This window comes from Desulfurococcaceae archaeon, assembly GCA_038845865.1.
GTDB lineage: Archaea > Thermoproteota > Thermoprotei_A > Sulfolobales > Desulfurococcaceae > UBA285.
In genome coordinates, this window is record JAWBQJ010000006.1 from 56,812 (window position 1) to 103,440 (window position 46,629).

Genomic DNA, 46,629 nt, shown 5'->3' on the forward strand with positions numbered 1-46,629 from the left:
CGACCAGTAAACACTCTTCTCCTTTTTATTAAACGCGTGCATACCGCCCATTTCGAAACTGGAAAGGTGCCTTCCGAAAGTTAGTCCTACGTTATCTATATCTGCGAGCCTGATAGAAGGCTGAATTATTACGAGCGGGTTATGGGGTGGATCGGTTATGCCGTCTGTGGCCTCCGGTTGAAACACCACTATCGAAGCTATTGTAAGGTAGAGGTCATTCCTCCACTTTGCGAGAACAGGATAGGGATGGACCACTCCGTGACCTCGTTTTCTCAAGAACTCTATAAACCTTTTTCTGACCTCCTCAATACTTAAAGGAGTAACGTTCTTGTACTCCTTAAAGAGTAATTCATATTTACTGCAGGGGCGGTCAGGGCACTTATCTCTTGGAACCCTGCTCCAGAAATAACTACCACACACTTTACATTTATATCTCTCATAGCTATACTTTTCCTTCAAGTACTTGTAATTGACGTCCATTTCCACCGCTTATCACGCTATGTGTTTAGATTAACGAATGAGGTATTTATTTCCATGATGCTGGTGACTGGGGTGGAGGCCGGTTACGTGCTATTTCAAGCTTAGTAAAAATGATCCTTCGGGAAGCAGATTATACAGCAACTAGGACCTTACCCAAATAATGCGGCAAACCCTTCACTGAGGGCTTCTTCGCTGAGCTCCTTGGATTCCTCCTTCTCTTCCTCCTCTTCCTTCTTCTCGCTAGTTTCGGGCTGTGGCTGGGCTGCCGGAGCAGCCGTTGCTGGGGCTGCACTTACGGGTGCTACTAGTGCTTGTTCAAGTACCTTGGCTATGTCCACGTTTTTAAGCGCTGCTACTAGCGACTTCACCCTATACTCATCTACGTCAATACCGGCTGCTTTCAACACGTTTGTTAAGTTCTCTTCGCTAATCTCTTTACCAGCCTTGTAAAGCAGTAACGCAGCATATACGTACTCGATAACTACCACCTCTTACTAGCCTCTAGGTTAGGATGTGTTAAAAGGTTTTTAAATACTCCCATTATCCAAATAGTGCGGTAAACCCTTCGGCGAGAGCGTCCTCACCGGGCTCCTTAGTTTCTTCTGCCTTCTCCTTCTTCCCGCCTTGCTTTTCTTCGTGCTTAACCTGCTGTACCTGTTGAGCTTGCTGACCAGGTAGCTTTACACATGGTTTAAGCTCAGGTATGTATTTTGAAAGCTCAGTAGCTAGTGCCAGTGCTTTTAAGTAAGCCGTTTTAAGTACGTGTTCGGCCGTCTCCGGCGTTATGAAGCCAGTCTCAGATAACAGTGCAAGGGCCTGTTTCTCGGCTTTAACAATAGCCAGTTGTAGTACGGTTGGTTCCGGAATTAAAAGCTCCAACGCCAACTTCAGAGCATCTATAGTAGCGGCTCTAATCATTTCCTCGTACTCTGCGATGTTCAGCTTTAACTTATCGCCTGGTATTACTAGGTTTCCGTCGCGAGCACATTTAACCCTTATTCTAATCTCCTTGAGGGCGAGACCTAGTTTTTGCAGAAGAGCAGCTAAATCGGCTGATACTACATTACCCGGCTTGGCGATAACTGTGTCTTTAACTACGTAAACTACATTCCCCTCTACCTTGGTCGGGATCTTTAACCTGCCAAACACGCTCAATATTGGACCGGCAGGTAGCCCCGTATTACCCTCCGGTATGACTACTTCTCTATCTACTACTTCTCCCGGCGCATAGTAGTCTTTGGTAACGAAGTTTTCTACCATGCTTGCTAGTTCAAAGGCGTTAATGTTTGAAAATATGAACATTACCTGGCCCGTCATGTAAGGCTTAAAATACTCGGTCTGGAGAGCGAGGGATTCAAGCGCCTTCAACGCTACTTTTGGCTTTACCACTTTCAAAATAGCCACTTTGTCGAGCTTTTTACGTAACATCTGAACGTGCTTAGCCGGCACTCCAGATAGGTCTGCTACTAGGATCGTTCGGTGCTCGTTAGCTAACTTAGCGATCTCCGATGCAAGGCCTAATTTCCATTCCTGCACTTTCTTAGTGCGCAGACCAGACATGCTCATTTCCCTGTCACCTCAGCGGCCTATGGGAACTTCTATCGGCATGCCCATTGTAGTTTTAACAATGACTTTACCTATGTTTGCAGAACGCGCAGGCAGCTTGCTCTCAATGGATGAAAGTATTGTAACAGCATTTTCTGCCAGGTCTTCAGCCTTCATGTCCTCTGTGCCTATGGCCACCATTATTACGGGCTGGTCCTTGATCCTTGCCAGCACCGTGTTCTTGTACCTCGTCACCAGGGCCTTAATGGCGCTACCAGAGGGTATAGGGACGGGGATTTTACCCCTCGGGCCAAGCGCTGGCCCAAGAACCTTTCCAACAATACCCATTAACTCGGGTTTTACTAGTATCCAGTCGCACACGGATACCACCTTTCTTGCCTGCTTTTTGCTCATATCACGTAGTTCAGTGCTCAGTATTACCTTGTAGGCGCCAGCCTCTTTGGCGCTCTCGGCGATGTCCGCGTCTCCCACCACGCACACTCTGAGGTCCTTCCCCCTACCCCTAGGTAGGGGTACGGCTTCTCTAATCTTAAGTTGTGGGGATTTTATGTCAACGTCTTTTAGCACAACTATTAGTTCAACGCTTTGTTTAAAACCACGTCCCTTGCCAAGCTCTATAGCCCTTTCTATTGCATGAACAAGTACCTCCCTATTCACAGCTGACACCGGATCACCCCAGTTTCCTCCACTCCTCTTCATATTTCGAGATTACCTCATCGTAATAGCCTTGATCCACAAGCTTGATGACTTCTTTGGGATCTTTACTTTCAACCGTTATACCAATAGCGCGAGCTGTACCTAGAATAATTTTTACGGCTGTTTTTAATGTCTTTGCCGTAAGCTGGTCCTTTTTAATGATAGCTACCCTTATGATGTCCTCGATAGACACATCACCTATTTTTTTGTGCGCTGGGTCTCCTGAAGGTTCGCGGGCACCTGCCGCTTTCATTAGTAATGCTGTCGTGGTTGGAATGCCGACTTTTACCTCGAATTTACGTGTATCTGTATCGATTACGACTTCTACGGGCACGGACAACCCTTCGTAATCTTTTGTTGCATTGTTTATTGCATTAACGACCTCCATTATGTTCACCTTGTATGGAGATAGCGTGGGCCCTATTGGTGGGCCCGGCGTTACTTTGCCCCCTTCCACTATGAACCTTAAAGTCTTTTTGACCGTATCAACCACCCTTCTTCTTCACGTAGTTAATTGGTATTGTTATGGGTATTGAAAAAGTCGCCTCTAATAAGTTAACTGTAACTGTGCTTTTGTTCTTATCTATTGAAACGATCCGGGCCCTCATACCACGGAAAGGCCCTCTAGCGATTTCTACCTCGTCTCCAACAGCGATTTCTTCTACGAGAGTTTTCGGTCTAAGCATCGTGAGTATGTCTGCTAATGATACCTTTAGGAGTCTACTGCTTGATGCGTATTTGATGTTTGAAATGAGCTTGTAAAGCTCAGTTGGCTTCGTGGTTTCAACGAACACAAATCCCCTGACACCAGGAGCTACTAAGATGCTGGAAACCCCGGGTTCTTCCCCCTTACTTAGCTTCTCTAGTACCCTCCTCTCCACTATGAAGGCGACATCGAGCTCCCTACCAGCCGTCGTCTTAACGGCGAATATTGATAGCTCTGGTTCCCCGCTCATGATATCACCCCGCATATGGGAATAGAAGCGTGTAGAAGATTACCCTTACGACGAAGGCTATCAGACCCACTAAAACCAGACCTAGCACTGTTATCTTAAGAACAGCTAGGTACTCGTCTCTATCGGGCTTAGTCGCTATTTGAAGTATCTTCCTCCACGAATCAACGAGCTCTCTTAGATTCATCTACGGTCCCCACTCCTCGACTGGAAGCACCTTATCTACGTAATCTAAGGGATTAAAAAGCTTTAAATCCCTGTAGTCCTGACCCGTACCCACGAACACTATGGGCTTCTTCGCAACGTAAACAAGTGAAAGGGGGACCCCGCCCTCTTCGTAGGCATCGAGCTTCGTTACGATAAAGCCGTCCACGCCGACAGCTTTGTTAAAAAACCTTGCCTGCTCCACTGCATCGTTTCCCGTTAGAGCGTCGACCACTAATAGCTTCAAGTCGGGTTTAACAACCCTCACAATCTTCTGCAGTTCATTCACTAGATCAACATCCGTGTGCATTCTACCAGCTGTATCGACTAACAGCACGTCGAACCCCCGCGAAGAGGCATACGCTATTCCATCGTATGCCACGGCGGCTGGATCCGCTCCGTACTTACCCATAAATACTGGTATTTGCGTCCTCTCGGAGTGCTTTTTCAGCTGTTCCTGGGCAGCTGCCCTAAAGGTATCAGCGGCAATCATCAGCGGCCGCAAGCCGCGATCCCTTAAATAGACGGCAACTTTGGCGATCGTGGTTGTCTTACCGACGCCGTTCACGCCCATGAACAAGATTTTAAAGGGTTTTTTAGTCCTAGCAAGCGCCTCTACATCTACCGTTCCCGCCTCCTTGAAGTAGACTAGGAGTATTTCACGAAGACTTGCTATGAGGCGCTTCTTATCCCTGACACTTCCCTCATTTATTAGCGTGCTGAGTCTATTGGCAATATCCTCGGCAACCTCGTAGGCAACATCCCGGCTAACTAGTTCAAGCTTCAGCTCTTCTACAGCCTCCAGTAGCTTCTCCTTAGATGCGAAAATAGCCGATGCCGTGTCAATAAAATTTCTAAATACTTGCCTGAGCTTTGAAAGCAATTTAAGGTCACTTTGATTCCTTCTGCGATTCAATGATCTGACTAATTAACCTCTGCAATCCTAGGTACTCCTCTACGGCTACTCTGCGCTGTGATTGTAGAGTGTTTATTGCCTTTTCGAGTTCTCTGAGCCTCCTTGTAAGTATTTCAACGGCCTTGTCCCTGTTTGTCTTGAGGTAGTACCCCAGGCCTAGATTTACCAGGACATTGCTAGGCCAGCCCTCGAGTACGCTCACCGGTAACATTACACTGGATAGCCTGTCCAGGATCATGTAGCCTTGAACAGGCGCCTCTGGAAGGCCTTTTAAGGTGTCAAACGCTAGCTGGACTTCTCTATATTGGTTTAAGTGTACGTTGATCGTCGTCTCGAGGATGTTAATGTGTTCTTTAAGCTCGGTCGCCCTCGCGACGAGCTCATCTAAGGTTACTACCCTCTTGGTTTCCTTACCGGACTGAGCGGTGTTCATCACTTAACAAGCCTCTCGAGTTTTAATATTTGAAGTATATAGGGTTTCGATGCCTCCTCCGGGCTTATTTCCTTAACTTCTATGATCTTTATGTGACGCCTTTTTAATTTATGCCTACTACCAAGGAGTGAATAGACCTTTTCAAGGGCGTCTTTTTCATTTAGTGCCCTTATTTCTTGTACGAATTTCTGCCACGTTGGAAGCCTGTCGTGGCTAACTAGCATGCGCCCGGTTATTCTATATATTTTTATTTCACCGCCCATTCCTACCCCCTTCAAACCCGGCTTTAATGCGAAGCATTTCCGGACCCGTGGTATTTCCACCTATAACTACTCCTTTATTATTTGCTATTAGCCCGCTTCTAACGAAGGGCACGCCTCCATTAACGGTTGCGTACTCCACCGAAACCTTAGCTATTTCCTTAACTATTCTTAAGTCGTCTTCACTTGCGTCGGGGTGTATTACACCGCCATGATCAGATATGGCGGCCACACTCCCCGGCACATCCATGTTTACGAGCCGTGCTTTGAAAACCTCTACCCCGAGAATGTCGGCTACGCGCTTTATCTCTTGCTCTTCGATCAAGGGACTTACAATACACCCGTGGTTATTGCAGAGAAGGATATTGCCTAAGGCCGTGTACTTGCTCTCTAAGACAGCAACTTCTAGGTCTAGTCCACTTTCAGCTATGGCTTTCCTGATGCCCTCTAGCTCTTCCTCAAATACTATGTGAGGTAGTAGAACCGCGTTGCTGTTTCCAGCTACAAACACTCCATTCAGAATAGTACCGGCAATTCTTGCCTCTACTACTACCACCTCGAGGACGCTCGTCATCTCTTCGATGTCGTCTTTTCCAAGTCCCGGAGGTAGTACGAGTAGCTTGTCATTTGCATACGCATACACTCCGATGTTCGGGTTACCGAAAAAACTCATCCTGGTGATCTCCACCATTGGAACACCACGACGTCACTTGCGTCTCCACTTACTAGGCCTTACTAGTAAAACACGGAGAGTTTTACTCTCTTTATCAAACCTTACTTCAACTACTACTTTTCTAGGAGGCTTTTCTCGTCCACGCGACCACACGTAGTTGTTAAGAGCGGGGTCTACAGCGATCTTCTCCGCTTCCTTATAGTGCCTTGCAAGGTACTTTTTTACGAGTCTAATAGCCCTGTCGGCCCTATTCTTCCTGCGCCCGAAGTATACTCTCCTAAGGGGTATGATGTGTAGGGTCACATCTAAGCTACGGCTTTCACTCACAACACACACCTCTAAATGTTCTTAAGCTTGTTTCTTCTCCAGTGCCTTAGCCTAAACGGCCTTCTAACTCTAAGCCTCGTCTTTACCGTAACCCAAACCGGTACGGGTTTATTACTGTTATGAGCGGCAGCCAGTCTCAACTTACGGGCTACGTGCTTGGCCCTAGCCACTTTTGCCCCCTCATTTCCTTTTGAATGTGATTCTCGTCTCCCGTCTACTCTGCTCATATAGTTCTGATAGTATCCGCTTTAAAAGCTCATCTGTTATAGGGATGGGGACTTTTCCGCTCTGAGCAAGCAGGATTAACTGTTCTTCGAGACTACTCGCCAGTTCGGGCTTTACGAGCCTCAGATTGTTAAGCCTTTCCCTGGCCTCCGGCGTGAGGATCTGCCTTAGAACGGCCTCTATGCGCGCTCTTCTCTCCTTCTCCTCTTCAAGGCGCCGTTTCAACTCGGCTAGCTTGCGCATTCTAATGGCTTCAAGCTCTTCGTCGTATCCCGAGTATTCGTTGCTCATGTAACACCACTCCGACTTAAAAACTTAAGCCTAACAAGCGGTGGGAGGTACTTAACAAGCTCCGGCCGCTCTTTGGTAAGTTCTTCTAGGATTTCAAACGCCATTCTGTCGAGTAGTGCTTTCCCCTGGGGTGAGAGCACTCTACCCTCTCTTGTTTTCCTAACTAGCTGAGCCTGTTCTAGTTGCTGGAGAATCCTCCTAATAGCGTTTCCGGGGGCCTTATAGGCTCTTTCAGGTGCTACTCCACGGCGTTTTCTCCCGCCATACTCTCTTCTGAGCTCACTTAAGCCCACGGGCCTTCCCGCCTTGTATAGCTTTCTGAGAATACTGGCTGCCCTGTAGTACCACCAGTCGGGATTTTGAGGAGGCTTTTCTCTAAAGCACCCAGTTTTAGCGAATTTAGTCCAGGATGGTGGCCTAATCTCTGGTATGTTTTCCTTAATGTACGCGGCCAATTTCGCGATCAGCGCGTCTGCGGGAACTTCTAACGCAGTAACCATGCTTAAGCACCGCTCAACGCATTCTACCTAGTTCCATAAGTTTATTTTTCCTTTATAAGTATGATTGCAAAGCCCCTAATCTCATACACGCGTGAACGGGTCTTCTCGGCCAGGGTAACGGCTACGGCGTTAACGTCATCCGTGTACGTTTTCCTAAAGGACCCGAGCACTCGCACTTTGACGATACCGTGCTTCTCAAGCCTATTTTTAAGCTCCCTTAAGAAACCCTCTGTAATGCCGTTCTTACCCAGCTGTACGTCTACTTTTCCAGTAATCCTCTCCTTAATCTTCTTCTCGAACCTTTTACCACGAACCTTCTTATCCACCCGCAAAGAAGACACCTGTACACTACTCTAGACTCCTTTCCACTGCTCTTAATTCTAACACTAAGCGTTAATCCCGGTATCAGCGGTACGAAGCAGTTTCTGCAATAGCTCCTTTTAAGCGTTCTTGGAAGCCTCAGTCTAGCCTTGCTCGCAACCCGTAGTGCTATTTCCACGTATTTCCTTGCCAGGTCTATATCCCCTTCTCTCACCCTGCGAAATGCCATGTCCAAGAGTAGTGAGACCCTCTCCCTCGCTATAGTCTTCAGCATTCCTTTCTCCTTACCCGCTTTCACACCCATTCCGAGCTCCGAGAAATGTAAAATAAAGGCGGGGTAATATCTTCATCCCTGAACTAGTGGAGAACCCGCTTAACTGGGCTGGTACCAATGAGTAATTCTCGGCAACTCGTAATCGTGCTACTCGAAGCGGCGATCGAGAGGGTGCCCCCCTCCATAGCGAATCACCCCGCAGTGTTAAAAACAGCATCTAGACGGGGTAAAAAGCCCACGGAGATCTTGCTAGACGCGAGCTTACACTACCACGCGATGAAGAGGCTCCCCAAGGCAAACAAGCGCGGGAGACCTGATATAATCCACGTAAGTCTACTAGAGGTCTTGGAAAGCCCGCTTTGTAGACGCGGGTACTTGAAGGTAGCGGTTTACACTATAGAAGGGCACGCGCTTTTCGTAGACCCTTCAACGAGGTTGCCGAAAAACTACAATAGGTTCGTCGGCTTAATGGAGCAGCTTTTTAAACTAGGCCAAGTACCGCCTAATACCCCTAGGCCCTTGATGTACTTAAAGACGATGAGGCTCGAAGACTTGTTAGAAGATCTCTCGGTTAACGGCTTAATACTACTAGACGAGAAATGCGAGTATAGACCGGTATGCGCGGTGATCGAGCACGCGATGAAGGAAAGACTAGCAATAGGTATTGGAGCATTTCCTCGAGGCGACTTCGAAGAAATGACGCGGCAGCGAGCAACACATTGTTACTCGATATACGGAGAGCCCCTCGCGACGCATATTGTAGTATCGCGCGTAATATCTTCAGCCGAAAGGTCCCTCAAACTGCTCGAACTATGATCACGTTGCTCTATGTGAACCGATATCCTTTAAGGTGAGCATTTACAAGTAAATATAACGAGGTGACGGAATTTGGGTGATAGCCGTAAAGATCCCTTGTCCGTTTACGCGAGTTGGAACCGCTTAGACGTAAACGAGAATGCTAATAGGTACCAGGGACCTAGCGGCTTCTTTGCGTGGCTTCTAGACAGGTACATGGAGCATGACGCGTTACAGTTGATACCGGACCACATTTTAAAGGCGCACTTAGAAGGGGTCATATACATTCACAAATTACCTCACAGTGTCTACACTCCCTATTGCACGGGGCACAGCATTGCGAGGCTCTTGAAGAAGGGGCTTAGAACAATTACCATAGTCTCCCGCCCCGCGAGGCACTTCGACACGTTCGTTGACCACGTCGCAAACTACCTGATCACCATGCAACACTACTTCACGGGCGCGCAGGCGCTGTCAAGCGTTGAGTGGTACGCAGGCCCGTTCATAAGAATTGATAAGCCAGCCTACAAGCAGGTAAAACAGCAGATACAGAGGCTACTCTACAACCTGAACTATCCAACCAGAATAGGGCTTCAAACCCCATTCAGTAATTTCACCATTACAATGAATGCACCCAGAAAAATGCTTGAAGGAGATAAAGCAGTATACGGAGGGATGGAAACAGAACCTCTCAGCACCTATGAGGAGGAAGCAAAGACTTTCCTCAAAGCACTAGTAGAGCTGTACTACGAGGGTGATAGCGTTGGCCAGCCGTTCACCTTCCCGATTCCAACTCTGATGGTTACGGCGAAGTGGATTTGGGAAGACCCCGAGATACATGAAGCAGTATTCAAGACGGCTGCCAAGAGGGGGAGCTTCTACTGGTTGAACACTAGGATGGTGGACCCGGATAGTGCATTCGCAATGTGCTGTAGGATCTCAATTGACAGGCACGAGCTGTACCGTGCTTATGGAAACACCAAGTTCACACTAAGCTTGAAGAAAGACATTGAAGCCGTTAGGGAGGAGTACTGGAAAACGATGGAGAGGCAGAGGTTCGGTGGATTGTGGGCTATGCCCGATATAACTGGTAGCGTGAACGTTGTTGACGTAAACCTTCCTAGGTTAGCCCTTGAGGCTGGAAAAGAGGAGTCTAGGTTCTGGGAGCTATACGACGAGACGCTGAAGCTTGTGAGGGAAGCCTGCAACTGGTTCAGGAACAGGTATACATACATAATGAAGAACTACCCGAACTTCTACGCCATGATAGTAGAGTACATGCCCGAGTTCCCGGCCTTCCACTTCAACACGATCGGCTTAATAGGCTTACCGGAAACAGCAGCCATATTAATGGGTGAACCAAGGCTCTGGCTTGACGGCGCTAGGAGAGACTGGATTAGAGCCTCCGAGCTAATGAGGAAAATAGTTGAGTATGCTACCAAGACTGCAAGGAAGTGGATGCTGGAGGAGGGCGTTCCATGGAACGTCGAGGAGGTCCCTGGCGAGTCGGCTTCGCCGAAACTTGCAATGCTGGATTTAAAGAAGTACCCCGAGCTGGCCGAGTACATACCAGATCCGCAGAATCCTGTGTATGCCAGTAGTATAGCTCCTTATTACGCCCCCATGGAGCTCCCGGACCGCGTCGAGGTCGAGCAACGCGTACAAAAGTACTTCACTGGAGGAGTCATGATGCACATATTCCTCGGCGAGGAGGCGGATCCGGAGGCGCTTTCATCTCTCACCAATAAGCTCATGCAAACGGACATCATATACTGGAGTTACACGCCCGCAATAACCCACTGCAATAACTGCGATAAGACGTACACGGGAATGTACGTGACGTGCCCCTCTTGCGGTAGTAGCAATGTGGACGTTTGGAGTAGGATCATAGGATACTACCGCCCACTGAGAAACTGGAACCCTCAGAGAAGGGCAGAGTTCTGGACCCGGAGGCACTACAAGTTTTAGGTACGAGATGGTCTAATGCACTCTTCCCCAACCCCCTTATTCAACCCTTTATGAGCTGCGTGAAGGCAGTGGGCAACACCCTTCTAATTGCAGGTTGGAAAAGCACATCGCTTATAGATGTACATGGTCACGTCTCGTTTACCCTGTGGCTGTGTGGATGTAACCTAAAGTGCCCGTTTTGCCACAACTGGAGAATAGCGAATGGTGATTCATCTCTCTGCAAGCCTATAGAAGTAGAGCGGGTTATAGAAGAAGTTGTTGCCAGCAAAAACCTAGTAGACTACTTACACGTAACGGGCGGAGAGCCCTTACTTCAATACGAGAACTTAGCTGTACTTTTTGAGCGAGTAAAGAGCATGGGTATAGCCTGCAGCCTGAACTCAAACTTAACTCTCACCAAGGAGCTGATGCATCTCGCTAGACAAGGGCTAGTGGATCACGTAGCAACAGATCTCAAGGTACCACCAGAGATTCTATACGGCGTACCTTCGGTTGCGCGGAACCTGTGGAAAAGTTTCATAGAGTCCTTAAAAGTGATACGGGATTTCAATATACCCCTTGAACTCAGGATCCCGGTTCACAGGAAGCTAACTCACAACGTACTAAGGGAATATATAGAACAGGTAATAGGTAACGTGCTAGTAGAAAAAACCGTTGTAGTAGTGAACCCGCTTTTAAGCGAGCCAATAGTAAAGCCCCGTGACCCCAGCTGGTGTAGAGAAAACTGCACTGTAAACGCAGAGAGGCTACAGCAAATTTCTGATTTATTTAAGCATTATGGTTTTTCAAGAGTAGTCGTTAAATCTATTCCTGGGTTTGAGCAGTGAACGCAAAGGGCCTGCCCCGCGTAAGACTAATTTACACGATACCGGAAGCTGAAAAGATCATAGCATCAGCCGCCAAAGCCACCCTCTCTCCTCGCGAATTCGCGGAAATCGTGAATACGACGAGCGAGGAATTCGTCGAGAAGTGGATTCGGGAACTAATAGTGAGAGGTCATGGAAGCCCATTAGAGCACAGCATTTACGTGTTCGAAGTAGTGTGTAGCCGTGTATGTAGCCATCAACTCGTAAGGCACAGGCACGCCAGCTATAGCCAGCTGAGTCAAAGGTATAGCGATAAATACCTCAAGGGGTTGATCTGGAGAACGTGCGAAGTACTTGGAGTAGAGTACAAGGAGTCATACGACTACTACGTTGAGTTGTTGAACAAGCTCGTGGAGTCGCAACCTACCTTCGATGAGCTGATAGACGTTGTTGGTGAGGCATTTATAATACCACCCGTAATCGTCGAGAACAGGAGTTTAGAGTTTCTAAAATCATTAATCAGCTCCACGGCTATGTACTACGAAGCTTTAGCGGGCGGAACACCCTACGAAGATGCGCGCTACCTGTTACCGCAGGCCGTGAAAACGAGGATCGTGGTGTCCATGAACGCGCGAGAACTTGTAGAGGTGTTTCTACCACTTAGAATGTGTGCTCGCGCGCAATGGGAGATTAGAATGATAGCTTGGAGTTTATGGCAGCAACTTGTAAAGGTGAATCCTAACATATTCAAGTATATAGGTCCCCGTTGTGTACTAGCCGAAAACCGCGCACGCGTCGACCCCTGTGAACTAGAAAAGTTTCTCGAGGGAGAATGCACGTTCTCCATACCCAGGTGCTTTGAAATGGTGCCGAAAGACCAGATGCGCAACTGCGTTTTAAAGGCATATAAGTCATTTCATTTATTAAAAGATAACATTCAAGAATCTAACAGCACTCGAGGTGAAGCATAAATGATACTTAGTGATTGGGACATAAGGGTTTACCTAGAGAAGAAGCTACTAGTAATAGATCCCATCTTCGAGGACACAGTGAGGGAGAACGGTGTAGACCTGAGATTCGGCTACAGGTTCTGCAGGTTTAGAGAGGGAAGCACTTTAATAGACACCAAGGTCATGAACGTACCGGAGGTCTTAGAGTGCGTAGACGCCACAGAAGAAGAAGGTTTTATCATAAAGCCCTACGAGCACGTGTTGGCAACAACACTAGAATGGGTGGAACTACCTCACGACCTGGTTGGACTGGTAAACCTCCGTAGTAGCTTCGCGAGGGCTGGCGTATTCATCCCTCCCACCGTTATCGACAGCGGCTTCAAAGGAAATATCACGATAGAGTTGATTGGTGGACCACACCCGGTAAGAGTGTACTCAAAGCAGAGGTTTCTACACGTAGTTTTCCTGAGAACAAGTAGCCCCGTCTACAAACCATACACTGGCAAATACCAAGGACAAGTAAACGTAACACCGCCGAAACCGGACTAGAACCGGTAGAGAAGACGTTTTCGCGGCGAAACGTTTCATGAAGATCAGAGGATTAGTGCCGCCGCCGGGATTTGAACCCGGGTTTCCCGCACCCACGGGCCTGACGGGTGTCACGGGCTCGAGAGGCCCGCATACTTGACCGGGCTATACTACGGCGGCGCCTAATAATTCTCTTGATGTAAACGCTTTTAAGTCTTCAAGCCTACGTGGTTACGTCGCACCCCAGCTCTACTGGTATGTCTACGCCAGCTGAGACCACGCCTTTAATTGCTGGGTCAACGTATAGGTTTATGGCCTTAAACAATACGCCGCTTCGTGCGGCATGCTCGGCGGCCACACAGATCTTCCGATCGGCGTAGCAGTGAAGTTTTACTTTTCGTGCCCCGGGTACGCCTGCTATGAACGTAATAAAGGCCCTCTTACCTGTCTTGGCATATTCTGCAAGCGCTTGAATCTGCCTTCTACCCCTAACGGTCGGGGCATCAGGGTACCCTGCAACGCCTTCTTCCAGCTTCATTACTGCACTTTTCAGCTCTACGAGCACCAGGTCTTCGTGGCAACTGTAAGCGAAGTCTATTATTTCGCGGTCTAACCTGTAGTTTCTCCTGTACAGCACGCAGCTTAACAGCCACGGAATCATACCACGTTCTTGTAGAACTGCGAAAGCTTTTTCCTGGTATGCTGTATCAAGAAGCGCGGCATACCCTTCGTGGTTGCCGTCCTTTACTCCAATGATCCTGTACTTAAGTCCTCCTCGTGGTGTTTCAATGCAGTAGCCCACCTTACCTTTAACCACGTATTCGTGCAACCTACCCGTATTGTTTATGTACGCAGCTACCTCGGAGCCCCGCACCTCCACGATGACGGTAAACCTGTTAACCCTACTGATGACTGTGCACTCGTAAAGGTCATCGAACTTAATTATTTCTTTCAACGCGTTCATGCCGTCTCCACCAGCGGGTTTTCCTCAGCAAGTCGTGGAGTTCTGCACGCCACGCCAGTAACAGTAAAACTAGTATAAGCTGGCCGATGTCAACGTAGAACACGGAGCCGCTGGAGGTACTTTCGGTAACTATGAACGGGTATATCATCACCTTAACGTACTTGGTGAGGCTTGAAAGCACAGCATAGTGCGCTATAGCTACGAATAGCGCAATGAACGAGACGACGATTTTTACAACGCTCTTTATGCTGAAAAAAGAGACAATAATTAGTAGCACTAGCACGCCCACGGCAATTGCCTTCTGAAGCACGAAAATATCTTGGCAGATACCTACCAACTTTAACCCCTTCACACCGTGAACAGACTATTTACTGTCTTTTAACAGTTCATTCAAAACTAGGTAAGCTATATATAGGCTTTTACTCCTCTCCTCGAGATACTTTAAAACCTCTTCACGTTCCCTTTGCAACGTCTTCCTGTACTCCCTAACCTTTCTAAGGGTGTCTCTAATGCTAGCATAGTTAATGCTCGGTAACGAGCCGAAGGCCTCTGAGAGCTCCTCGACGCTTACAAACTCCATACCACACTTACCCGCGAGCATGGATAAGTCTATTACTTGCCCTTTATCGTTCTCAACAAGTGAAACAAGCCTCTTTAAGTTAGCTTGTCTTAATTGAACTAGAGTAGTCCTCCTATCCTCTACAATTAGCTTATAGTCCTCGTAGAAAACCTTGTCTAGAATAGCTTCTTCCACCCTTAGAAGAGGTTGTGGGGGTTTAATGAGCGGTAAGGAAGGGTACACGTCTACATCTCCTAGAAAGGTTTCACCGTTGTATACTCCATGCCCTGTTAGTAGTGAAGGCGCAATGGCTTCTCCATCTAGCACCTCACTGATAATCGAGTAAGATAGTAACTTTAATGCGGGGCTTGGACGGGGAATGTACATCTCTTTACCCCTAAACATGGCTTTCACCCGATCTCGCGCCAGTACGTAGTCTACGACTTTTACCGCGTGTTCCTTGACGAGGTCCCAGTTGAACTCCATGGTTATGAGAGTTGAGTACGCCATGTCATCTATCTCCGACATCATGATCCGGTCGAGATCGTCCGGTTTGTGCGATTCAACGAGCTTCCTCACGCTAGGCCAGTCAATCGTTTCCACCAGCCCGGCCGCTTCTGGCTCGTATAGCGAGAAGTACTTGTACTCGCCGATCTTCGTCACGTCGTAAAGCACTGTCCCTAAAGGTATGCCAAAATACCTCCTTAAAACGATTACCAGATATGCGAGCCCCACTCTGATCAACTCCGCGTCTTCGCGCGGGTCCACGGAATACGCATACCCATACGTGAAATCCCGGTATTCGCCACCAGTGGGTAGGGGGACGTAGACCGTTCTTTTGTCGTAGTATACTACCGGTCTATTCCCCACTACCACGTACCTAGGTTTCTCGGACTTAACGGTCCAAATACACCTTTCAGGTACCTTTATGTACTTGCCAAAGCCGTTTCTCGGAGTGTAGACTATGCACATGACCTCACTACTTACCCTTCCAGCTAGGAGGTCCTTTACGATGTGAGGGGTTTCACCCCACTTTAATTTAATGTACCTATACTCTTCGAGCGCGGCAGATAGGCCATTGTAGGCCCTAAAGTCAACTTCGCGTACACTCCTCTCCAAAACGCATTTCACAGTCCTTGAAGTTTTACCGTGCTCTAACGAGACTACTAGTGCATCTTCGCCAGGATCCATACAACCTGGCTGAAACTTCTCTACGAGGTCGCAGTGCCCTATGGGTTCGAGCGGCACCAGCCGGCCATCTTTTTCCAGGTATCTCTTGATACCATAGGGTGGGGCGTACTCGTAGAAGTTTAGTTTATCGAACACTTCTTTTAACCTTTTACCGTTCACGTAGTTGTTCTCGTCGAGTACTCCCGTTCTCTTGAGGGCCTCTCTTTCTAGCACGTCTAGGTCCTGTCTAAACCAAGGCGAAAGCAGTTTTATAATCCCGGTGAAGAGGTGTGTGTAGAGGTTATTAGGGTTTATGAGGGTCCTCTCGAGGCCTAAGTCAAGCCACTGTTTAAGTGCATCGATTCCACTGGCGAGTAGCTCCTTATCCCATCTTGAGTAGGGCACGATTACAGTTTCCGAAAACCCTAGTTCCTTCCTCCTACCCTTTCTACCCTCTCTTTGATGGAATTCTCTTACACTATCTGGTAACCCTAAGTGCACTATTCTAGCTACCAGCCCAATATCTATTCCTTGAGATAGCGTACGAGGCGAGACGATGACCTTCACCTCCCCCCTCCTTGCCTTCTCTTCCACAATCTCCCTTGTCTTCTTCGGAACTAAGTGGTGGTGAGAGGCAAGAGGGCATCCTTCTCCGTACCTCGACCTAATGGACTTCACCAGCTCCTCAGCGGTGTTAATGCCTCTCGTAAAGACGAGCGTCACGTACTTATCCCTCGAGTACTCCGCGATCAGCTCAGCCGGGTCTACGTGAAGGCTTGGAAGCTTGTATCCAAGGCTTTCGAGGATCGATACTACTTGGTATACGTTGCGCTTGAATTCGTTAAAGTCGTGTACCTTACCAGATAGCTCTTTCAATTCAGGGTGTTTCACCACCGCTTCCCTCCAGATCCCCCTGACGACGTTCCACACGGTTTCGATGTTTTTGCCTAGTACAATGTACACGTGGTTCTCAACCCTAAAGGGCGCGCCTTCGATGCTGGCGCATTCGCGTTTAGTAACGTCTTCGAGAAAGGTACAGAGGTCTTCGGGATTAGCAATGCCTGCTGAAAGCACGGCTACCTGGAGCCCGCTTTCTGCGATCTTTGAAAGAAGGGACGTCATCGCTAGCAGTAATGCGAGGCTACGCGGACCGTAGAAGTCGAGTTCATCTATTACTAACAGGTTTAGTTTCGTGTAAAGACGCGAAAGCACGGCACCTTCTTTCCGTACAAAGTACTTCTTTAAGTCGTGGAGTAGAAAAGCCGGGTTGGTTATAACCAGGTTGGAGAGGTTTACGAGGCTTCTCAGCTTACCATTACCTAGCTTGCTCAATAACTCCTCTTTTCTAACGCTATCCAGCTGGATCAGTTTTCCACGCACAGCATTAACGTACTTTTCAAGCCTCTTGATCTGATCATTAGCTAGCGCCAGCGTCGGGTAAATCGCGATGGCGTGGAAATCGCGCCCGTTCCTGACCTGCTCCAGGAGGTATAACACCCATGATTCCGTCTTACCGCTACCAGTTCCAGCTCTTAAGACCACGTTACCGCCTTCTTTGAGTTTGAGATACGCTGAGTATTGATGTTTATAAAGCCTCTGACTACCGATTTCGAGTAGCGAGAGCTCCGGTACTATGTCCCTGAAAGCCACGTCAACGTACTCGGGCTCCGAACCGGCTTCAATGTGCTTTAAATAGCTGTAACCTTTACTCACTAAAACGTCTTCGCTATGAACCCTGTTCATGAGCACTGTCAGAAACCCAGTTAGAATAATGGCTCTAAGCCGTTAAAATCTTGGTGAGGGCCGCTCAGACGGCTTCTACGGCGTGGTCGAACGGACGTAGCTACTCGTGGAAGGGGACGCGCGAAGAAAACCCTTAGCTGTGTAGTATTTGAGCGAACGGTGAGATCCTAGTTCACCAAACAACTACTTTTAAACCCGTCACTTCTAATAAAGGGTGGTTCCCCGTGCGTAGTGGTAATAAGGGAGCAACGTCTTTTGAGACGCCGGTACTTTTCGCCGCCGCCTTTGCCGTACTCACTTCATCTACTTTAATCGCAACCGTAGTCACCGTAGACCCAGCTCTTGCTAGGGTTATTACTACGCTCATATTTGCCGTAATCCTACCACTAGTGCTTGAAGCCGTGGAAAGGCTCCTCGTGCTCCTTGCCAATCGCGTAACGCACAGCATGCGGGGAACAGCATAGCCGTTACAAGGGAAGGCGTTACGCGCGGTATTTACATAACTAGATCTATAACCCGAGGTAGATCTTCACCAGCTCTTCGTTTTTGAGGAGGTCATCGGGTTTGCCTTCGAACCTTATTCTTCCACTGACTAGGAGATACGCCCTATCGCTTATCTCAAGCGCTCTCTTAGCGTACTGCTCGACGAGTACAACCGTTATCTTCAGGTTATTTCTGAGCTCTACTATTTTGTTCAGAACGCTTTTCACTATGATTGGAGCCAGGTCGGTAGTTATCTCGTCTAAAAGTAGTACTTTAGGTTTCTTCATCAGGCCTATGGCTATCGCGAGCATTCTTCTCTCGCCGCCGCTAAGCGTACCGGCTCTTCTATGTATTAGCTCCTTGAGCTTTGGAAATATGTTTAGTACTTCATCTACCCGGTCCTTGACGTCTTCTCTAGGTAACTGGTACCCGGCTAACACGAGGTTCTCGTACACCGTTAAGTCGGAGAATATGTTACCTGTCTGGGGAACGTACGCTAACCCCAGTCTAGCCCTCTTGTACGGGCTAAGATTAGTTATGTCTACTCCTTCGAATAGTACTTGCCCGCTATAGATGTCGGTGAATCCGTAAATGCTGTTTAGAAGCGTTGTTTTTCCAGCACCGTTAGGGCCCACTACTGCCACGATGCTTTCAGGCGTCGCCGAGAAGTTGATGTTGAAGAGCACTTTTAGCTTTCCATAACCCGAAGAAAGGTCCTTCACCTCTAGGCTCATAACTTATCACCCTATATAGATCTCGGTCACTTTAGGGTTCTTTAGTATGGAATCGGGGCTTCCTTCAGCCACGATTTTACCCCTATCCATTACGTATACGAAGTCTGAGAATGGGAGCGCTATGTCTATTCGGTGCTCGATCACCAAGAAAGTCACGTTTGTCGAGTGGAGGATTTCCCTGAGCTTTACGAAAATGCCTTTCGCGTACGCGGGGTCGGTTCCCCCTATAGGCTCGTCGAGGGCTATCAGCTTCGCGTTTGTCGCGAGCGCTCTTGCGACTTCTAGCATTTTTAGTTGCCCTGCTCCGAGCCTGAAAGCCTCTACGTCCCAGTAGTCCTCTAACCCGGTGAGTTTTAGTATTTTAAATGCTTTTTCAACTAATTCCTCTTCCACTTTCCTCCAGCTGAATCTAAGTGCTGCCTTGATCGGGTTTTCACCGGGGTTTTTGTAAGCTACGAGCACGTTTTCCAACACGGTGAGAGCTAGAAAAGGCTGGGGGATCTGAAAAGACCTCACAAAACCAATCTTGTAAACTTCGTGGGGTGGTTTGCCAGTTATATCTAGCTCTTCGTTCTCATTAGGGTAGTAAAGCACTTTCCCCTCATCGGGCTTTAAAACGCCGACACAGACGTTGACTAATGTCGTTTTTCCAGCACCGTTAGGACCGATTAGGAGCGTTATCTTCCTTCTCGGTATGTTCACGTTAACACGGTCTACAGCTACTAGCCCCTCGAAGCGTTTAGTTAGGTTAATAGTTCTCAATATAGTATCCTTACCTACAGCGGCGTATTCAGGCATGCCCCCTTCTTCGGGCGCCGGAATCACCAAACCACCTTGTACTAATTTACAGAATCCAGGTAAAAAATGAAATGGATGTACTAGCTAAAAGACGCGTAGAGAGGTGCCTGCCGTTAAGGACTAGTGTACCATATGACCCTACCGGTCGCGCCGTCGTATATTCCTATAACTTTCCAGGCATACTTACCCGCCTCCTCTACGACGAACCATATGTCGTATGATGCTAGGACCCGGTCACCGTTTTCATCCAGCTTTACGAGTCCTGATGCCCCTAGATAGTTCTGGTGTATGTATGGTAAGGCGTTCTTTACTGCTATGGCATCGTATGTACCCACCGCGTCTAGCGTTAACGCAACGGTCCAGGCAATGTCATATACGAAGTACGTGTAACCCATGGGATCCCTTCCAAGCTTCGCTCTAATAACATTCCTAACTATTTCAGCCCGGGGCGATATACCCGGAGAAGCCATGGTATTGTAGAACCTAGTCTTAATGACTATGTCGGCTACGCCGGGATCTAGCAGCACAGCGACGTTTGCAGTTCCATCAGAGCCCTGCCACATTACTTCGCTCAGAATGGGGTATGCCTTGGCGGCTGCAAATATAGCAGCAGCCTCCTCGAATGAGATCAGTAGCACACCCACCTTGTCCTTGCCATACCTGCCCGTAGCGTCTGTTACTTTAGATGCTAGTAGAGATATCTCAGCGGAGAATTCCTTGGCTGCAGGGTCATATCTTATACCCTCTATAACGCCGCATGTCTCTCCACTAGCTTTGCAAATTGCTGTGAACTCGTCGACTGATGCTTTAGCTAAGCCGTCGCCCCACGTATCGCCTCTCCACATTGGTATAATCCACCTCGTACCTCTCTCCCACATGATCTTAGCTATTGCCTTGCCTTGATAGAGGTCGTTGGGAGTGTACCTAAGCCCCATGTCTACTAGTGCTAGTGCGGGGGAGGTCGAGGACGGTGAAATTATTAGGATGTTGTTCGCATTACAGAAGCTTAATGCCTCGGAAAGCTCCGCGCTCGAGGCGCCTCCAATAAAGATCTTTATTCCCGCTCCTGCAAGTGCCATGAGCTTATCTAGGTGGGTCTTGGGGTCCGTTCCCGTGTCCTCCACGACGAACTTTATTCTCCAAGGCCTACCTAGTCCTGCAAGGTAGCTGTTTATCTCGCCCTCAACGTACTCGAGTATAGCCTTATACTCCGCCCCGAAAGAAGACAGTACACCTGAGAGCGGTAATAGCGCTCCTATGCGAACCTCACCGCTAAGTCCAACTCCGGGAGCGGGCAGTGTAACGGTCTGTACAACTGTAGTAGTTACAGTGGCTGCTCCAGGTCCAGGAACAGTCACGGTTTCTGTTACCCTAGGTGCCGTTACAGATCCTATTCCGTAACCCGCTACTATCCCGACAATTAGTAGAACTACGGCTAGTAGGTATGCCCTTTGAGGCATACATTTCCCCATTTTATTAAGAGCAGTCAATAATATTTAAAGCTTTCCGGCAACGACATTGTACGATTTTTAACTTTAAAAATCATAAAGAACTTGGAGAAGGGTGTTACGAGTACATGATCGATGTAGTAGTGGTAATGAAGTCGGTGGTGTACTCTGTGGTAATAGCCATCGGGGCTATTGGGATAGCAGCGATATACGGCGCTACTAAGACCTTTAACTTCGCCCACTCATCCATGGTTTCTTGGGGCGGTTACATAGTATTCACCATGGTATGCTTTTACGGTGGTTTACCATACATGTACTTCCCGCTGGCATTTGCGCTTTCCGCAGCGCTGGGTCTAGTAACATACTTTGCTGTAAACAGGTGGCTTTTAAAAGCTAAAGCGAGCGATATAAGCCTCATGATGACCACCCTCGGCGTAGACCTGATACTCTTCGCTTTCATAAACCACTTTGCGGACTTTATGATCTACAACTACAAGATCCCCGTCGCAAAGAACTTTGTACTGGAGATCAAGGACCCCGTGTTCTATGCCGGGGGGGTCCCTGTGAGGATGTCCTGGATAATGGCCCCAATCCTACTGGCCATAGTCTTAGTAGCGATCTACGCGATCTTCACCAAGACCAAGATCGGTATCGCCATGAGGGCCACGATCGAGAACCCGGAGCTAGCTCAACTTCAAGGCGTAAACCCGGAGCTCGTGTACGTAGCGTCATGGGTCATTGGTGGAGGCCTCGCCGGACTGAGTGGAGCGCTACTAGTAATGATATTCACCGGTAGGCCTAGCATAGGCTTAGAGACAGTCGTGACGTTCTTCGCGGGGGCTATTGTAGGAGGTGGAGCTCGTGATGTGTTTGGAGCAGCGCTAGGCGGTTTCCTAGTAGGTCTCAGCGAACTCATAATACCATCTATTCTAGCCCCGGTTATAGGTGGCTGGATATACGCGTATAGGGCAGCAATACCGCTCGCGATAATGGCTGCAATGAACTTGACTGAGCCCGGTGGACTAATTACCTTGGCTAGAAAGATGCGGGCGAAAGTGGTGAAGTAACGTGCTCCAGCTGGATCCATTGGCACAGCAAATAATACTGAACTTCGCGATAGGGCTAATAGTTACGATCAGCTTAAACATAGAAGTGGGGTTCCTTAACCTGCCTCAGTTCGGTAGGTTACTAGCCGTAGTAGTCGGCGCTATAGTAGCCGCCGCCATTCCAGGCAGGATCTTAGCGTTAATGCTCGGGCTACCAGCAGGCGCGGAGTACGCGGAAAGCATGGAAAACCCGAAGATAGTGACCGCTATTAACGAATGGCTTGCACAGAACCCACACGTTTCCGTACTAGTACTGGTGTTCACGCTAATAATAGCCGCCCTCCTAGGCGGCTTAATCGGCTACCTCTGCGCATACCCTGCCCTCAGGCTTAAAGGCCCGTTCCTGGGCATAACGCTACTAGCGTTCGGGGACATCATAGTCAACATATCGTGGAATTATCAGCCCCTAGTAGGAGGTACTATTGGAATATGGGTTGCAGACCCCTTGAGGTTTCTAGGGCCCGCTAGAGCGTCTACCATGGTACTAGTGGCCCTCGCCGTAGCCATAATAATATACGTTTACGCAGAGCTCCTAGCGCATTCACCATACGGAAGAATGCTTAAAGCAGTGAGAGATGCCGAAATAGCCGCTGAAGTTTACGGCAAAAACGTCATCAAGACGCGTGCACAAGTGTTGATAGTCGGCGGCGCGGTATCCGCTATTGCGGGGGCTTTATGGGCCCTCTATACCGGCAGCATGAAGGCGGTTACTTATACTAGGTTAACGTGGACGTTCTGGCCGTGGGCTTTCTTAATGCTTGGAGGCGTTGGAAACAACCTCGGTGTACTGGTAGGCGTGTTCATATACACTGTGGTGAGAACAGCCATTATACTCTACAAGGGCGCACTATCAGCAGTAATACCCATGTCACCGGAATGGCTTGAATACATATTAATCGGACTGGCACTAATAGCTATAATGCTCTTCAGGCCGCAGGGACTCATACCCGAAAAGCCCACACCGGCATTACCGCGCAAGAAGCTGGAAGAAATTAAGAAAAGGGTATAGGAGGAGGCCTCGTAAAGTAACGCTGACAAATAAGACATATACCCCCCGTTAATGAAAATAATTTTTAACCACAGAAATCACAAGATCCAACTCCTCCAAACACCACTAGAGCACAGATATCGCGTTCTTAAGTGCCTAGACAAGCCTCACTCTGTCCCGCGAACACGGAAGCGGTGGAAGGATTGGGAATTGGCCGTGTAGAGGAAGGTGCGGCGGCCGGGATTTGAACCCGGGATCTCCGGCGTGGCAGGCCGGCGTCCTAGTCCAGGCTAGACGACCGCCGCACCCCAATATTTGGTTATTGTTTGGAGGCATTTTTAAATCAGTGCATTGCTAGTCTCGGGCATTTGCTCCTGCTCTAAAGGATGGAGGCCTCCTTAGAGGGGATCTGGGACTGCACCTCTCCCTGGGACCAGAACAGTGGTCGCTGGGTCGGGAAGGTTGCTGAGAGCTGTTCAAATATACGTAGGGGAACGTAGTTAAGGGGTTAGCCTACAGCGTACTTTGTAACCACATCAAGTATCGTATCTACTTGTTTCTTGATTACGGGGGGTATTGGCGCCTCTATGTTCATGAAGCCCCTCACCAGAACAGCCTTCGCCTCCTCTTCCGTGAACCCTCTACTCATTAAGTAGTCTATTTCTTTCTGGGCTATGAGGCCTATAGCCGCTTCGTGACTGAGCACTGCACCCTGCTTCCTAGACGTTATAATGGGTATTGACGAAATTGTGGCTTTTGGTGATAGAAGTAGTCCCAAGCACTCGACGTGGCCGCGGGTATCGGATTCTAAGGCCTCTATCTCCGCTCTCGCGTACACACTTGACTCGTCTCTAGCAATTACTCTAGACGCGTTTTCTACGGAAGCTCCTGGCGCTTCTAGCACGCTACCAGAGCCAATATCGTATACACCGCTTTTGCTCGAAGCGATTATTGAAGCTAGGTAGGCTCTCGCGTTTTTCCCCAAGTTGACTACCGGGTATGTCTGTATAGATGCTACCGGGCTGTAAGTGACGTAGTAGCTAACGTACTCTCCACCCTCATCAACGCTAACCCTCGTCCTAGGCCTTACGTGAAGGCCCTCCGCCCATGCGTGTACCATTGTGAACGTGAGCTTGGCGTTTCTGGCAACATAGAACTCCGATACGCCCACGTGGACACCACTATAAACTCCGTGCGGTATAGCGCAACCAGTCACTACGTTGGCTTCCGAGCCCTCGTCTACGTACACTACGTTATGGGCAAACTGCACAGTATTATTGCTCGTTATGGCGAGGCACGTGTATATGGGTACCGGTACCTTCGTGTACGGGGGAACATAAATGAAGTAACCCACCTCCCCACCGTATAAATACGCAGCTGCTACGTATTTGTCGGTAGTCGGGTCTACGAGCCTCCATACTAGGTCACTAGCTCTTGGGAACCTCTCGACGGCTTCTCTAGTCGATAAGACTAGAACGCCGTACTTTGAGAGGGCCCTAGTCATGGCAGTATACAGTACTTTTTCATTGGCCTGCACGTACGTTAACTTATCTGAAGCCAAACCAACTCTCGGTGCGGCCGACACTACCCCGGGATCCGCTATTTCTTTAACCTCCTCGATTAGTACGTCTTCGAGTTTGTACCTTTGCAAGTCTATATCCGGCCCGTATTTTGCCGGCTTATCTAGTGCTTTTTTGATCTCCTCGACGTCCATCCTCTACACACCTTTACCTATAAGCATCTCTAAGCCCTTTCTATAACCAAATTTCATTACCACCGGGAGCACCTCGTCGGGAAAGCCACTGTAAGCTATTCTCCCGTGCACGATCACGTGCACCTTGTCTATTCTACTAAGCCTTTCCGCTATTACGCCGAGATGAGTCACCAGCATTACGGCTGTTCCGCGCGCGCGTAACATCTCAATAGACCTGGCTATAAGCTCGATGCTCTCCACGTCTACACCGCTATCCGGCTCGTCGAGCATCGCGAGCTTGGGATTTTGAAGCATTACTAAGAAAAGCTCCGTTCTCTTCTTCTCGCCACCGCTAAACCCCACGAAGAGGTCCCTTGACATGAATTCCTCTACTAGTAGTGTTTTAGCTAGTAACATGCAGTCGGAACAACCGTGCTTCTTAACCATGGCCGAAGCCACGTCTCTTAGCTTCACTCCCTTAACTTCAGGTGGGTTCTGGTGCGCTAGTGCAATACCTAGTTTTGCCCTCTCGCAGCTAGGCATGTCGGTGATATCTCTACCATTGAAAAGTATCTTCCCCCCGCAAACACTGACATGCCTTAACCCCATTACCGCTGAAAGTAACGTTGACTTACCACTACCGTTAGGCCCCATTATAATGTGGACTTCCCCGGGTTCAACTACCAGCGAGATGCCTTCAACGACCTTCTTACCCTCAACGCACACGCTAAGATCTCTCAGTTCCAGTAATGGTATACAACCTCACCTGAAAAATCCCAGTGTAATATTCATACCAATGACTTTTAAGCGTGCACGGCAGATTGATCTGTACACTTAGCTCGGCCCACGTTGACGGTGTCAGCGGGGCGCCCAGTAACGGTCAGTACTACTAAATAAACGGCGTGAAAAACGTACCCAGAAGGGACTCCATCGCGATGCTACCCAGGTACACGCCTACACCCGTCATTATCAGCATTACGGCCAGGAAGTAGTATACGGCGTGCCTTGAACCCGGGTTAACTGATAGTAATGCAATGGTATTGGACATCGCGAGAACTAGCGTTGAAATGTTAACCATTAACGAGATGTCCACGGGCTTTACGGTGAAGAACGAGAACAAGCCGGCAAACTCCGCTGGGACGCTCATCGCGTACTTTAAGACGACGCTCGCAAACGCGTTTATGAACCCGCCGACGAAGATTAACAGTACTATCGCAACAGCGTGCATGGCGTAGAGTGTGATTTCAAAGGTCCTAAACACCTGTAAGTAGGCTAGTCTGAGCCTGAAGAACTCGTTAACGTGATCGGATAGCAAGGACCCAGCTTCGCCAGTGTCTCCGCCGAGCTCAATCGTGTCAATGAAGATCTTTGTGGTTCGCGCGACGAGGTCGCTACCGGACTCCTCGGCGAAGCGCGTCCAGATTATTCTCGGGTCTATCTTGTTCAACAAACCGGCATACACCTTGACGAGGAGCTTTTTGAGCTTCCCGAGCTCAGCCATTAGTAGAGGCTTCAGCGATTCGAGCATATTCGGCACTACAGCTAGGTGCTCGCCGTAGCTTCTTAGAAACGCTGGGTAGAACATGTCATACTCGATAATCCTGCCTTCGTAAAACTTAACCAGCAAACCGGCTGGCAGTAAAGCTAGCCCTGCGAATATCACGTACAGGGATGTAGCCTCCATCTCCGTTATCTTCAAGGTAATAACCAAGTACGTGAAAATAAGGGCGAGGAAGGCCATTCCGCACGCTCCTAGGACACTAATAGACCTCACTATGCCGGCACGGCTTCTCCTGCACTCGAATAGCGGTCTCCTAATGATAAAGTAGAGTACCGACGACATTGCAAGTAGCGCGAGGGCCATGCCTACTATTGCCGTTAGTACGAGCTCGACCGCTCCACCGAAGATCATGCCTAAAAGCATGAGCGTGGCCACGAGAAACGTCAATGCACCGATGAGGGTGGTGTATATTCCGAGAACGACTCTTAGTGTCTCGATCATCCTACTATAGCCGGACTTGTACTCGCTAAACAACGTATTGTACTCCAACCTCAGGTACTCCTTTACGTCGCCACCGGTAGCGACGATTGCTGAGAATCTCTGAAAGAGCTGTTCTTCGACCTTGCTTGGGGTTTCCTTAGATACCAGTCTAAGGGACTCCGGTAGGCTGTACCCCCAGTTCTTGGTCAGCGTAGTGATCTTCGAGTATAGGTCCCTATACTTCTTCCTGTAGAAGTCGGCTTCGCCAACTTTTTGAAAAAGCGTTACTAGCGGGGGATTACCGGTGACGAGGCACCTCATGTGTACTAACACGAATGCCAGGTCGTCTGATACGGGTATGATGCCTCCTAGCCTCCTAATACCGACGTAGTAGACCAGAAGCATAACTGAGCCAATGATTACGATAGCGCCGAGAACGGCGCTAAGGGGGTAGGGAACCGTTACCGTGATCGTCGAGACCACTACTACGTTGAGCAGTATTACAGCCCCGAACAGGTATGCCCTCTTAAGGAAGAGGTCTAACAACCTATTGAGCTGCTCACCGATGAAATCGCGTATTTTCCTCGAGCTCATAGGAGGTCGCCCCTAATTAGCCTTTTATAGGCTTGTTCTAGGCCGAGCTCGTATGTCTTGATCACTGCGCGGTACACATCGTAGTAGTCCAGTACGTTCTTCTCGGCGAGGAGTTTCAGGTACCTAGCCCTCAGCTCCAGTTCCTCGTAAACTACGTTTATTTCTCGGCGGGGAATGCCCCGCATTACGGCCACCTTCTCTTCTAGAAGGTAGCTTGCACCTCTACCCGAGAACCTGTGCGTATCTGTTACCGGGTCCCATACGAACACCGGTAACGCCGCGATGGAATCCGTCTTAGGGTCGTAGCCCAGTACTTCGTAAATGGATATCATCCTACGAACCAGCAATCCCTTCTTATCGTAAACCGATGACTGAAACCAGGCGATGTTGAGGTTATCTAGGTTTGTTTTAGGTACACTTATAGGCGGATTCGTAAGCCTCTGTAGAAGCCTCTCAATGTTAGCGGCGTGAAAGGTCGAGAGAACGGGGTGGCCTGTTTGCATTGCCTGGAACGCTATGTTACCCTCTGCACCTCTGATTTCGCCGACAATGATGTAATTCGGCCGCTGCCTTAGCGCTGCTTTGAGCAGGTCGAACATCGTGACGCTGCTTTCCGCCTTCCCCGTATCCCTAGTCAACTCTCTTACCCAGTTGGGGTGCGGTAATGCGACTTCGGCGGTGTCTTCGATCGAGACGATCTTGTAGTTCGGCTTGATGAATACCGCCAGCGCGTTCAGCGTTGTTGTTTTACCACTAGCCGTTTCACCACATATAAAGGCGCTCATGCCCTCGCTAATCATGATCCACATGTAAGCGGCGGCGAGCTCGCTGAAAGTCCTCCACTTGATCAACTGAGTTACGCTGATAGGGACCTTGGCCACTCTCCTAATGGTGAAGTTGCTTCCATGAAGGCTTACATCTTTTCCGTACACTATGTTTATCCTACTACCATCGGGGAGGGTTGCATCTACTATTGGCCTAGCTCTTGATACCGGCTTGCCGATCTTCTCCCCGAGCTTTATTATGAACTGATCTAGCTCCTCCTCGCTGTGGAAGCCGACGTTGCTTTCCAGGGAGCCGAAAATCTTGTGCACTACGTATATGTTGCCCACGCCCCTCGATGACACGTCTTCCAGGTAGGGGTCCCTCAGAAAGGGCTCTAGCGCGCCCAACCCGATCTTGTCCCTGATCAAGTGGTATTTCACGTAGTCGACGTCCCCGGAGTACACCTTGACCTTGGAGTTCCGCGGGCGGACCCCGTTATACTCCACGGGCTTATCAGTTACGTCTAGGATCTCTTCGAGCAGTTCCAACAAGACCCTCTTCTGCTCCTCGGCTGACTCGACCGCGTGCTCCGGCCTGATCTTGTATGCCAGTATCTCCTCGATCAGCCTAAGTAATCTCGGAGGAGGCCTCGGCGGCTCGACTATATTGTACCTGGCATACCCCCGGGCTCCTTGCTCGATGTTGTTGACGTGTACGAACACTCCTCCCCCAACGGGGTATAATATGTTATACTTACTCCATAACTTCATATCGCCCGCTGGCTTATCAGCTATGAGGGGTTCCTCACCGTGTTTCTCCTTAAACTCGCTGATGTACTTGACCAGGTACTCGGGCCTATCGCCGAAATCTGGCTCCTTGACCTCAATCCTCGCCTTACGCCGGAATAGGGTTCTTATTTCGAAGCGGGGTAAGCTCGGCATAGGGACACCCAGCTACACTTTAGCCAGGGCCATTGGTACGAGCTTTATTCCGAACGCGGGGTCTACCTCAAAGGTGATTGTTGTGTTGTAAACAGTCGGCGCGCCCTTCAGCTTGACTATGTTTATCGTTTTCATGTACCTGCCCCCCATCTCCACGTTCTTCAGCTCCATGTACCCATCGGCTATTGCTTTTAGGAACAAGTAAGTTTCCCTATCTAAGCCCTCAGGGTGTATGCTGAGTACGAAGGACTTACCCATGTCTACGAGCCTCTTCACTATCGTTAAGAAGTTTGAAACGTTCTCGGTCGTGGCACCCTTAATCAGTGTAGTGAAGGAATCCACAACGTACATGTCGAACCTATTAACGCTTCTAACAACGTGGCTCTGCACGAGTTCGAGAAGGGTCTTCCCCGTGGTTTCAACCCATTTAACGCGTGGAATCCTAGACGAGTAAACCGTGAGGTGCCCCTTGACGTAGTAATCGAGTACGTTGAAGCCCACGTTAACCATCTGCCTAATGTAGCCGAGCGTGGTAGCCTCGGTCGTTATCACTATAACGTTTAGGCCGGAGAGAAGTGCCCCGTAGACGAACTGCTGTATTAAGACGGTTTTGCCGGTACCGTGCTCACCTTCAACCACTATAAGTGAGGGTATCGGTAGCCCTCCTGCGAGCTTCACATCAAGCTCGCTATTACCGGTCGTGATGGTCCTGGTTTCAAGGACCATAGATGACCCACCTAGCGGCTGTAAATCCATACTGCGAAGTGAAGACTATCTTCACTGGCTTTTCGACATCCATGTCACTGGCCGTGAACGCCCCTCTAATAACGCCCACTTCGCCGGGTCCTATGGCGGGCCTCGAAGTGAAGGGTATGAAGTAGTTTTCCGCGAGAACGACCTTTTCCACGTTCCAGCTTATCCCGTATTCCAGCTTAGTGACCTTCATTTCACCCGCCGTGGTGTAGTACTGCGCTATCAAGTCGCATTTATTCATGGCGTAGATCGGGTCCGGGCCTTCGTTGTATACGCTCACCTCAAATTCCACTTCGTATATGCCGTTACCGACATTCCTTACGCCGACAATCGTAGCGTTTGCGATGGTAATCCTGTTAAGCCTAGACCTGGCTAACGATTCCACGTAGTCCTTCAATGAGCCGTGCAGTAGTGTGGCTGAGTACGTCAGCGTGCCTATGAACAGCGAAGCGGCAATTAAGAATACCAATGTCACCACCGCGCCGGGTAGCACTACTTCGGACGGCATTTGAGGTCACTCTGTGATTACGTACGTGGTGGTGTAGCCATTGACGAGGACCAATCTCACCTCTATAGGCCTGACATAGCTCTTACCGGACACGTCTATACATACCTCCACGGTTTCAGAGGGCTCTAGTACGTTTTTGCCGGTACCGTACTCCACGAGGACAACGTTCGGGTTACCGGTACTGTAGTAATCGACTGCGTTCGCGTAGTCTTTAACGAATATGTCGATGCTATCTAGCCTAGTGTATGGTAGGTCTCCCGTGTTCTTGAGAAAGAGAACTACGTGAGACCCGTTGTAGTACGCGTATATGATGGACACTCCGAGCCTAAAAGCATCTGACCTGTTTTTTACCGCTATGCTTATGGAGTTGGCTAGGTAGTTTAGTTGCCCCATGATGGTAACGGCGAACAGGGATGCGAGGATCACCGCCACGATCGTTAGTAGCGCGTGCGTTATCGTTGTGGACTCTCCCATTCACTTTTACCCTCTTTAACACCCGTTACTGCGCCTTCACCCGTAACCTGCTTTCTCCTCTTGGAGGCGAGCACGTCTATGACTGTTCTGAGGGCTTCTTCTTCAACGTCTTCGGACCTCACGCCTAGTTGCCTTAATAGCATGAACATCATTAACACGTTTTCTTCATGAGAGACGCCTTCTTTGAGGGACTCTTCGATGAGGTTCGCGGAAGCCTTTACCAGGCTGATCTCCTCTGGGGTGAACGCCCTGATTTCCTCCAACATCTTAATAATGGACTCTATGCTGGTCTTCGGGTAGAGCCTTCTAAGCTCGTAGAGTATCTTCATAACGTTCAGCATCTTCCTAAAGCTCGTTTCGGCGATGTGTACCCTCTCTTCGCGCAAGACCTCACTGATGCCTGTAAGTACCCGTGAAAACCCGGGCTTCTCCGCGCTTTCCGCCCGCCTGTCAAGTACAGCGGGCTTCTCAGTAGTGCGCTCCGCGGGCCCCTCTACGCCGGTACTCTGCGCGCTCGCCTGTGGGGGTGCTTGCAGAGGTACTTCAACAACCGGCTTCGCCTCTTCGACCGGCTTATACCCGCTGAAAGGCCCCGTCAAGTCCGCTATCGACGCCTTGATCTCCACGATAGTTCTTTTCAGTTCCTCAATACTAGTCTTGAGCTCCTTTAACTCTTTAACTAGATCAGCCTCCTGGGCCATCGCACCCCCACCTTTCCCGGGAACTGCAACCTCGAACTTAGCGAAGTGCGATAAAACCCTACGCGTAAATACTCGGCAAAACCAGCACCTGCACCTCCACACGCAGTCCAAAAGGCTAGTACTCTTGGACACATGTATCAAACCCCCTTAAACCCCTCTTCTTGAGCCCGTACAGGATTATCGCCGAATCCACGCCCACGTGCATGAAGTAAACCGAGAGGTAGATAACCAGCACACCGGCTGTAACGGTAACTAGCATGAATAGAGCAAAGTCCAATGTGAGCGCGAACTTGATAAGCACCAGGTACAGGTAAATAAGTAGAGCTACCAGCGCAAATCCAACCGCCCCCGTGACCACGAGGCCCTTAACCAGGCCCCTCATAGACACCCCTACCACCGTTTAACACACCATCTCGACATGGATGGAAAAATGCAGGAAAAAAAAGAGCTTAAATTAAGCTGACGAACTCGTTCAACGGTAGTGTCGGCGGGATGAGCCTTTCAACAGTTAACGGCGCGCCCGCAAGAGGCCTAATTTCAACGATGAACCTATCGTATGGTTTTAGTTCAAGGCCGTCAGGCAGGTAAATCACTAGAATTACCTTTTCGCCTATTTCCAGTACTTTAAATGAAGGTGCATTTGTGTCTGTTTGTAGTGATTGCACGAAGTAGAACGTAGCATTAACTTCGTTGCCTGTACCATTTCCGCTGACGTCATCGTACAGCTGGGTGTAGTTAACCGGCGATGACGCGCTCGCAGGATCTCCTGCGTTTATCTTTGAAAACGTCCCTCCAGGCAACCTTATCACTACGTCCACTTTGTCGTTAGAGAGGTCTACGGCCTGCTGTCCTGGCGAGATCTTGAGGGGTATGTATATTGCCCTGACAAAGCCCGTATCGTTGACGTACGCCATTACGGACCCATCCACTTCCAGCGCGCTACTGGCTTCGTTTAGTGCTTGGTTCATTACCTCCTTGCTCTTCTGCGTAGTGAACATGCCCATGTTCAGTACTACGAATGCTAGCGCGGCCGCCACTATCACGAACGCTATCAGTACGATTGCAGCCTCAATGCCAACGATACCCTTCTTCCCGGCCATTTCCCTTCACCCGTGTTTCAGCTTTCTCCACCGTTTTTAAAAGAGGCTCCTTGAAACTCGCCCAGCCGGCTCTACGGGGCCCTTAGTGGAGTATTCGACGGGTCGGCGAGTCACCGTTGGCATTCTTTCAAACTAGTACCCATGGCTTTAAAGAACGGTTTACAGAGTCCTGAATGGGGTTAACCGTGCTTACCGCGAACGTGGCAGGTGTCGGGGACCCCACGAACTACTCTGTAACCCCCATGGAGGAGCTTTCAATACTAGTCGATAACGTGGTGGTTAAACAGGCCGTTCTTGCGGGGTTTAGAGAGGGGATTATAGGGTACTGGCCCCGTGACCTCGACGGCGAAGTCGAGTACATCACCAATAGCGTTTACCTGCCGAACTTGCTGTTAGCCTTTGTCGTAATTAACGGTGACGAGCTCAAGTACAAGTACATTGTCCTACTACTAGGTGAGAGGTTTCTACTACTAGCGCTCGATAAGAGGGTTGACGCGGAGAAGGTTGGAGGCCGGCTCTTGAGCGTGATCAGGGCGTTTTACGGGGTTTCTTCAGGCTGAACCCTTCTGGTAGATGAGGAGGTTCAGCAGGACGAGCGGTGCGAGTGCGAAGAGGACTATGACGGCCAACATCCAGGCGCTTACACCTATGAACACCACCGTTACGAGCACCAGGGTCAACACCCCTAGGTATACGGAGTTCAGCTTCAACATTATCTCGCTAGTCCACGGCGTTCCAGTGAGCTTAACGAGAAGCTTATAGAGCAAACTAGATACGTATACCTTGTAGTGGAGCGTTCTTCTGAGTAGCTCGAAACCCTGCTTGTCTAGTAACAACGCATCTTCATTGCTCGCTTTTACGACTCTAAATAGCTTTGTAGGCGGTTGCGTGAACGAGCTTAGAAGCACGTCTAGATCGGTCCTACTCATACCCATTAACCTGGCAAGACCTCTCACCAGGATGGGCCTACTGGGCTTGACCAGTCCCAAGTATACTACCAACTTGTACAGGTTAATGCTGGTCATGATCTCCTTGGCGATGTTTATCCTTACGGGGACGGATAGTTGCGCGTCGCCGAGTACCTGGGATGCGGGTTTCAGCAGGTCCACGATCTTGGAGACGAACTCCTCCCCTCTTTCACTAAGAGATACTCTGAGCTCTTCGCCGTCCTTCTCCTTGGAAATTAAACCCTTCTTTTCCAGTTTTCTTAGAGAGTCCAGTACCGCTTTCTTCGAGTAACCGAATGCGGTTGCGAGGTCGTCCGTGGTAACGGGCCTCTTAACGCTGTACAGGTACAGTATCAGCTCTAACTGGCTAGTAGCACGCGAGAAGTCTATGATACTATCCAGGTGCCTGAGGAGAGCAAGCCTTTTTTTAAACGTGTTAATGCCGCTTACCGTGGTTTCAGCGCCCAAAACTGTATCCCTACAGCTATATCAATGTTTAAACCTTTAAAACGGTTAAACCAGCCCTTCATCCCGAAGGCCCGCCAGCCTACAGCGTCCATGATCTGGACAGCGCGCACGCGCCTCTTAACCCCTCAAGGCGATTATTGTGCTAGGGATTTTAGGTTGAGGTGGCTCATTTTTGCACACGGAGACGGCGATGGTGTCGCCTCAGCAGCGCTTGCTAAGGCCTATTTAGAGCAGCTGGGGTATAAAACGCAAACTGTCTTCACGCACCCCGTGGGGCTTCTTGACGACATTAAGGAGTTTGCCAAAGACTATAATGGGATATTTATCGTCGATATCGCTCTTAGCGAAGTTCACGGGAATGAAGTCCTGGGCTTACTGAAAGAGCTGGCTACTAGGTGCACGGTGATCTACGTAGACCACCACCCGCTACTAGAAGACATGAGCATACCCGGAGAACTTGTCTGGATACACGACACTTGCTGCTCAGCATCTGAACTCGTATATAGGTTTCTGCGCGGTAAAGGTCTCAGCCCAGAGTACTCTAGGATAGGGCTTTACGGCGCTATAGGAGACTACCTGGATGAAACGCCGTGGGTTAAACGTGAACTTAGTAATTGGGATAAGAGGTCCGTATACCTTGAAGCCGGCATACTGATACAAGGCCTTGAAGGCTCTCGCAGAGATTACGAATTCAAAAGACGCGTCGTAGAGCACCTCTCCGCGAATAGGTTACCGAGTACCATGAGCGAGCTCGTTGAGAAGAGCCTGAAGCAGGCTGTCGAAGATGAAAACTTAAGGATATGGGTTAAAAACAACGTAGCGAAATACGGGCTTGTAGCTTACGTATTAAACCCACCTGGTAGCGCCGGTAAGGCCGCAACCTACGCTAGGATATATGGCAGTGGAAAGGTCGGAGTAGCCGCTGAAGAACGTAAGGAGATCTACGTCATGAGTCTGCGTGGAGAGCACGGAGTAGACTTAAATAGGATATTGCGCGAACTCAGTAGAACGATCGGGATCAACGGTGGAGGTCACCCCACGGCCGCCGGGGCGAGGGTTAGTAAAAGCAAGTTCATGACCTTCATTGAGGAGTTGAGTAAGCGCGTGTACGGGAGTTAGTACCACCCTACTCGGGTTCTAGAGATTAGAGGGAGGCGTGTACGTGCTTTTCTTGAATTTGAGCTTTATCTCGTCGCCGGCCTCCCTTAAAACCTCCACCGTATAACCCCTTCTACTCGCAATAATTTTAGTAAGCCCGAGAGGTAGAATGGTCTTCTTCGTAATCACTATGAACTCTTCATATGCTCCTTCATCCAAGACCTTTAACAGAAGGGCTACTGGGTTCTCGTTGCAGCCAGTAGACCTGCTCAGATCCAGTTCGTGCACGTAGCAAACACCTCTACTAGAACCTGAAGTAAGTGGACTAATATAGTTGCATCCAAGGACCCTGCACTACGAGTAGGCGCGCTACCCATGGGCGATCCCCACTACACTCCTTGCTCCGCAAACGCGAGATCGTCAGCTAGCCCACTAACGGGCACTCTACGTGGGTATTCGTACATATAGCTATGTACACTGTATAGCTCCTAGTAAACATTTATAAACTCCTCTCCACAAAACACAATAAGTGGGGGTCAGTTAATGAAGGGGCTCCTTAAAGCTCGTGCACTTCCTACCGGCGTCTGGGCAATACTACTAATCGTGTTCCTACTAATAGGGTTCGTAATAGGGTACTTCATTCCGAGAGCGGGGGCGCCAGGCGTAGTTGCACCTACAGGCCTACCCAAGGAGATTCCAGTAGGAGTTATAGTTGCACTGAGTGGGGCATACGGCTCGTACGGTATACGAGAGGACGCCGCAGCTAGACTAGCCGAGAAGGATATAAATGAATTCGTGAAAAAGATAGGGCTCGACGTGAAGTTCGTATTTTACTACGAGGACTATGCCAGTAAACCTGATATAGCGTTGCAAAAAGCACAGGCCCTCGCTGCCAGAGGTGTAAAGGTAATTATCGGTGGCTTAATCAGCGGTGCCACCAAAGCGATTACCTCGTATGCCGAGGCAAACAAGATAGTCGTCATAACGGGGTCCTCTACAGCCGCGCGAAAGGACGTTGCACCACCAGCAGGTTACATTTTCAGGACGCTTCCCTCAGTTGAAGCCGAAGGGATTGCCACGGTCGACCTCATACTAAGTCTCGGCGTTAAAAACGTGATAATAATATCGCCCGAAGAATCCTACTCGCTCTCATTCAAAAACGCCTTCGTAAACGCGGCGAGGACGAAGGGCTTAAACGTAGTTGCAGACCTCACGTTCCCGGTAGACACTAAAGACTTTAACCCGCTAATAGACAGTATGGAGAGGGCTGCCGCACCTTACTTGGAGAGAAAAGAGGCGTTCGCAATAGTCTGTAACACGTGGGAAGACCACGCCACGGTCCTACTCACTCAAGCTAACGCTAGAAATAGTCCTCTACTGAAGGTCCTTTGGTTCGCATCCGACACATTACCGCTAAGCACTGTAGTGATCGAGCAGGTGGGGCCCATAGCTGAGAAGGTGAAGCTAATTGGAGGCCTATTCACAGGAGCCGCGTCCAAGGTTGCCGATCATGTGAGGGAATACACGCTATCTACACTAGGCCAAGAGCCGACAGTATACGCTTACGCAACATACGACGCTGCATGGATCGCAGCACTGGCAATACTGCTCGCGGGTAAATATGATGGTGAAGCCATAAGGAATGCCGTGCCTTTAGCTGCAAGCATATACTGGGGGGCAACCGGAAACATAGAGTTTAACAGTGAGGGTGACAGGAGCTTCGCGGACATGATATTCTACGGCGTCATAGGTGGTAAGTGGGAACCCGTTACCGTGTACAGGGTCCTAGAGAACAAGTTCTACTGGCTTAAAACAGTAGAAGTTCCCAAACTGTAATTTTTTGTCACTCCTGCTTTATAATAGGTCCATACGCGTGTAGGCCTGTAACTGGCTGGGTAATATGGTGAGCCCTCCCGAAATCCACTTAAAAACTCTAAATGTCACTAAAAGGTTCGGTGGCCTGGTAGCTGTCAATAAGGTTAGTGTAAGCATACCTAAAGGCTCCTTAACGCTCCTAATAGGGCCGAATGGTTGTGGAAAGACTACGCTGGTAAACACGATAACGGGGATCTACAAGCCGGATGAGGGAAAGGTGTACTTTAATAACGAGGACATTACGGGGTTGCCGTCGGATCAGGTGTATAGGAGAGGCCTGGTTAGGACGTTTCAAATACCGTCTCCTTTCACTAAGTTAAGCGTGCTTGATAACCTACTGGTAGCGGCTAGGGGCAATCCCGGCGAGAAGTTCAGATACCACCTGTTTAAAAAGGCCTGGTGGAGTTACGAGAAGAAGGCACTTGAAAAAGCCTTCGAGGTAATGAGAATACTTAATCTAGACAAATACTGGGATAGAGAAGTATCGGAACTAGATGCAGGAGCGCTTAAGCTGATAGAGATCGGGAGGGCGCTGATGTCTGATGCCCAAATGATAATACTGGACGAGCCTATAGCAGGCGTTAACCCTAAGCTAGCGCACAGTATTTTCTCACACATAGTGAACGTGAGAAACGAGCTCGGCATAACGTTCTTGATAATAGAGCACAGGCTAGATATAGCTCTCAAATACGCGGATTACGTGTACGTAATGAACCAGGGCCTGATAATATCTTCGGGGACGCCGTCGGAAATAGTCAAAGATGAAAAAGTTAGAGCAGTTTACCTAGGGAGGTAGGTGGCCGGTGCTCGTGGTTAAGAACCTGAATTCAGGCTATGGAAAATTCCACATACTTTACGATATTTCACTAGAATGCAGGAACGGCGAGATCCTGGCAATACTGGGTCCTAACGGAGCTGGCAAAACAACCCTACTTAATAGCGTCTACGGCCTGGCTGACGTGTACTCCGGCGTCATAGAACTGGGTGGAGAGGACATAACGAGGTTACCGCCTCACAAAAGGGTCAAGAAGGGTATTTCATACGTCTTTCAAATGTTTAATGTATTTCCAAATCTCACCGTGGCCGAGAACCTCAGACTCGTAGCGAGGTTCGCCGGGCTAAACAGAGGTGAAATAGAGAGCTCCCTGAACGAGATATACGAGCTCTTCCCAATACTGAAAGAAAGACAAAGACAAGTAGCAGGGACCTTGAGTGGGGGGGAGAGGCAGATGCTGGCTTTGAGTCTAGGGCTCGTAAGGAAGCCCAGAGTTCTTTTGCTAGACGAACCCACAGCGGGACTAGCCGTTAAATACGTTGACACGCTCATGGAGAAGATCAACCTGCTGAGGAAGATCATGAACATCTCCATAGTCCTCGTGGAGCAGAACGTACATAAGGCGCTCGAAGTCGCGGACAGGGTGATGGTTCTCGTAAGTGGTAGGATAATCTACGAAGGAACCCCCTCAGACCTCTACACCAAGCACGACATATTGAGATTGTATCTGGGTGTTGGTGAGGCGGCTTGATCGAGACGCTTGTAGGGGGCATAACGCTGTCATCGATACTCTCGCTCATGGCTATAGGCATAACGCTACTCTACAGGACAACTAAGGTACCCAATTTTGCACACGCCTCGTTCGTGACCACGGGCATCTTCGCGGCGTTCACCCTACACCTCTTTAACCAGCCCATTTATTTAGGGTTACTGCTGGGCTTCCTGCTCTCCGGGCTGGAAGCACTCTTACTATTCTACCTCGTGCTGGAGCCCCTGAGGAGGAGGAAGTCCTCCATATTCATACTAATGATGGCGACGCTGACTTACGATATTTTCCTTTTCGGTTTAATAAACATATACGCAGACTACCTCCAATACACCTACAAGGCCACAGCGAGAAACATATACTTAGCTGGGGCGGATTTCAAGGTACTCGGTGTTCAAGGGATAACGGTGGTATCCGTGATCACACTAGTAGCGTGTCTATTCGCGCTTCACATATTCCTCAACAAAACGGTGTTCGGGACGGCTCTGAGGGCCGTAATGGAAAACGACTCCCTCGCGCTAGCTAGTGGCATTAACGTAAGCGCAATGCTAGCCATATCGTGGTTTATAGCAGGCGGGCTGGCCGGCGTGGCGGGGGCCTTACTTCCTCTGCACATAATGTGCAGTCCCTCAACGGGCATGATCCTCATAGCCGCGATGTTCGCTGCAAGCATACTAGGTGGACTAGAGCAACTGTACGGTGCCCCCGTAGGCGGTTTCATACTTGGCCTCGCCGAGACACTGCTCGTAACGGGGCTCTCCTCGGTGCTGGGTCCCTGGGTTATGACGTACTCTGGTATGATACCCTACATAGCGCTCATACTCGGCCTCATCTTCTGCCCCAGGGGCCTGATCTCCATAAGGGTGAGGGGTGCGTAGTGCATGGCGTTAGAGCTAATAACTCTATTTATATCGGACCTACTAGCACTTCTAGGAGTATACACCATTCTAACCCTCTCGTTAAATGTGCAAAGGGGGTACGCGGGAATACCCAATTTCGGGTTACTATTCTCATTTGCGGGAGGCGCCTACATTACGGGAAGCCTAGCGGCTAGACTGGGACTACTGCTAGCAGGGGTAGGCACCGATATTGACCCCATATCAAATTCCGTCGGTGCCATGGCGGTACTAAACCCCATTCTAAGATCGAGCCCGCTGCTCACGATCACGTTAACGGTAATACTCCTACTAATAGGCGCTGTTACCGGGGCACTACTAGGTCTAATCCAGCTAGGCCCCGTAATTAGGCTGAGAATCGACTACTTAGCAATAACGCTCTTGGCGCTGGGGGAGGTGCTGAACTACATTGCCACGGTGTACAAGCCGTTTATAAATGGAGCTTTAGGGGTCTTGGTGCCCGACCTCTTCTCGTGGGCTGGATCAGAGTACAGGTTTATGGTAGCGACCCTAGAAATCCTCCTAATAGCGTTCCTGGTATTCCTGTACGTGGAATACCTCGGTAGAACACCGTTGGGGAGGGTTTTAAAGGCAATTAGGGAAAACGAGGTTGCAGCGACCTCGCTGGGAAAGAACCTGGTAACCTACAGAGCCATAGCGATGACGATAGGTTCGGCTTTCTCGGGCATTGCCGGCGCGCTCTGGACACTGTACTTGGGTGCCATAACCCCCTCCCTCCAGAGGTTTGACTGGACGTTCCTGCCCTGGCTGATGATCTTCCTCGGGGGAATAGGCAACAACCGCGGAGTGTTCCTAGGGACCTTCATATTCGTGCTGATAAACCGGTTACTCGTGTACATTAAACACTACTTCACCGGGCTACTTCCGTTCGATGTAGTGTGGTTCGACTACATATCGCTGGGAATCGTGATGGCCTTAATACTAATATACAGGCCTCAGGGAATACTGCCAGAAAAGCCGCGTGTACCCGGAGAGATTAAGGAAATCATGGGCAAACAAGGTCTCGAGGAGAGGTAATTACTTAGTTCCCCCTCAATACCCCGTTGCGTCGTTAAAGTAATGGAGAGTCCGAGCGGGGCTGTCAACGTCTTCAAGGACTGAAGGTCCTCTACAGCTTCGTAGTCTGGAGAGGGCGCCTGAGGCTGGCCGGCGGGTGAGGAGTGTATGTAAGCTCTCCGGTGCTTTCTCACCTAGAGTAAAATGCTAGGAAATTAACCCGGTAGATGTGAACTACAGGTACTCAGAGCTTCTACGACCCTGCTCCTAAGGGAATCTAGGTCGAATCCGAGAATAGTGGCGTTGCGAATGCTCGAAAAGGCATCTTCAACGCACTTGGTAGTACTGCAACCTTTAAGCATGTTCTCGAGAACTTCAAGGGCTTCTTCGGGATACACGAAGAAGTCGCCTGATATCTGTACATCCTCAATAGCGCAGCTTTCTGTAAACACCACGTCGAGTTTAACAGTCTTTGTAAATCGTAGCGTTACTGAATAGGTTTTCAAGTTCTCACCTCTTGAATATCCATGCGCGATCCCTGTACTTGTTAACTAATTGCTCGGCTAGCTTTAACTCTTCTTCACTAAGCCGATCGTAGTATACTGTGGCATTTAATGCGCGAGAAAAACCTTTAACCAGGCTCCTAACTAGTGCCTCCATGTCCACGTCATTAATTACCTGTCTCAGGGTTACGACTCTCTCCCTAATACTTTTAACCCCCTTACTTTCGAGCTTTACAGCTGGAACAAGTAAGGCTTTTTCCAGTACATCCAGGTCCGTCGCATACATGAGTGTTCCGTGCTGAAGTAAGTAACCTGATTTGCGCGTTTGAGCGCTTCCCGATATCTTGCGGCCGTGTACGACAACATCGTTAACGGGTACGAACTCAGCTTCAACACCGATTTCCCGGAGAGCGTAGACTAGTCCACTACAAATAATCCTATAGCTTTCCTGGACATCTGTTAAAGGATGCTCGATCGGGAGAACCACGCTATAGGTTATCTCTCCATTAGCATCATGGTACACTGAGCCCCCTCCTGTTATTCTACGTGTAAACGGTATTCCGCTTTCCTCGAGAAACCCCAGGTTAACAGCTTCCCTCACCTTCTGGAAATAACCGATTGTAACAGCACTGGGGATGAACCGATATAACCTAAGGGTGTTTTCTATTCTGCCCTTGGTCCTCAGAATCAGCATTGCCTCGTCAATGGCCATCTGCCAATAGACGTCTCGACCTTCTAGGTCGACTAGCACCCGTAACTTCAAAGTAAGTCCACCGTAGTTAATAAATAGGTCGTGCCGTAGATAAAAATGCATGGTAGTGGCGTGCCTCGACAGTTAACCGGCGAAGGGAGCGTGATGACCGCTCTAAGAGCATCAATAGGAACACTAGCGTCCCTGGGCCTACTAGAGATCAGAATGACCGAGAAACCCAACGTAGCCTACCTGCTTCAGTACTCACCGGATGGTTGTAAAGCTGGATGTGCTTACTGCCTGCAATCACGAAGACTGTTCAATATTAAGGGCGGAGAATATCTGGGGAGGATTCAGTGGCCCATTATAGACCTAGACGTTTTAGCTAGATCGTGGAGAAGCGTTTTCAGCCGCATATGCTTTCAAACGGTCGTAAAACCGGGCTTCACTGCCGAGGCCTTAGAGATCCTAAAGAAAATCAAGTCGTTTGAAGATAGGTTACCCATATCAGTCGCGGTAACGCCTGTTTCCACGGCTTTTCTACACGAGTTGAAAGAACTAGGAGTTGACGCCCTAGGAGTGGGTCTTGACGCGTGTTCACGAGAGGTCTTCGAGAGGTGGAATAAACCGTACAGCTGGTCTACCTACTGGAGGTTCATAGAAAAAGCTGTCGATGTTTTTGGTAGGGGCAATGTCTATGTTCACCTGGTTATAGGGCTCGGGGAATCCATGGCGGACGCCGTCAACACGATCAAGAAAACGTATAACGTTGGTGCACGGGTAGCCCTATTCAACTATGTCGACATTTATGGTAAGTCTAATGTTGACATAAGCTACTACAGGCTTATTCAGATCACAAGGCTTCTCGTAGAGAACGGGCTAGACCCCGAGGAGTACATAGACTATGACAGGCGAGTTTTGACGGGAAAAGTACCACTAGAGATGGTGCAGGCGTGTTATACTAGTGGATGTCCTGGATGTAATAGACCTTTTTACAACGAAAAACCCAGCGGGCCTGTCTACAATATCCCTTCCGAGAACTACCTCAGACTGTACATGAACAGCCTTAGGGAGGAACTAGCGAGAATAGGGGTTACAATATGAAATTAAAGGCTTTCATACCACGTAGAATGTATAAGCCGGTATCGATAACGGGCTCCTGGTGCTCGCTGAACTGCAGGTTTTGTAGTAGAAAATACCTAGAAAACATGGTACACGTGAACCCGGCAAACTTTACCAAGGTTGCTTACGAGCTGTATTCTAGTGGTGTTAGAGGCGTACTAATAAGTGGTGGTTTTAGACAGGACGCTACACTGCCGGTTGAGCCGTACGTGGAGAAAATATGTGAGGTTAAAAGGCGGCTTGATCTCGTTGTGAGCATGCACTTGGGGCTCGTGAGAGATAGGGGTATTCTCACCGGCTTGAAGGACTGTATCGACGTGGTTGACTACGAGTTTACTTTAAGTAGCTACATCGTCAACGAAATCAGAGGGTTAAGGTTTAGCCCTGAAAAGTACGCTGAAGCCCTTAGCTTAATGCTAGAAGAGGGGTTGCACGTTGTTCCTCACATCTTTACGTGGCACCCTCAGATCAAGAACGGCGACCTAGCTAAAGAGCTAAAAGTACTGAAGGAGTTCGGGGTTAACGAGGTAACGCTTCTAGTGTTCATAGACAATGAGTATGTTGAGCGCAGGGAGCACTTAGCCGAGAAAGTTCTAAAAAACATCGAGTATGCGCGGGCAGCGTTTCCAGGTAAACTATATATGGGTTGTATGAGGCCAGCATGGATAAAACCCCTACTGGACCCCGTCCTAGTAAAACAAGACCTCGTTGACAGAATAGCAAACCCCTATCATAGTGTTCTCAAAGAGCACAGAGGTATAGATATACTTGATGCCTGCTGTTCCATACCAGAACACCTAACTTCCAGGTTCGAGTTAAAGCTTTCGATAACAAGTAGCCACTAGTTTGGGCCCTGACAGTAAAATGCTAGTTTAGTAGAGTACGATAATCCGTAACTTAAACATATCAATGGTTACCAAGTAATTGCGAGTGCCCGGAGATCAGGCTATAGGGGGTTACACACGGTGGAAGCTGAGTTCACGAGCTGGAGAACGTGTTCAAAGAGGCGGTAAGTATATATAATAGTAGAGTGAAGTGGTAATTTGTGGTGAAACAGTGAAGTTTAAAATCGCTCTCATAGTTTTCCTCATTACTATACTACTCGTATCCTATATTGCACTAATCTACTGGAGGCCGGCTGAAGCCCCTAAGAAACCTAGAAAGATACGTATAGAGCCCGCTCCTGCCACTAGAACACCTGAGCCTCTACCAAGCGATTTTCTCCCGATGAAGCTGTCATGGAGTGTAGAGAAAAGTAATGTAAGGACAGATATGTTTTACGCCGGGGGGGTTCCAAGGCGGCCTGAAGTTGTTCTCAGAGTCAATGTCTCCGCAAACATTGTAGGAAAACTCGCTGAAGCGATTGTTGAAGGCGATAAGCTCTTCTTAGCTGATGGTGAGGGGGTATATGCATTGAACAGGACCACGGGCGACCTCGTATGGGGGGTCGAAGTATACTTCGACAGCCTTGAACAGAGGGCAGTGCGAGGTCCCGGCCCCATAATTAGGTGGAGGGCTCTTGGACTTTGGGGGTTCGTAAAAGCCTATGGTATTGGAAAACACTTGTATGTAGCTACATCTTCTCGTATCCTATCCCACGGGGAGGAAGACTCGTACCTTCTAGCAATAGATAAAGATAGCGGTGAAGTCGTCTGGAAAGTGAAGTTAGAGTCAGGGGAAGGAGCCTCTTCCAAGTCTTCAGTAACCTCAAACCTCATAGTAACTAATGGCAGGATATTTATTGGAAGCATTGGTCCCGAAGGATACGTTTTCGTGGTCAGTGAGAGCGGGGAGATTCTGTGGCGTAGGAGCGTTGGAGGAAATGTGAGAGGATTAGCTTATGGAGATGGAAAGCTGTTTGTAACATCAGAATACAGTAAGAAGCTCCACGCACTTAATCCAGAAAGTGGAGAGCTCCTGTGGATCTACGAGCACGACTCCGAGCTCATGACTCCATCTTACGGGAGCGGGAGGTTAATTGCTGTTGATTCCCTAGGAAACATGTTAGCTATTTCCACTAATGGGGAGCTCCTCTGGAAGAAGCCTCTTGGAATAGGAAGTGACGTTAACACTAACTCCTACGTGGCACTGAGCAGTAGCTACGTGTACGCTACTAGAGGTCTCGGTGAAAGACCTAGAAATCTCTACATACTAGACTTCAATGGAAATACTGTGGGGAACTTCACATTAAATATCGATGAAGATGGGGGTACGCCAGCCGTATCTCAAGACATTGTAGTTCTACCGGTGTTGAAGAAAAATGGTGAAAGCAAGGTATACTTGCTGTGGAGGGGCCTCCACAGTCTCGGTGAGTTCTACTTTGCTGAGTGTAGTGGTAGTGGCTGGATGCCTAAAGTTAGCATTGCTTACGGAGAAATACTCGTAGTTGCCTGCCCGAGCACTCTTTACAAGTTATCAGACACAAGGAAACCCACTATAAGCAGTGTCGAGGCTTCATATAATGGAGTGCTAGTCGTGAAAGCCAAGGCTTACGACGTGGAGAGCGCTTTGTACAAAGTGCTACTCGTTTACAGCATAAACAATTCCCAGTGGATCTATAAGGAAATGAACGTCACAGCAAATTACGTGACGGAACCTATTGGAGGCCACGGCCTGGAAGAAGAAGTCTACGTTGCCGAAATACCAGTAGAAGTCGCCAGAATAGAGCTGTATGTAGTTGCCGTAGACAACGTAGGAAACCACGAGGTATCAGACGTCTATGGATATGAAACTTCCTATGGAGAAGGCTAGTAACTAGGCACGCTGTTTTTGTTTTTATAACCAGTCCTCTCAGCGCATTGAACATCGATGATACTTTCTTCGAGGAGTAGCATTTAAGTCACTAATTCCAATTCAGTTCTTAAAACAAGTAGAAAACCAATATGTAGAGAAAAGTGGGAAAGCTCTCATCACGTACTGGGCACAAGGAAGTAGCTCATTGAAAAGCACGTGCTAAGCAACGAGGATAGGCAGACCTGAAATGAGAAGTAAAGTAAGCTTAAAGAACGACCAGTAATTTACCACACGGGGGTTTCTCAGAGCGAAGTTGTTTCAGACCTAACCAGGAACTTTTTAAACTTAGGTATCTAAATGAATATATTGGTGGCTTGGGTGCCCAACTCCCTTCCACGGTGGGTTCTCAACGACTATATTAAGCTTAGAGCTTATTTTGGCGAAAGGCCTTTTACTGTTGATGATGCTTCTAAGGTCTTAGAGAAGCCTTTGGATACAGTAATGGTTCTTATAAGCCACCTCAGTAGAGGTAACCTGGTGAACGTAGCGGTAGATCCCGAGAACCCTAAGAAGAAAATCTACGCTCTTCGACCAATACCCGTTACGAGAGGAGACCTTGAAGGCATTCTAAAGAAAGCAGCAGACTTGATAAGAACACGCGTAGACTATTCTTTCATACTCGTCTTACTCTTCTACAAGAGGATAAGCGACCAGTGGAAGCTTGAGTATGAGGTTACCGTTAAGAAGCTTGTTGAAGAAGGCTATTCAACTCAGGAGGCTGGAGGCTTAGCAAAAGAAGAGTTCTTCCACCAGTTCAAAATACCAGAGGAATACCTATGGGATAACATAGTTAAGCACAAGGGAGAACTACACGTATTCTTCTCTGAAGCTCTCAAGAAACTCGGAGAACTAAACCCCGATCTGAGAGCAATATTCGACAACTTCGACTTCCACCAGTTCGCCTCAAGCAGGGAGAACACGGAGATACTCAGGCAACTGGTAGAGTTGTTCGACTCAGTACCCTTGATTGATGTATCGCCCGACATCCTTGGAGACGCCTACGAGTGGC

Annotated in this window: 56 protein-coding genes and 2 tRNA genes (1 of these 58 only partly in view); 19 read left to right on the forward strand and 39 right to left on the reverse strand. The window is 49.0% G+C overall.

Annotated elements, in window-relative coordinates; genetic code table 11:
* The 17 genes from alaS to QXU03_07280 form a co-directional block, all read right to left on the reverse strand.
* A protein-coding gene (gene alaS / locus QXU03_07200) for an alanine--tRNA ligase (GenBank protein MEM2171516.1) crosses the window boundary here: on the reverse strand, positions 1 to 480 show its 5' portion. 2,241 nt of this gene lie to the left of the window's left edge; 480 of the gene's 2,721 nt are visible here — the first part of the coding sequence; it begins with the start codon at positions 478 to 480; its stop codon lies off the left edge, out of view.
* Between the two features lie 149 nt (positions 481 to 629).
* On the reverse strand, positions 630 to 959 hold the full coding sequence (gene rpl12p / locus QXU03_07205; protein ID MEM2171517.1) for a 50S ribosomal protein P1: 330 nt from the start codon (positions 957 to 959) through the stop codon (positions 630 to 632).
* Positions 960 to 1,020: 61 nt separating this feature from the next.
* The gene (locus QXU03_07210) at positions 1,021 to 2,046 is read right to left on the reverse strand and encodes a 50S ribosomal protein L10 (GenBank protein ID MEM2171518.1); all 1,026 of its coding nucleotides are present in this window, start codon (positions 2,044 to 2,046) and stop codon (positions 1,021 to 1,023) included.
* 12 nt (positions 2,047 to 2,058) lie between these two features.
* Positions 2,059 to 2,712 (reverse strand): 50S ribosomal protein L1, encoded by a 654-nt coding sequence (locus QXU03_07215; protein ID MEM2171519.1) that lies wholly within the window; start codon positions 2,710 to 2,712, stop codon positions 2,059 to 2,061.
* Between the two features lie 4 nt (positions 2,713 to 2,716).
* A complete protein-coding gene (locus QXU03_07220) occupies positions 2,717 to 3,235 on the reverse strand; it encodes a 50S ribosomal protein L11 (GenBank protein ID MEM2171520.1) in 519 nt (172 codons plus the stop codon).
* A complete protein-coding gene (locus tag QXU03_07225; protein ID MEM2171521.1) occupies positions 3,228 to 3,698 on the reverse strand; it encodes a transcription elongation factor Spt5 in 471 nt (156 codons plus the stop codon). Before QXU03_07225 ends, QXU03_07220 begins: the two co-directional genes overlap by 8 nt.
* A 4-nt stretch (positions 3,699 to 3,702) precedes the next feature.
* Complete coding sequence (locus QXU03_07230) at positions 3,703 to 3,882, reverse strand: protein translocase SEC61 complex subunit gamma (GenBank protein MEM2171522.1); 180 nt, start codon at positions 3,880 to 3,882, stop codon at positions 3,703 to 3,705.
* Positions 3,883 to 4,782 carry a signal recognition particle-docking protein FtsY gene (gene ftsY / locus QXU03_07235; protein MEM2171523.1) on the reverse strand — a complete coding sequence of 300 codons (900 nt, stop codon included), beginning with the start codon at positions 4,780 to 4,782 and terminating at the stop codon, positions 3,883 to 3,885.
* Between the two features lie 7 nt (positions 4,783 to 4,789).
* Positions 4,790 to 5,248, reverse strand: a complete 459-nt coding sequence (locus QXU03_07240; GenBank protein MEM2171524.1) for a prefoldin domain-containing protein — start codon at positions 5,246 to 5,248, stop codon at positions 4,790 to 4,792.
* Positions 5,248 to 5,511 (reverse strand): 50S ribosomal protein L18Ae, encoded by a 264-nt coding sequence (gene rpl18a / locus QXU03_07245; GenBank protein MEM2171525.1) that lies wholly within the window; start codon positions 5,509 to 5,511, stop codon positions 5,248 to 5,250. Before rpl18a ends, QXU03_07240 begins: the two co-directional genes overlap by 1 nt.
* Complete coding sequence (locus tag QXU03_07250; GenBank protein ID MEM2171526.1) at positions 5,501 to 6,196, reverse strand: translation initiation factor IF-6; 696 nt, start codon at positions 6,194 to 6,196, stop codon at positions 5,501 to 5,503. The genes rpl18a and QXU03_07250 overlap by 11 nt, the downstream gene beginning before the upstream one ends.
* Positions 6,197 to 6,214: 18 nt before the next feature.
* The gene (locus QXU03_07255; protein ID MEM2171527.1) at positions 6,215 to 6,508 is read right to left on the reverse strand and encodes a 50S ribosomal protein L31e; all 294 of its coding nucleotides are present in this window, start codon (positions 6,506 to 6,508) and stop codon (positions 6,215 to 6,217) included.
* An 11-nt stretch (positions 6,509 to 6,519) separates the two neighbouring features.
* Complete coding sequence (locus QXU03_07260; GenBank protein ID MEM2171528.1) at positions 6,520 to 6,678, reverse strand: 50S ribosomal protein L39e; 159 nt, start codon at positions 6,676 to 6,678, stop codon at positions 6,520 to 6,522.
* Positions 6,679 to 6,688: 10 nt separating this feature from the next.
* Positions 6,689 to 7,024: a DNA-binding protein gene (locus QXU03_07265; GenBank protein MEM2171529.1), complete on the reverse strand. Its 336-nt coding sequence runs from the start codon at positions 7,022 to 7,024 to the stop codon at positions 6,689 to 6,691.
* The gene (locus QXU03_07270; GenBank protein MEM2171530.1) at positions 7,021 to 7,524 is read right to left on the reverse strand and encodes a 30S ribosomal protein S19e; all 504 of its coding nucleotides are present in this window, start codon (positions 7,522 to 7,524) and stop codon (positions 7,021 to 7,023) included. The genes QXU03_07265 and QXU03_07270 overlap by 4 nt, the downstream gene beginning before the upstream one ends.
* A gap of 41 nt (positions 7,525 to 7,565) precedes the next feature.
* Positions 7,566 to 7,850, reverse strand: a complete 285-nt coding sequence (locus QXU03_07275; protein MEM2171531.1) for a YhbY family RNA-binding protein — start codon at positions 7,848 to 7,850, stop codon at positions 7,566 to 7,568.
* Entirely contained in the window at positions 7,784 to 8,149 is a 366-nt protein-coding gene (locus QXU03_07280; protein MEM2171532.1) for a ribonuclease P protein component 4, read from the reverse strand. Before QXU03_07280 ends, QXU03_07275 begins: the two co-directional genes overlap by 67 nt.
* Before the next feature lie 87 nt (positions 8,150 to 8,236).
* On the opposite strand from QXU03_07280, the gene QXU03_07285 reads away from it, so the two are divergent.
* The 5 genes from QXU03_07285 (at position 8,237) to dcd (ending at position 13,187) form a co-directional block, all read left to right on the forward strand.
* A complete protein-coding gene (locus tag QXU03_07285; GenBank protein MEM2171533.1) occupies positions 8,237 to 8,935 on the forward strand; it encodes a 16S rRNA methyltransferase in 699 nt (232 codons plus the stop codon).
* 72 nt (positions 8,936 to 9,007) lie between these two features.
* The gene (locus QXU03_07290; protein MEM2171534.1) at positions 9,008 to 10,882 is read left to right on the forward strand and encodes an anaerobic ribonucleoside triphosphate reductase; all 1,875 of its coding nucleotides are present in this window, start codon (positions 9,008 to 9,010) and stop codon (positions 10,880 to 10,882) included.
* A gap of 50 nt (positions 10,883 to 10,932) precedes the next feature.
* On the forward strand, positions 10,933 to 11,709 hold the full coding sequence (locus QXU03_07295; GenBank protein ID MEM2171535.1) for an anaerobic ribonucleoside-triphosphate reductase activating protein: 777 nt from the start codon (positions 10,933 to 10,935) through the stop codon (positions 11,707 to 11,709).
* Positions 11,706 to 12,659, forward strand: a complete 954-nt coding sequence (gene thyX / locus QXU03_07300) for an FAD-dependent thymidylate synthase (GenBank protein ID MEM2171536.1) — start codon at positions 11,706 to 11,708, stop codon at positions 12,657 to 12,659. Before QXU03_07295 ends, thyX begins: the two co-directional genes overlap by 4 nt.
* Positions 12,660 to 13,187 (forward strand): dCTP deaminase, encoded by a 528-nt coding sequence (gene dcd, locus QXU03_07305; GenBank protein MEM2171537.1) that lies wholly within the window; start codon positions 12,660 to 12,662, stop codon positions 13,185 to 13,187.
* Between the two features lie 56 nt (positions 13,188 to 13,243).
* Here dcd and QXU03_07310 read toward each other — a convergent pair.
* The 4 genes from QXU03_07310 to QXU03_07325 form a co-directional block, all read right to left on the reverse strand.
* A tRNA-Glu gene (locus QXU03_07310) sits at positions 13,244 to 13,346 on the reverse strand.
* A 43-nt stretch (positions 13,347 to 13,389) separates the two neighbouring features.
* Entirely contained in the window at positions 13,390 to 14,130 is a 741-nt protein-coding gene (locus tag QXU03_07315) for a DNA/RNA nuclease SfsA (protein MEM2171538.1), read from the reverse strand.
* The gene (locus QXU03_07320; GenBank protein MEM2171539.1) at positions 14,105 to 14,440 is read right to left on the reverse strand and encodes a hypothetical protein; all 336 of its coding nucleotides are present in this window, start codon (positions 14,438 to 14,440) and stop codon (positions 14,105 to 14,107) included. The genes QXU03_07315 and QXU03_07320 overlap by 26 nt, the downstream gene beginning before the upstream one ends.
* 54 nt (positions 14,441 to 14,494) lie before the next feature.
* Positions 14,495 to 17,602, reverse strand: coding sequence for a DEAD/DEAH box helicase (locus QXU03_07325; protein MEM2171540.1), 3,108 nt, complete (start codon positions 17,600 to 17,602; stop codon positions 14,495 to 14,497).
* Between the two features lie 224 nt (positions 17,603 to 17,826).
* On the opposite strand from QXU03_07325, the gene QXU03_07330 reads away from it, so the two are divergent.
* Entirely contained in the window at positions 17,827 to 18,066 is a 240-nt protein-coding gene (locus QXU03_07330; protein ID MEM2171541.1) for a hypothetical protein, read from the forward strand.
* A 45-nt stretch (positions 18,067 to 18,111) separates the two neighbouring features.
* Here the strand turns inward: QXU03_07330 and QXU03_07335 are convergent, their stop codons facing one another.
* The 3 genes from QXU03_07335 to QXU03_07345 all read right to left on the reverse strand — a co-directional run bounded on the left by QXU03_07335 (position 18,112) and on the right by QXU03_07345 (position 21,089).
* Positions 18,112 to 18,819 (reverse strand): ABC transporter ATP-binding protein, encoded by a 708-nt coding sequence (locus QXU03_07335; GenBank protein ID MEM2171542.1) that lies wholly within the window; start codon positions 18,817 to 18,819, stop codon positions 18,112 to 18,114.
* Between the two features lie 6 nt (positions 18,820 to 18,825).
* The gene (locus QXU03_07340) at positions 18,826 to 19,644 is read right to left on the reverse strand and encodes an ABC transporter ATP-binding protein (GenBank protein MEM2171543.1); all 819 of its coding nucleotides are present in this window, start codon (positions 19,642 to 19,644) and stop codon (positions 18,826 to 18,828) included.
* An 86-nt stretch (positions 19,645 to 19,730) separates the two neighbouring features.
* A complete protein-coding gene (locus QXU03_07345) occupies positions 19,731 to 21,089 on the reverse strand; it encodes an ABC transporter substrate-binding protein (protein ID MEM2171544.1) in 1,359 nt (452 codons plus the stop codon).
* Positions 21,090 to 21,193: 104 nt separating this feature from the next.
* On the opposite strand from QXU03_07345, the gene QXU03_07350 reads away from it, so the two are divergent.
* Together QXU03_07350 and QXU03_07355 are read left to right on the forward strand one after the other, a co-directional pair.
* Positions 21,194 to 22,132, forward strand: a complete 939-nt coding sequence (locus QXU03_07350; GenBank protein MEM2171545.1) for a branched-chain amino acid ABC transporter permease — start codon at positions 21,194 to 21,196, stop codon at positions 22,130 to 22,132.
* A gap of 1 nt (position 22,133) precedes the next feature.
* A complete protein-coding gene (locus tag QXU03_07355; protein MEM2171546.1) occupies positions 22,134 to 23,180 on the forward strand; it encodes a branched-chain amino acid ABC transporter permease in 1,047 nt (348 codons plus the stop codon).
* A gap of 208 nt (positions 23,181 to 23,388) precedes the next feature.
* Here the strand turns inward: QXU03_07355 and QXU03_07360 are convergent.
* The 11 genes from QXU03_07360 to QXU03_07410 all read right to left on the reverse strand — a co-directional run bounded on the left by QXU03_07360 (position 23,389) and on the right by QXU03_07410 (position 32,669).
* A tRNA-Gly gene (locus QXU03_07360) sits at positions 23,389 to 23,464 on the reverse strand.
* 203 nt (positions 23,465 to 23,667) lie between these two features.
* A complete protein-coding gene (locus QXU03_07365; protein ID MEM2171547.1) occupies positions 23,668 to 24,873 on the reverse strand; it encodes a SufD family Fe-S cluster assembly protein in 1,206 nt (401 codons plus the stop codon).
* Positions 24,874 to 24,876: 3 nt separating this feature from the next.
* Positions 24,877 to 25,578: an ABC transporter ATP-binding protein gene (locus QXU03_07370; GenBank protein ID MEM2171548.1), complete on the reverse strand. Its 702-nt coding sequence runs from the start codon at positions 25,576 to 25,578 to the stop codon at positions 24,877 to 24,879.
* A gap of 163 nt (positions 25,579 to 25,741) precedes the next feature.
* Complete coding sequence (locus QXU03_07375; GenBank protein MEM2171549.1) at positions 25,742 to 27,427, reverse strand: type II secretion system F family protein; 1,686 nt, start codon at positions 27,425 to 27,427, stop codon at positions 25,742 to 25,744.
* Positions 27,424 to 29,133 (reverse strand): type II/IV secretion system ATPase subunit, encoded by a 1,710-nt coding sequence (locus QXU03_07380; protein ID MEM2171550.1) that lies wholly within the window; start codon positions 29,131 to 29,133, stop codon positions 27,424 to 27,426. Before QXU03_07380 ends, QXU03_07375 begins: the two co-directional genes overlap by 4 nt.
* A 12-nt stretch (positions 29,134 to 29,145) precedes the next feature.
* The gene (locus QXU03_07385; protein MEM2171551.1) at positions 29,146 to 29,859 is read right to left on the reverse strand and encodes an ATPase domain-containing protein; all 714 of its coding nucleotides are present in this window, start codon (positions 29,857 to 29,859) and stop codon (positions 29,146 to 29,148) included.
* Complete coding sequence (locus QXU03_07390; GenBank protein ID MEM2171552.1) at positions 29,849 to 30,394, reverse strand: hypothetical protein; 546 nt, start codon at positions 30,392 to 30,394, stop codon at positions 29,849 to 29,851. Before QXU03_07390 ends, QXU03_07385 begins: the two co-directional genes overlap by 11 nt.
* A 6-nt stretch (positions 30,395 to 30,400) precedes the next feature.
* Positions 30,401 to 30,868: a flagellin gene (locus tag QXU03_07395; GenBank protein MEM2171553.1), complete on the reverse strand. Its 468-nt coding sequence runs from the start codon at positions 30,866 to 30,868 to the stop codon at positions 30,401 to 30,403.
* The gene (locus QXU03_07400) at positions 30,847 to 31,680 is read right to left on the reverse strand and encodes a hypothetical protein (GenBank protein MEM2171554.1); all 834 of its coding nucleotides are present in this window, start codon (positions 31,678 to 31,680) and stop codon (positions 30,847 to 30,849) included. Before QXU03_07400 ends, QXU03_07395 begins: the two co-directional genes overlap by 22 nt.
* Before the next feature lie 4 nt (positions 31,681 to 31,684).
* Entirely contained in the window at positions 31,685 to 31,966 is a 282-nt protein-coding gene (locus QXU03_07405; GenBank protein MEM2171555.1) for a hypothetical protein, read from the reverse strand.
* A gap of 52 nt (positions 31,967 to 32,018) precedes the next feature.
* On the reverse strand, positions 32,019 to 32,669 hold the full coding sequence (locus tag QXU03_07410; GenBank protein MEM2171556.1) for an archaellin/type IV pilin N-terminal domain-containing protein: 651 nt from the start codon (positions 32,667 to 32,669) through the stop codon (positions 32,019 to 32,021).
* Positions 32,670 to 32,842: 173 nt separating this feature from the next.
* Here QXU03_07410 and QXU03_07415 point away from each other — a divergent pair, with 173 nt between their 5' ends.
* Entirely contained in the window at positions 32,843 to 33,229 is a 387-nt protein-coding gene (locus QXU03_07415; GenBank protein ID MEM2171557.1) for a hypothetical protein, read from the forward strand.
* Here QXU03_07415 and QXU03_07420 read toward each other — a convergent pair.
* The gene (locus QXU03_07420) at positions 33,221 to 34,084 is read right to left on the reverse strand and encodes an ArsR family transcriptional regulator (GenBank protein ID MEM2171558.1); all 864 of its coding nucleotides are present in this window, start codon (positions 34,082 to 34,084) and stop codon (positions 33,221 to 33,223) included. The genes QXU03_07415 and QXU03_07420 overlap by 9 nt on opposite strands.
* Before the next feature lie 156 nt (positions 34,085 to 34,240).
* On the opposite strand from QXU03_07420, the gene QXU03_07425 reads away from it, so the two are divergent.
* On the forward strand, positions 34,241 to 35,203 hold the full coding sequence (locus QXU03_07425) for a DHHA1 domain-containing protein (protein MEM2171559.1): 963 nt from the start codon (positions 34,241 to 34,243) through the stop codon (positions 35,201 to 35,203).
* An 18-nt stretch (positions 35,204 to 35,221) separates the two neighbouring features.
* Here the strand turns inward: QXU03_07425 and QXU03_07430 are convergent, their stop codons facing one another.
* Entirely contained in the window at positions 35,222 to 35,470 is a 249-nt protein-coding gene (locus tag QXU03_07430; GenBank protein ID MEM2171560.1) for a hypothetical protein, read from the reverse strand.
* Between the two features lie 255 nt (positions 35,471 to 35,725).
* Here QXU03_07430 and QXU03_07435 point away from each other — a divergent pair, with 255 nt between their 5' ends.
* The 5 genes from QXU03_07435 (at position 35,726) to QXU03_07455 (ending at position 40,532) form a co-directional block, all read left to right on the forward strand.
* Positions 35,726 to 37,018 carry an ABC transporter substrate-binding protein gene (locus QXU03_07435; protein MEM2171561.1) on the forward strand — a complete coding sequence of 431 codons (1,293 nt, stop codon included), beginning with the start codon at positions 35,726 to 35,728 and terminating at the stop codon, positions 37,016 to 37,018.
* Positions 37,019 to 37,082: 64 nt separating this feature from the next.
* A complete protein-coding gene (locus QXU03_07440) occupies positions 37,083 to 37,853 on the forward strand; it encodes an ABC transporter ATP-binding protein (protein MEM2171562.1) in 771 nt (256 codons plus the stop codon).
* A 13-nt stretch (positions 37,854 to 37,866) separates the two neighbouring features.
* Positions 37,867 to 38,583, forward strand: a complete 717-nt coding sequence (locus QXU03_07445) for an ABC transporter ATP-binding protein (GenBank protein MEM2171563.1) — start codon at positions 37,867 to 37,869, stop codon at positions 38,581 to 38,583.
* The gene (locus QXU03_07450) at positions 38,580 to 39,476 is read left to right on the forward strand and encodes a branched-chain amino acid ABC transporter permease (GenBank protein ID MEM2171564.1); all 897 of its coding nucleotides are present in this window, start codon (positions 38,580 to 38,582) and stop codon (positions 39,474 to 39,476) included. The genes QXU03_07445 and QXU03_07450 overlap by 4 nt, the downstream gene beginning before the upstream one ends.
* A gap of 3 nt (positions 39,477 to 39,479) precedes the next feature.
* Positions 39,480 to 40,532, forward strand: coding sequence for a branched-chain amino acid ABC transporter permease (locus tag QXU03_07455; protein MEM2171565.1), 1,053 nt, complete (start codon positions 39,480 to 39,482; stop codon positions 40,530 to 40,532).
* Positions 40,533 to 40,726: 194 nt separating this feature from the next.
* On the opposite strand, the gene QXU03_07460 is transcribed toward QXU03_07455, so the two are convergent.
* Together QXU03_07460 and QXU03_07465 are read right to left on the reverse strand one after the other, a co-directional pair.
* A complete protein-coding gene (locus tag QXU03_07460) occupies positions 40,727 to 41,017 on the reverse strand; it encodes a lipoate protein ligase C-terminal domain-containing protein (protein MEM2171566.1) in 291 nt (96 codons plus the stop codon).
* Positions 41,018 to 41,021: 4 nt separating this feature from the next.
* Positions 41,022 to 41,777: a biotin/lipoate A/B protein ligase family protein gene (locus QXU03_07465; protein ID MEM2171567.1), complete on the reverse strand. Its 756-nt coding sequence runs from the start codon at positions 41,775 to 41,777 to the stop codon at positions 41,022 to 41,024.
* Between the two features lie 45 nt (positions 41,778 to 41,822).
* Between QXU03_07465 and QXU03_07470 the strand changes: the two genes are divergently transcribed.
* The 4 genes from QXU03_07470 to QXU03_07485 all read left to right on the forward strand — a co-directional run.
* A complete protein-coding gene (locus tag QXU03_07470; protein MEM2171568.1) occupies positions 41,823 to 42,809 on the forward strand; it encodes a radical SAM protein in 987 nt (328 codons plus the stop codon).
* The gene (locus tag QXU03_07475; protein MEM2171569.1) at positions 42,806 to 43,672 is read left to right on the forward strand and encodes a radical SAM protein; all 867 of its coding nucleotides are present in this window, start codon (positions 42,806 to 42,808) and stop codon (positions 43,670 to 43,672) included. The genes QXU03_07470 and QXU03_07475 overlap by 4 nt, the downstream gene beginning before the upstream one ends.
* A gap of 211 nt (positions 43,673 to 43,883) precedes the next feature.
* Entirely contained in the window at positions 43,884 to 45,578 is a 1,695-nt protein-coding gene (locus QXU03_07480) for a PQQ-binding-like beta-propeller repeat protein (GenBank protein ID MEM2171570.1), read from the forward strand.
* Positions 45,579 to 45,917: 339 nt separating this feature from the next.
* On the forward strand, positions 45,918 to 46,629 hold a 712-nt coding region (locus QXU03_07485; GenBank protein MEM2171571.1), incomplete at its 3' end, for a type I restriction-modification system subunit M N-terminal domain-containing protein.

What these genes read in the sequence shown, in the direction of transcription:
- QXU03_07295 (MEM2171535.1), top strand. Translation starts at nt 10,933, where the DNA reads ATGAGCTGCGTGAAGGCAGTGGGCAACACCCTTCTAATTGCAGGTTGG.
- dcd (MEM2171537.1), top strand. Translation starts at nt 12,660, where the DNA reads ATGATACTTAGTGATTGGGACATAAGGGTTTACCTAGAGAAGAAGCTA.
- QXU03_07265 (MEM2171529.1), bottom strand. Translation starts at nt 7,024, where the DNA reads ATGAGCAACGAATACTCGGGATACGACGAAGAGCTTGAAGCCATTAGA.
- QXU03_07385 (MEM2171551.1), bottom strand. Translation starts at nt 29,859, where the DNA reads ATGGTCCTTGAAACCAGGACCATCACGACCGGTAATAGCGAGCTTGAT.
- QXU03_07350 (MEM2171545.1), top strand. Translation starts at nt 21,194, where the DNA reads ATGATCGATGTAGTAGTGGTAATGAAGTCGGTGGTGTACTCTGTGGTA.
- QXU03_07230 (MEM2171522.1), bottom strand. Translation starts at nt 3,882, where the DNA reads ATGAATCTAAGAGAGCTCGTTGATTCGTGGAGGAAGATACTTCAAATA.
- QXU03_07435 (MEM2171561.1), top strand. Translation starts at nt 35,726, where the DNA reads ATGAAGGGGCTCCTTAAAGCTCGTGCACTTCCTACCGGCGTCTGGGCA.
- QXU03_07335 (MEM2171542.1), bottom strand. Translation starts at nt 18,819, where the DNA reads ATGAGCCTAGAGGTGAAGGACCTTTCTTCGGGTTATGGAAAGCTAAAA.
- QXU03_07325 (MEM2171540.1), bottom strand. Translation starts at nt 17,602, where the DNA reads ATGAACAGGGTTCATAGCGAAGACGTTTTAGTGAGTAAAGGTTACAGC.
- QXU03_07475 (MEM2171569.1), top strand. Translation starts at nt 42,806, where the DNA reads ATGAAATTAAAGGCTTTCATACCACGTAGAATGTATAAGCCGGTATCG.
- QXU03_07270 (MEM2171530.1), bottom strand. Translation starts at nt 7,524, where the DNA reads ATGGTTACTGCGTTAGAAGTTCCCGCAGACGCGCTGATCGCGAAATTG.
- rpl18a (MEM2171525.1), bottom strand. Translation starts at nt 5,511, where the DNA reads ATGGGCGGTGAAATAAAAATATATAGAATAACCGGGCGCATGCTAGTT.
- QXU03_07380 (MEM2171550.1), bottom strand. Translation starts at nt 29,133, where the DNA reads ATGCCGAGCTTACCCCGCTTCGAAATAAGAACCCTATTCCGGCGTAAG.
- QXU03_07280 (MEM2171532.1), bottom strand. Translation starts at nt 8,149, where the DNA reads ATGGGTGTGAAAGCGGGTAAGGAGAAAGGAATGCTGAAGACTATAGCG.
- QXU03_07285 (MEM2171533.1), top strand. Translation starts at nt 8,237, where the DNA reads ATGAGTAATTCTCGGCAACTCGTAATCGTGCTACTCGAAGCGGCGATC.
- QXU03_07210 (MEM2171518.1), bottom strand. Translation starts at nt 2,046, where the DNA reads ATGAGCATGTCTGGTCTGCGCACTAAGAAAGTGCAGGAATGGAAATTA.
- QXU03_07315 (MEM2171538.1), bottom strand. Translation starts at nt 14,130, where the DNA reads ATGAACGCGTTGAAAGAAATAATTAAGTTCGATGACCTTTACGAGTGC.
- QXU03_07375 (MEM2171549.1), bottom strand. Translation starts at nt 27,427, where the DNA reads ATGAGCTCGAGGAAAATACGCGATTTCATCGGTGAGCAGCTCAATAGG.
- QXU03_07455 (MEM2171565.1), top strand. Translation starts at nt 39,480, where the DNA reads ATGGCGTTAGAGCTAATAACTCTATTTATATCGGACCTACTAGCACTT.
- QXU03_07365 (MEM2171547.1), bottom strand. Translation starts at nt 24,873, where the DNA reads ATGGACGTCGAGGAGATCAAAAAAGCACTAGATAAGCCGGCAAAATAC.
- QXU03_07345 (MEM2171544.1), bottom strand. Translation starts at nt 21,089, where the DNA reads ATGGGGAAATGTATGCCTCAAAGGGCATACCTACTAGCCGTAGTTCTA.
- QXU03_07390 (MEM2171552.1), bottom strand. Translation starts at nt 30,394, where the DNA reads ATGCCGTCCGAAGTAGTGCTACCCGGCGCGGTGGTGACATTGGTATTC.
- QXU03_07415 (MEM2171557.1), top strand. Translation starts at nt 32,843, where the DNA reads ATGGGGTTAACCGTGCTTACCGCGAACGTGGCAGGTGTCGGGGACCCC.
- QXU03_07225 (MEM2171521.1), bottom strand. Translation starts at nt 3,698, where the DNA reads ATGAGCGGGGAACCAGAGCTATCAATATTCGCCGTTAAGACGACGGCT.
- QXU03_07395 (MEM2171553.1), bottom strand. Translation starts at nt 30,868, where the DNA reads ATGGGAGAGTCCACAACGATAACGCACGCGCTACTAACGATCGTGGCG.
- QXU03_07410 (MEM2171556.1), bottom strand. Translation starts at nt 32,669, where the DNA reads ATGGCCGGGAAGAAGGGTATCGTTGGCATTGAGGCTGCAATCGTACTG.
- QXU03_07440 (MEM2171562.1), top strand. Translation starts at nt 37,083, where the DNA reads ATGGTGAGCCCTCCCGAAATCCACTTAAAAACTCTAAATGTCACTAAA.
- QXU03_07470 (MEM2171568.1), top strand. Translation starts at nt 41,823, where the DNA reads ATGCATGGTAGTGGCGTGCCTCGACAGTTAACCGGCGAAGGGAGCGTG.
- QXU03_07240 (MEM2171524.1), bottom strand. Translation starts at nt 5,248, where the DNA reads ATGAACACCGCTCAGTCCGGTAAGGAAACCAAGAGGGTAGTAACCTTA.